Below are 57155 nucleotides of genomic sequence, written 5' to 3'. Positions count from 1 at the left end.
CAGATTTAGGGTCGCCCATGTATTTAGGGTTTTGCGCGCCTTTGTATTTTTCACAGAAGAATGGACCTTCTAGGAAAATCCCTCTGATTTTAGCGCCGCCAAGTGTTGTGGCGTTATCGCCAATTGTTTGGCAGACATCCGCTAATAATTCGCGAGATGCGGTTAAAGTTGTTGGTAAGTATGAAGTAACCCCGCATGAAGGAAGTCCTTCTGAAATGGTGCGAAGTGCTTCTACGTCGTTATCCATTACGTCAGCGCCTTTGAATCCGTGGATATGTGTATCTACAAGACCTGGGGCAATTTGATAGTTGCCGTAGTCAATGACGCTAGCGCCGCTTTCTGGTTTTTCGGTTTGGAAGGCTCCGAAAGTTCCATTATCTAAGATTGGTAGGTACCCTGGGCCTTTCACTTCGTCTTCAAAATAAAATGCTTTGGCATAAATATAAGTTGTCATAGGATCATCTCTTTTCAATAAAGTTATTTATGCTTCTAATGGGTGAATCGTTACTCCTTTAACGACACGGTTTACAGTGCCTGTTGGTGAAGGAGTGTCTGGTTTATTTCCAACTTTGATAGAAGAAAGAAGAGAAACTGTTTGTCCAAATACTGCATATGGAAGTGCAAGGTAAGCATCTGGAACGAAACGATATTCTTTATCGAAGTTGAATGATAGACCTTCAAAGTCACTTTCTGCGTCCACTCCAACCGCAAGAACGAGGCGTGCGATTTGGTCACCATGTAATTCGTTTAAGATGTCGATGTCGTATTGACGAGTATAGTCGTCGTTTGATACGAATACGAAGGCTAGAGAAGAGGCGTTTACAAATGATTTAGGACCGTGACGGAATCCCATTGAAGAATCGAAGGCTGTTGCGATTTGTCCAGCAGTCAATTCAAGAATCTTCAATTGAACTTCGCGAGCAAGGCCGCTGAGAGAACCAGAACCTAAGTAAATCACGCGGTTGTAGTCTAAGTTCACGTAATGTTGAATCACGTCTTCACGTTCTAGAACGCTTGTACCCATTTGACGGATGGCTTTCACGAAACCTTCTTTTTCTTCAAGTGAGTGTGCTTCGTCGAAAACAAGAAGGGCTGTAAGAGTCATACATGTGAAGCTTCCTGTCATCGCAAAACCAGCGTCGTTAGAGCGGTCTGGCATCATTAAGAGTAAGTTGTTTGTGTCGTCTTTGGCAGCAACGGCTAATTTTCCTTCTGGCGCACAAGTAATCGTGATTTGATAGAAGTCGCGCACGATTTGTTGGCCAAGTTGCACACTGGCAAGACTTTCTGGTGAGTTACCGCTACGTGCAAATGAAACAAGCACTGTAGGAATTTCTGCTTTGAAGTAGTCATGTGGATTGCTTACAAGGTTTGTTGTTCCGACAGATTGGAAATCAAAACGGTCTTCATTTCCTGTACGTTTTAAGTAAGGAAGAATTGTATCTCCCACATATTGTGATGTACCCGCACCTGCGAAAATCACGCGAAGGCGACCTTCAGGTAAGTTGTTTAAGAAAGCAGTAATGCGTTCTAAGTTTGCTTTGTAGTAATCAAAAGCTTCTTTCCACAATTCTGGTTGTTGGCGAATTTCGCGCGTTGTAATTTCTGCAGATAACGCTTCTAATTGACTTGTTGAAAATTGAAACATAATACCCTCCAAATATTTTTTTAGTTGTTTGTGCGATAGTGTCTTACTTTGTAGAAGAATTGGTCGCTTCTGGCAACACTGATCGTATATTCGATGATGCGATTTTCAGGATTTAATGTGGTTCGCATAAACCGTAAACAAGCGCTGTGCGGATCCACATCCAAGACTTCCGCTTCTTCCGGCGTGAGAATGCTCGCTGAGAATTCTTCGTCGGCGTAGTGGATTTGCTGATTAAAATCATTCGCAAACACTTCATATAAAGATTGGCCTTCTAACTGGGTCTTCGTTAAGGTTTTGAAGACGTCGTATGGTAAGAAAGTTGTTTCTTTCATGAGTGGAATGCTATCTGCATACCGAATGCGTTTCAGACGAAAGAGCTTGTCGCCAGCTTCGATTCCAACGAGTGGAGCGATAAATTCATCGGCTTCGTAACAATCCAGCGAAGTAATTTTCGTGGAAGGGACTTTGCCGAGTTCCTTCATCTGTTCCGTGAAACTGTAGCCTTCCAGCAAGTTTTGGCGTTCTTTCCATTGCGTTGAAATGAACGTGCCTTTTCCATGACGCTTATAAATATATCCAAGCGTCTCCAATTCCTTCAACGCTGTTCGAACGGTGGTGCGACTGACATTATAGACCTTTGTAATTTCGCGCTCCGAAAGCATTTTTTCGTGTGCTTTTCCCTTGGTCTTAATGAAGTCGATCAACGCTAAACTCAGTGTTGAGTAGAGTGGAGAAGGTTTGGCTACCATATCGGTTCCTCCTTTCGTAAAAAACTCTTCTACAACTGGTCACTACCAGTTAATACCATTGTAAGATTTTTTAGTGCATTCGTCAATAGCGTTTGGCGAAAAATAGAGGGATTATGCGGAGTTTCAACTGAATTTCGGGGAATGAAATAAAAATACCAGGAGAGAGCTGTTTTGTGCTTTCTCTCCTGGAGAGTGGGTTAGCCTGCTAAATGACTATTTAATACTTCTTCAAGCTGTTCAGCAGTTGTAGCACCTAATAAAGCTTCTTTGACATCAGCTTTCATGAGCATTCGAGCTACGGTTGCTAATAATTTAAGGTGAGTCGTTCCTGCTTCGCCATCTGGAATTAATAAGCTGAAGATGAATGAAGTTGGTTTTCCATCCATGCTGTTCCAGTCAATTCCATCATTAAGGCGAACAATGACGATTTTTGGACTCGTGATGGCGCTTGATTTCGCATGTGGAATTGCAAATCCGTCCATCATTCCTGTTGTTCCTTGTTGTTCACGCTCTACAAGTCCGTTGTACACGGCGTTTTCGTCTGCTGAAACACCTAGTGCTACGGCTTTTTGAGCGATGAAGTGAAATACTTCTTCTTGAGAAGTAAGATTTTCATTTAAGAAAATAGATTCTTTACTAATTAACATTTTCAACCTCCTAAGTTCTTTCTAAAATTCGATTATTCAGAAAGTGGTTTACGAGTTGCTCCAAGAACAAGACCGCCGACAACAGAACCAATTGCAATGGCTAATACCCATAAGAATGGATGTGTTACAACTGGTAATACTAAGAATCCACCGTGAGGAGCAGGTACTTGTACGCCGAATAAGTAAGTTAAGATTGCAGCGATTGAAGAACCTAACATCATTGAAGGCATTGCGCGAAGTGGATCTTTGGCAACGAAAGGAATAGCCCCTTCAGTAATGTGAGTTGAGCCTAAGATGAAGTTAACTAAACCAGCATTACGTTCGTTTGTATCGAAACGGTTTTTGAATAATAATACGGCAACAGTTGTGATAAGTGGAGGAGCGATACATGCTGCAGAAACCCCAGCCATGAATGCTGTATTTCCTTCACCAAGAAGAACTGTACCTGTAACGTATGCGGCTTTGTTTACTGGGCCACCCATATCAAAGGCACACATACATCCGATTACAAGACCTAAAAGAACTGGGTTTGAATCTTGGAATCCTTTTAAGAAGTCCATTAATGATTGGTTGATACCAGCCATTGGACTAACAATGACACTCATAAATAAACCAGTAATGAATACGCCTAATAAAGGATATAAGAAAATAGCTTTAAGACCATCTAATGTTTTTGGTAGTCCTTTGAATAATTTTTCTAAAAGAACCACTAAGTAACCTGCGAAGAAACCACCGACGATACCGCCAAGGAATCCGGCGCCCCCGTTACTTGCCATTAAACCTGCGACAAAACCGCTCACTAAAGCAGGACGGTTCCCAATGCTTTGTGCAATGTAGGCTGCAAGAACCGGAGTCATCAAGCCCATTGCTAATCCACCAATTTCTTTTAATTGAGCAGAAAAGGCATTGTATGTTTCGTGATTTGGATCGAATGAGTAAATTCCGAATACGGCAAATGAAATCGCGATTAGAACCCCACCACCAACAACGAATGGAAGCATGTGAGATACACCGTTCATCAAGTGCTTGTAAATTTCACGACCAATAGAGCTCTTACCAACGTTAGAAGATTGTGGAGCTTCTGAAGCTTCAACAGCTGCATCGTCAGAGTGGTATTTCACAACACCTTCTCCGCGAAGAGCTTGTGCGACTAATTCGTCGGCATTTTTAATTCCTTGTCCAACTGAAACGTCGATAATCTTTTTGTTTACGAAACGTTGTGGTTGAACGTCCTTGTCAGCAGCGATGATGACTGCTTTTGCATTTGCGATTTCTTCTGGAGTCAATTCGTTTTCGACACCGATTTGTCCGTGTGTTTCGACTTTAATTGTTACTCCTGCTTTTTTAGCGGCTTGCTCGAGCGCTTCTTGTGCCATATAAGTGTGCGCAATTCCTGTCGGACACCCAGTGGCAGCGATAATATCATATTTTGTCATTGTATTTCCTCCTTTATTTTCCCGAGTTAGGATACTCGTTTGATTTGTTGCATTAATGTAGGAACGTCCTTGAAGTCTGTCAAACCAGGTCTAAACGCGGTTGAGCTTCCCGCTGCGACGGCTTTGATCAGTGCTTCTTCATCGGATAAACCTTGCAACTGGCTTCCTACGAAGGTTGCAAGAAGTGTATCTCCTGCACAGGCAGTATTGACAACTTCGCCGTTTGGTGCTGTGACATGAATCGTTTCAGTTGGTGTGAAGAGAATGGCTCCCTTGTCTCCTAAAGAAACGATAACGTTTTGAGCACCTTGCTCGAGGAGTTTACGACCACAGTCTTTAATTTCCTCCAGACTAATGTCTTTCAAGCCAAACCATTCAGCTAATTCTTCATCATTTGGTTTGATGAGATATGGTTTATAGCCTAATAATTCAGGTACAAAACTAGCGGAAGTGTCGAGAATAAACTTAAAGCCACGTTGCTGCGACGCTTTTGCGATGTTCTCGTAAGTGGCACGTGTGATACCTTCAGGATGACTTCCAGAAACAAACAAAATATCGTCTGCGTTCATGTTTTCCACAATAGCAAGAAGGGACGCTTCTTGTTTGGGTGTTACACTTGGGCCTTGGTTGACGAGTTTGAATTCTTCGTTTGTGGCCACAACTTGCGTGAACACATTGATGCGAGTAATTCCGTCCACCGTGACGAATTGTGTTTGGATACCTGCCTTTTGCAGTTCTTCCTCGATAAATTGGCCAGTAAAACCTGCTTTAAAACCAGTGGCGGTGCTATCAATTCCGAGTTCCTTTAAGATGAAGCTGACGTTTACGCCTTTTCCATTTGGCATGTAAACAGCCTCGTCGGTTCGGTTCACTTCAGACGGTAGCATTTGCGCAGTTTTAATGAACAAATCGATGGCTAAATTCATCGTGCACGTATAAATCATCATTTCACCTCCAAGCTTTTTTTGCTATACTTATTATTACATACGTCAGGTTGTAAATGTTTTCTAAAATGAGGTTAACATTTGTAAATCTTTACAAAATGGAGGAGTTCGCATGTTCAACACGCAAGGTTTAACGAATACGGAAAAATATCTACTCGCTTATATCGAGGAACATCTAGAAGAGATCCCTTCTATTTCCATCGTGAAGTTGAGTCAGGATGCAAATGTTTCTACTGCGTCTATTGTGCGAACCATGAAGAAACTAGGATATGACGGTTTTACGAGTTTTAAACATGATTTAAAAAAACAATACCGTTTTACAAATGAAGAGTTATCCACCTTCAACAGTTTGGAAGCTGTTGACAAAAAAATTCAAGCAGTTGTTGTGAAAAACGAGCAGGAAGTGCGTCGGACGATTGAACAGCTGGACAGTAAAACGATTGAGGATGCTGTTCAAGCGATTTTTGGGGCACAACGAGTATTTCTATTTTCTCGAGGACTCAGCGAAATGATTGCCAGCGAAATGGAAATTAAATTGCACCTTTTGGAACGTACTTGCGAACAGTATGTGGATCCAAATATTATCCGAACCATCAGCCACCGTTTAAATGCCCAAGATGTGGCGATTATTATCTCGTTAAATGGGCATACCGAAGAATTGGTGGAAGCAGCGCGTGTTTGCCAACAAAATGAAGTGCCGGTTATTTTACTGACCGCAAATGGAGCGAGTCCTCTAGCAAGACTCAGTGATATCACGTTTGTTGGCTATAAATCTGAGAGTTCGTATTTCCCAGACTATGAAGTACGCTCGCGTTTGCCACTACAAGTCATCAGCAGAATCTTACTCGATGCATACGCTATACGAGTTGCCGGCCAAAAATAATTTACATTAAAGGCGGATACTGATACGATAGTAAAGCAAAGAAAGGATAGCCGACATGGAAGGAAATAAAGTACAAAATTATAAGAGTTGTTTTGATATTATTGGTCCGATTATGGTGGGCCCTTCTTCTTCACATACAGCTGGAGCGATTGCAATCGGTGCTCTTGCGAGACAATTGTTCGGAGGCACACCAAAGAATGTGCGATGCGACTATTACGAATCATTCTCCGAAACGCATAAGGGACACGGAACGGATTTTGCGATTATTAGCGGAATTTTAGGCTTTACGACAGATGACGAGCGCGTGCCGCGTGCCGTTGAGATTGCTGTATCCCAAGGGATGCATATTGAATTTGTCGAGCGAAAAGAACCAAGCCCTGTGAATCACGCCAATACTGCGGATTTGACCTTGAGCGACGAGAAACGTACGATTCGCCTCATTGGGACCTCTGTTGGTGGCGGAGCAGTGGAAGTGAAGTACATCGAGGTGGATGGCTTTAAGATGGATCTTTCAGGTCCGCTTCCGGTTTTACTTGAAGTGGTTTCTCTCGGGGAAATGCCTGTTCTCTACAATTTACTACATGAGCATGGCATTACCATTTCAAAACAACGAGTGGAAATGACAGAAGATAGCCAAATGATGGGATATGAGCTTGCTGATTTATTATCCCCAGAATTAAAAGAACAAATACAAACATTAAGAAAAACGCATGACATCTATATGTTTGCGTGATGATAAGGAAGGAAGTTTGCAATGTTTTCGACCATTAAAGAATTGGTAGCATTAGCAACAGAACAAAAGAAGCCCATTTCGGAAATCATGATTGAACAAGAAATGGAAATGACCCAGCAAAGTCGTGAGTACATCTGGGAGAAAATGGAAAAAAACTTACAAACGATGAAGAACGCCGTTGAACGAAGCGTGGAAGGAGAGGGTGTGTTCTCTCCAACAGGCTTAACGGGTGGCGATGCGTTGAAGATGAAGAAATATCGTGAACGTGGGAAAACATTGTCGGGCGATAGTATTCTAGCGGGGGTACAATACGCGCTTGGAACAAATGAAGTGAACGCAGCAATGGGTCTTGTGTGTGCGACTCCAACAGCAGGAGCGAGTGGAACCTTACCGGGCGTTGTGTTCTCGATTGCCGATACAATGAACTTGAACCATGAACAACAAGTTCGATTCCTCTTTACTTCGGCAGCCTTTGGGATGGTCGTAGCCAATAACGCGATGATTGCCGGGGCGACAGGTGGATGCCAAGCCGAAGTCGGAAGTGCCAGCGCGATGGCCGCAGCTGCAGCCGTTGAAGCAGCTGGTGGAACGCCGCAAGAGAGTTCCGAAGCCTTTGCGACAGCGCTCGGAAACTTACTAGGACTCGTTTGTGACCCTGTAGCCGGTCTTGTAGAGGTACCGTGCGTGAAGCGGAACGCGATTGGTGCAGGAAATGCCTTGATTGCCGCAGACATGGCGCTTGCGGGAATTACAAACGTGATTCCAGCCGATGAAACCATCGAAGCGATGCGCAGTATCGGGGTGAGAATGCCACGAGAACTCCGTGAAACGGGACTCGGTGGATTGGCAGGCACAAGAACAGGTGTCGCGATTAAGATGCGCATTTTCGGGGAAGATGTTTCGTTGAACCCGGAACAAGAGTAGGAGGAATACACATGGCAAAAGAAATTGCTACATTTGCAGGAGGTTGTTTCTGGTGCATGGTGAAGCCATTTGACAGCCAACCAGGAATCGAGTCTGTTGTCTCAGGATACACAGGCGGCCACAAAGAAAATCCGACATACAAGGAAGTGTGTAGCGGAACAACAGGACATACAGAGGCCGTGCAAATCACGTTCGACCCAGAAGTATTCCCTTATGAAAAACTCGTAGAAGTCTACTGGCAACAAACGGACCCAACGGATGCAATGGGACAATTCGTGGACCGTGGAGATTCATACCGCCCAGTTATCTTCTATCATTCCGAGGAACAAAGAAAGATTGCGGAAGCTTCAAAAGCAGCCTTGCAAGCGAGCGGACGATTCAAAAAAGATATCGTAACAAAAATCGAGCCTGCAAGCACTTTCTATCCTGCAGAAGAATATCATCAAGATTTCTACAAGAAGGATCCAGAACATTATAAACGTTACCGCGGACTTTCAGGTCGCGACACTTTTATCGACAGTATTTGGAAATAAGGAAAAGAGCTAAAATTATCATATATGATAATTTTTAGCTCTTTTATTTGATTCACCATCGAATGCTAAGTACAGTTTTTATCAAGTCGAATAGTTTATTACAATAGGAAATGAAAAAAGTTTCAGAAAGAAAGAACACGCAATTACCATATATGGTAATTGCGTGTTCTTCCTCTGCATTTTTTAAAATAAAAACGATATAGTATATAAGCTATAAAGGCGAAAAAGACCATATATGGTCTTTTTCGCCTTTCATAGTTTTAGATATTTGCTAAGTAAGTTGTTAAACGAGCAACAACTTCTTTTAAGTTTTCCATTGAAGCAGCGTAACTGAAACGAACATAGCTTTCGCCACCAGGTCCGAAAGATACTCCTGGAATGAGCGCTACTTTTGCCTTTGGAGCAAGGTCACGAACGAATGCCCATGAGTCAGTGCCGCATTTTGCAGGAATTTTAGCGAATAAGTAGAATGCTCCGTCAGGACTTGCTACTTCGAAGCCAAGTTTCTTCAACTCAGCCGCAAGATAGTCACGACGTTCGCTATATTCCACCATCATTTTCGCGCAGTCATCTTGGCCGTGTAACATCGCCGCAAGCGCTCCGTATTGCGCAAAGCTTGTTGGAGCTGTCACCATGTATTGGTGAGTTTTTACGACTTCGTTCATGAAGTGTGTTGGCCCTAAGATGAATCCGATACGCCATCCTGTCATTGCGTGTGATTTTGATAAACCAGTGATGACAATCGTTTGGTCCGGTAAAATGTTCGCAAGAGAGTAGTGAGTCTTGTCGTATGTTAATTCAGCGTATACTTCATCGCAAAGCGCCCATAGTTGGTGCTCTTTAATGACTTCGGCTAAGTCTTCTAATTGTTCTTTAGAGTAAGTTACGCCTGTTGGGTTACTTGGGTATACAAGAACCACCGCTTTGAAGTTTTTATCTGGGTTTGCTTCGATGGTTTCGCGTAATTTGTCCGCTGTTAAAACGAATCCGTCGTTACTTGTATCCACCGTAATGAAGTTCCCTTGGTTCACCAATGTGATTGGCAAGTATAGCGGGAAGACTGGTGTTGGCACGATCACTGTGTCGCCAGGGTTTAAGATGGCTTGTAAGCTAGCGTTAATCCCTTCCGTTGCCCCGATTGTTGTGATGACTTGGTCTGCCGTGTAATTGAAATTAAATTTCTTGTTGTAATACTCAGCCGCAGCTTGTCGTAATTCAGGAATCCCTGAGTTTGGTGTGTAGTGTGAGTGATTGTCTTTAATCGCTTGGATAGCCGCCTCTTTAATATGCTCAGGTGTGTCAAAATTTGGTTCTCCAAGAGTTAATTTGATAATGCCAGGAATTGTAGAAACTTCTGCGTCGAATTGACGAATATCAGAAACTGCAATGCCTTCTACGATTTTGTTAAATGGATGTTCTACTGTCATAGGAATCCTCCTTTATATTCATAGGAAAATTGTATCTTGTTTTGAGAAAGAGTGCAACGAGAAGTGTAGATTTTTAAAAAGAAAATAAAAAACGCTAGGAATTTATCCAATCTGCCTTTCTGCCTATGAATTCTAAGGAAAATAGTGTATAATCTCTTTGAGAATATCGGTTAGCAGTCAAAGTGCGAGCCACCCTAGAAAAGGAAGGGGTGGAGTGTGCACTTTTTTTGTGCAATGAAACGGAAGTGAGGGATAGTATGCAGACAGAATTTGATACAATTGCGGCGATTTCAACGGCGCCTGGCGAAGGGGCTATCGGGATTGTCCGTATTAGTGGGGATGATGCGATTCGCATTGCCGACGAAGTGTATCGATTGAAAGACAAACGATTAAAAGAACAGCCAAGTCATACGATTCACTATGGGCATATCGTGGATCCAAAGAACGATGAAGTCATTGATGAAGTGATGGTGACGGTGCTTCGCGCGCCAAAGACTTTTACGCGTGAGGACGTTGTGGAAATCAACTGTCACGGTGGGATTGTGGCGATTAACCGCATCTTGCAACTCGTTCTTCGTATGGGAGCACGCCTGGCCGAGCCTGGTGAATTTACCAAACGAGCCTTCTTGAATGGCCGTATCGACTTATCGCAAGCGGAAGCCGTGATGGATTTGATTCGTGCCAAAACAGATAAATCGATGCAAATGGCGATGCGCCAACTCGACGGAGAACTCTCGAAGTTGATTCAGAATTTACGACAAGAAATCTTAAACACCTTAGCGCAAGTGGAAGTGAATATCGACTATCCGGAATACGACGACGTGGAAGAAATGACCTTGCAACTGTTGCGCGAGAAGACGGAGCAAGTCTCACAAGGCATTCGCGCATTGCTAAATACCGCAAGCCAAGGAAAAATCTTGCGTGACGGCTTGAAGACAGCCATCGTTGGACGCCCAAACGTAGGGAAATCGAGTCTGTTGAACGTGTTATTACGCGAGGAAAAGGCCATCGTAACGGATATCGCGGGAACGACTCGTGACACCATCGAAGAGTACGTGAATGTTCGTGGCGTGCCGCTCCAACTGATTGATACGGCCGGCATTCGTGAAACAGATGACGTCGTTGAACGTATCGGGGTGGAACGAAGCCGTAAAGCCTTAAATGAAGCGGATTTCGTACTCTTGATTTTAAACCAAAGCGAAGAGTTGATGGACGAAGACCTCCGCTTATTAGAACAAACAAAAGACTTCAAACGCATTATTTTATTAAATAAGACAGACCTGCCAACGAAAATCGACATGGACAAGGTCAAAGAATTCGCGACAGACAGTGAGATTGTCACAACGTCAATGCTGAAGAAAGAAGGCATCGACCAATTGGAAGAAAAGATTGCCGATTACTTCTTCCAAGGGCAAATGAACGAGCGCGACGCAACGTACTTATCGAACACGCGTCATATTGCGCTTCTGGAAAAGGCAGAACAAGCGCTGCAAGAGGTGGCGAATGGGGTCGACATGGGCATGCCTGTTGATTTAATCCAGATCGATTTTACCCGCGCTTGGGATCTCTTAGGAGAAATCACAGGTGACACTGTTCAAGACGAGCTGTTAACACAATTGTTCAGCCAGTTCTGCTTGGGTAAATAGAGCTAAAACTTCAATTCTTTACGGATATCTTCATAGTAGCGGTAATGGGGCATCGGATTGAGCCTTACGTCTCAATTCCTACCAAGCTTCAAACTGACTCTACGGGGTACACCCTAGAGTCAGTAATTCACATTGGTTGCTATTCCCCATTACTGCTACTATAGAATCCAAAAGAATTTCCGTTTTATCTCTTTGCTAAGACAGAACAATAGAACGAGTGAACGCTCGTTATTCGAGCGCTGTGATGTTCCCTAAGGTTCGGGCGCATCTGTAAAGAATTGAAGTTATCACTCTTTCAACGAAAGGCACAAGGAGGAAAGCTGATGACGAAGCTAGCGACAATCTGCTATATCGATAATGGAAAAGATTTCTTACTGTTATTACGCAACAAAAAGCCAAACGATGTCCATGAGGGCAAATACATTGGCGTTGGTGGCAAACTCGAAGCAGCAGAGACTCCGGAAGAATGTGCCGTGCGTGAAATTTTTGAAGAAACAGGACTACAGGCAACAAAGATGGAGATGAAAGGAATCATCACCTTCCCAGAATTCACCCCAGGACACGATTGGTATACGTATGTTTTTCGGGTGACGGAGTTTTCAGGAGAGCTGATTGATTCGCCAGAAGGGACGCTGGAATGGGTGCCTTACGATGAAATCCTTCAGAAACCGTCTTGGGAAGGGGACCGCATTTTCCTAGAGTGGATTTTAGGGAATGAACCGTTCTTTTCTGCGAAGTTTAATTATGAAGCAGGCGAATATGTTAGTCACAAAGTAGAATTTTATGGAGAAAGAAAGTAAAGGAGAGACTATGGTAACAACTTACGAAGCTGGAAATTATGATGTAGTTGTCGTCGGTGCAGGACATGCCGGCAGTGAAGCGGCGCTAGCGAGTGCACGTATGGGCGTAAAAACATTATTACTGACAATGAACTTAGAAATGGTGGCCTTCATGCCATGTAACCCATCTGTAGGAGGACCTGCCAAAGGGGTAGTGGTGCGTGAAATCGACGCTCTTGGGGGCGAAATGGGTCGCAACATCGACAAAACGTATATTCAAATGCGTATGCTCAACACTGGGAAAGGACCTGCCGTACGTGCCTTACGTGCGCAAGCGGATAAGCATTTATACGCGCAAGAAATGAAGAAGACAATCGAGAAGCAAGAAAACTTGGATTTACGCCAAGGAATTGCGGAAGAATTGATTGTGGAAGATGGCGTATGTAAAGGGGTTATCACGAATACAGGTGCCATTTACCGTTCAAAAGCGGTTGTTTTAACGGCTGGAACGTCTTCTCGTGGTCAAATTATTATCGGTGAATTGAAATATTCATCAGGAGCCAATAACTCTCAACCATCGATTAAATTATCAGAGAACTTACTCGAATTAGGCTTCGAATTGGCGCGTTTCAAAACAGGAACTCCGCCACGTATCAAAGGCTCATCGATTGATTATAGTAAAACAGAAATTCAACCAGGGGACGATACGCCGAACTTATTTAGTTTTACATCCAAAGACGAAGACTACCGCTACGACCAAATTCCTTGCTGGTTAACGTATACGAACGAAGGGACTCATGAAACGATTCGTGAGAACTTACACCGTGCACCGATGTTTACAGGGATTGTAGAAGGGGTCGGCGCGCGTTACTGCCCATCGATTGAAGATAAGATTGTTCGTTTCAGCGACAAGCCGCGTCACCAAATTTTCCTAGAGCCAGAAGGGGAAAATACGGAAGAAGTGTATATTCAAGGGCTGTCGACTTCTCTTCCAGAAGACGTGCAAATCAAGATGATTCGTAGCGTGGAAGGGTTGGAAAATGCGGAGATGATGCGTACGGGTTACGCCATCGAGTACGATGTGGTCGTGCCGCACCAATTGAAAAATACTTTTGAAACAAAACTAGTCCAAAACTTATTTACTGCCGGACAAATGAACGGAACGAGTGGATACGAAGAAGCGGCAGGGCAAGGGCTCTACGCTGGGATTAATGCCGTGCGTAAGATTCGCGGAGAAGAGCCATTTATTCTTGGCCGAAGCGACGCGTATATCGGCGTATTGGTGGACGACTTGGTTACAAAAGGAACGACAGAACCTTACCGTCTATTGACTTCTCGTGCGGAATATCGTCTCTTACTTCGTCATGACAATGCCGATTTACGTTTAACAGAAAAAGGACGCGAACTTGGATTGATTGACGACGAACGTTATGCCGCCTTCCAAGCAAAACAAGAAGCGATTGAAGCCGAAATCAAACGTATGCAATCGATTCGCTTGAAGCCAACCGCTGAATTACAAGCGTTCTTGGCAGAAAAAGGATCTGCGGAATTGAAAGACGGCATCCTTCTAAGCGACTTGTTGAAACGTCCAGAGTTAAGCTATGACGAATTAGTAGGCTTTGCCGGAGAAACGGTGGAAGTCTCTCGTGAAGTGAAAGAACAAGTAGAAATCTCGATTAAATACGAAGGCTATATTGCCAAAGCGATTGAAAAAGTGGAGAAATTAAAACGCATGGAAGCCAAACGTATTCCAGCTAATATCGACTATGATGCGATTAATGGACTTGCGACAGAAGCGCGTCAACGTTTGAAGTTAATTCAACCAGAAACAATTGCGCAAGCGAGCCGTATTAGTGGGGTGAACCCAGCCGACGTATCGATCTTGATGGTCTATATCGAACAAGGAAAGATCGCGAAAGTGCAAGAATAAGGAGGCGCGTATGAAACCAGAAGAATTTTATCAAAGACTCCAAGAAGTGCATGGGATTACATTATCAGATGTACAAAAGAAGCAGTTCGACCAATATTTCCATCTATTAGTGGAATGGAATGAGAAGATGAACTTGACGGCGATTACGGATGAAGAAGGCGTGTATTTGAAGCATTTCTATGATTCATTGGCGCTTGGATTCCACCACGAATTGACGGGCCAAACACTTTGCGATGTGGGTGCGGGTGCAGGATTTCCAAGTATTCCGTTAAAAATCGTCTTCCCAGACTTGAAGGTGACGATTGTGGATTCGTTGAATAAACGTATTACCTTCTTGAATACATTAGTGGAGACACTTGGGTTAAAGGATGTGCAGTGTTTCCATGACCGCGCTGAAACCTTTGGGCAAAATAAAGATTTCCGTGCATCGTTTGATGTGGTGACTGCTCGTGCCGTTGCCAAACTCAGTGTATTGAGCGAATTTTGCATGCCGCTCGTGAAAAAGCAGGGGTATTTCCTTGCGTTAAAAGCCGCGCATACAGAAGTGGAGTTGGAAGAAGCGAAAAAAGCGATCGCGATTCTTGGTGGGAAAGTAGAAGGGGACGTCTCTTTCGACTTACCATATGAAGGCGGAAACCGTCATGTTGTTACGATTTTAAAGACGAAGGAAACACCGAATAAATATCCAAGAAAACCGGGTCTTCCATTGAAGAAGCCATTATAACCAAAGGAGGAAGAACGATGAAAAGAGTTCACTTAGGAATGATGACGCTACTAGCGCTTGTATTAGGTGCTTGTGGAAATGGACAGACGAAGGACGCAGGAGCCGAGAAGTCTCAAGTGACGAAAGCTGCTACAACGGCAGCTCCAACGACTGAGACTACGACAACGGTTGCGCCTAAACCAGATAACAAAGAATTGTACGCGAAAGTCTTCGAAGATATCCGAACTGTAAAAGAACTGGGCGCTGATGTGGCTGGAAAACTCAATGTACCGCTAGATTATTGGGCGGCAAACAGCTTGAATAAGCAAAAAGAGTCGCTGCAATATTTATTCTATGACATCAACGACGATGGAGTGGATGAATTGTTTATCGGACATACTGCAAACGGCAAACCATTCACGGTCGTGGCGTACTACTTAGATGGCAAGACTCCAAAAATCTTGCATCAAAGTTACGTTGCCGAAGCGGGTGGAGCTAGAAGTGCCTTTAGTTTCTTCAAAGGCGGATTGCTCTACACAGTTGAATTCTTGTCTGGAACAGGAAATGGAGATGCTAAAGTGTTCAAACTGGAGCCAAAAGGAGCAGATTTAACGCTTGTAAATGCTTTGAAATTCGAAAAAATGGAGTTCAAACTCGAAGACCTAGGGTTGAAAAAAGAAGATACCATCGATTTAACAAAGATGGATTGGAAAGAATTTAAATAATCAAAAGAAAGCTGCCTGCTCATGAAAAGTGAGAAGGCAGCTTTTTGATGTTACGCATTAAATTTATTTAAGATACTTTCGATATTTTTGATGAGTACCGAAACAGAGCCGTCTGGATTGTTGATGAATTCGACCATTTCCTTGTTTTCATAGATTTCACTTGGGATGGTAATTTCGATTCCGTTGTCGAGTTTAAATTTTTGCTTGCTATATTTGCGTTCGTATTTTGGCACGTTCGTTACGGCGATTTTTTCTGGAACGCGTTCTTCGGTGATGGCCAACTGTGCGGCTTCACGTGCGAGCGGTTTTTCCTCGAACACCTTGTCGAAGATGGCTGCGGCATCGATTTCGTCCTGTTCTTCGAGCTGGTGGAAGATAGCTTGTTGCGTCGTTGCCAGCGCTTTGTACGGTTCCTCGTCGTGTTTTTTCGCGATATGAGTGACCGTTTTTTTGATTTCCTTGATTTGTTCTTTCGTTGTGACTGGCACCGTGATTTCTAAGAATTTTTCAGAGAAATAAGCAGTCTTTTGACCTTCGATTACCACTTTTTTCTCGATTAAGTGGTAGTTTCCGTTCGATAAATCTACGATAAACGCTTCCGAAGGTTTTTGCGTCGCGTTTGGTAAAATTGCGTGATTTTGCAAGATGGTATTGCTAACGGCTTCGCCTTCGTAGTCGACAAAGTGAGTGACTTTTGAACTGTAATCGAGGCGAATCATTCCAAAAAGTGTGCCACCTGTATCGCTTGTTCCTGTAAAGAATAAGTAGTCTGCAGCTCCGATTTCTTCTGCTGGAGCAATAAGAGCAAAGAGTTTATCGGATAACTGCTGTGTCTTTTCTAAGAAGGAAATCCCTTCGTCTGCAAGATACCCAAGAAGCGGTTCGTCCGCAGCCAATTGACCGATATGTGGGTCACCTTTTTTGATTTTATCCACGAGTTTTGTAATGTATTCAATGAGAAATGGGTCGCCCAGTTGCAGTGGGGCCTGTGATAAGAGTAAGTTTCCTGAATTTTTATCTAAAATATGTAAAACGGCTTCGTTAATGAGCATGAAAGTGCTCCTTTCCTATTTCATTCGATAGAAAATATTATATAATAGAAAAATAGATTTGTAATGAAAAACGAGGGGAGTGCGCCATGGCGGTTTTAACGAGAATAGAAACACCAGTAGGAACCATCATTGCATCCAGTGACGGGCAGTCGTTGACGGGATTATGGTTTGAAGGGCAAAAATACGAGTGCGCCTTTGTGGAAAATCCTGTATGGGACGATTCGTTGCCGTTGTGGAAGAATGTGAAAACGGCGCTTGAGGACTATTTCCAAGGAGAAGACGATGTGGTTTCAACCGTACCGATTGCATTCGTGGGAGGGACATCCTTCCAGAAAGCCGTGTGGGACGTGTTAACAGAAATCCCCTATCAAACCGTGTGGACGTATAAAGAGTTGGCCGAACGTGTCGGCGAAAAGCTAGGGCGAAAGACTTCTTCGCGTGCGGTGGGAACAGCCATCGGAAGAAATCCAATCAGTCTTTTTGTACCATGCCACCGTGTAGTAGCAACAACAGGAGCATTAACAGGCTACGCTGGAGGCGTGGAGCGAAAACGCGCGCTGCTTGCTCTTGAGGGGCATCGCATCACAAAAGACAAAGTGTCGAAAGGAGAAAGGCATGAAGCTTAAAATTGCAAAGGTCATTGTATCGGCGTTTGTGGCGCTACTCGTGGCACAGGCACTGAACTTAACGACGCCATCCGCGGCAGCCATTATTGCGATTCTCAGTGTTATGGATACGAAGAAAGTTTCGCTTGCGGCTACAGGACAAAGGCTAGCGGCAGCCGTTTTGGCGCTTGTAATCGGAATGGGGATATTCGCTGTTTTTGGATTTGACGTGACGAGTTTCGGGTTGTATCTACTTTGCTACATTCCTTTAGCATATCTCTTAAAAGTGGATATCGGCGTAGCTCCGAGTACCGTCCTTGTGATTCACCTTTGGACGCAGCAACAACTCACTTTCAACCTCTTCGTCAATGAACTCTTGCTTGTCACCATTGGGGCTGGCGTTGCGATTTTACTGAACTGGTATATGCCGTCGTATCACCAAGAAATCGAACGTGTCCGAGAAGAAATTGAAGATAAAATGCGTGAAGTTCTCTTGAAGATGTCAGGATTTCTGACGATTGGAAATGGAAAAAATGATGGCGAAGTGCTTCAGTTGTTGAAGGAAAAACTGATTGAGGCACGTTCGTATGTACGACTCGAAGAGGAAAATCATTTAACCAAAGAAGTGACTTACGATTATCAATATTTCGAAATGCGCCGCGATCAAAGCAAGCTCTTGGAAATCATGGCTGCTAACTTAAACGAGTTCTGCTGGGACGGAGAAGAGATGGCGATTCTGTCGGGGATGTTTAAACAGACCGCACAGCAGTTGGCGGAACAAAATACGGCGAGTCAATTAATCGATGACATTGAAGACTTGTTGGAACATTTTCGCGAACGACCACTGCCACAAACGCGTTGTGAGTTCGAAAAACGTGCGCAGTTATATCAGTTATTACGCGATTTGAAACGATTTGTACAATTGAAAGTCGATTTCTTCCAAACGTATGGCGTTCATTATTTCAAGAAGGTCGGAGAAAAGGAATAGGCCTTATTGTTTTTTGAATACGGGACAGGAATTTATCCGATGTTGGCTTTTCAAAACAAACTATTCGAACAATTCATCTTTAACCTTGTTTTTCTATGATAAAGACAAGGTTTTTTGTGTATTTACGCGGATATACTAGAGCTGACACTAAAATAGGAGGATAATTTATGGAAGAAAAAGGGTTAGCAGAGGTTGTACATTTAGCAAAGGAGGATGAAGAGGAAGCAATCACCGAATTATTGCGGCGTTTTGACCCATTGATTATGAGCATTCATCACCATTATTTTTTTCATGAAATGGATCAAGACGATTTTGCGCAAGAAGCCCGTATCATGATGCTTCGGGCGGTGCATAAATACGATGAGAATCATGCCGTCTCGTTTGCCGGCTATTACCAGCGCTGCTTAAAAAATCTAGCGGTGGAGTGCCTGCGTAGGGAACACCGGCAGCGGCTCATCCCCCATGAGTTAGTCGTTCGCGGAGAAAAGGCGGAACTCGCATTACTCTCGGCATCGGTGGATTCGTGCGAGCGGCAAGTGCTTTTGCATGAAGAGGCGGAGGAATATTTCCACCACCTTTCCCGCTTTGAAAGAGATGTATTTTTAGGAGTATTGGACGGTGCGACCTTTGAGGAGATGGCGGACCATTTCGATAAATCGGTCACGTCCATCAAGGGAGCTCACAAGCGGTGCAAGAAGAAATTCAAAGACTATATTGGAGAAGGGTGACAGCTTTTATGGTAAGATAAAGGCGAAAAAGGAGGTTTGAGTAATGGATGATTTAAAAAAGAACGAAATGAATGACTTTAAGGATGAAGAAGTAACCATTCAAGACTTGTTTGCAGAGTATGAGGGAGAACCTACAGCCGAAAAGGTAACATTATTTGAACCTGTAGGAAGAGAAAAATGGTAAGAAAGCATGGAGCAACTGGAAAATCATTCAGTTGCTCTATTTTTTAATGCTATGACTACCAATCTGAAACGGTTTGTAGTACAATAACTCGTGGCGATTTTTTTGCCGATGAGGTTCGAAACCATCCCTCAATAAAAAAACTAGGAGGCAGTAACATGCAAAATAAAAAAACAAAATTGATTGTCATTAACGCAATCGTCGCAGCGCTATATGTGGTCGTTACATCATTAACAGCATTTATGTCATTTGGAAATATTCAATTCCGTATCGCAGAAATGCTAAACCACTTATTCGCTTTTGACAGAAAATACGGAATCGGTGTGGTTGCCGGTGTATTACTTGTCAACTCAGTATTTATGTCAGCGTCTGGTCTAGGTTGGTATGACTTAGTATTCGGATTAGGACATTCTATTGTTTCATTCGCTATCAGCGCATTGATCTTCAAATCAGTGAAAGATGTTAAAACACGTATGTTTGTTTTAGCAGGTGTCTTCAGTGTGATGATTTTCTTAGTAGCGATTGAATTGAACTTAGCGCTAGAATTACCATTCTGGTTAAGCTATGGTGAAACATTCTTTGGTGAAATCGTCGTATTATTAGCGGGTATTCCGTTGATGACGGCATTAAACAAAGCCATCGATTTGAAAAAATTAATCAATGATTAATCAACAGACGTCCGGGCGTGATGCTTGGGCGTTTTTTGATTGCAAGAACTCACTATTTTATGTAGAGTTAAGAGGAGACTTAAAGGAGGAATACAAATGGAGTTATTAAGCATTCCAGTAGGACGTTTGGAAGAAAATGTCTACTTTTTAATTGATGAGAATAAAGAAACAGTGATTTTTGACCCAGGTGCACAAGCCGAGGATATTAAAGAGCTGATTAAAGAAGAAGGATTAAAGCCAGTAGCGATTGTGTTAACACATGCGCACGGAGACCACATCGGAGCCGTTGATGCGCTTCGTGAAGAGTACCATATTCCAATGTATATGAACGAGTTGGAAAAAGTATTCTTACACGATCCTGAATTGAACCGCTCATACTACTCTGGCGAAAATATTACAGTGAAGCCAGCGGATGGTTATTTCCCTAAAGAAATGGGCAAATGGAAAATCGGAAGCTTTGAACCAGAATTAGCCCATATTCCAGGGCACTCTCCTGGTGGAACAATCTTCATTTTCCGAGAAAATGGATTCGTTATCGGTGGGGACGTGATGTTTAAAGGCAGCGTTGGACGTAGTGATTTCCCATACGGAAGCCATAAAGAGTTAATGGAAGGCATCCATAAGTATTTATTGCCATTACCTGCTGAAACAGTGATTTTCCCAGGACACGGGGAACCAACAACGCTAAAAGATGAAATTGCTACAAACCCATTCTTAAATGGCGCAACAAGATAAGAGGCGAAATTATGATTTTTGATACGCATACGCATTTAAATGTATCTGTGTTTGAAGGAGAAGAAAAAGAGGTCATCGCGCGTGCAAAGGAGCTAGCAGTGACGCGCTTTGCGGTGGTGGGATTCGATACGGACACGATTACACGTAGCCTGGAACTTAGCGAAGAGTTTAAAGAAGTGGTTTCGATTATCGGATGGCATCCAACTGAAGCTTATCGATACAATATTGAAATCGAAGAATGGCTACAGGAACGTTTGACGCATCCGCAAGTAGTTGCGATGGGGGAAATGGGTCTGGATTATTATTGGAAAGATTCAACGCCCGAGGAACAGGACAAGGTGTTCCGTCGCCAAATTGCGATTGCCAAAGAAATGAAATTGCCGATTGTGATTCATAACCGCGATGCGACCGAGGATTGCTACAAGATTCTAAAAGAAGAAGGCATTCAAGATATCGGGGGGATTATGCATAGTTATAATGGCGATGTGGAATTTATGAAACGTTTCTTAGACTTAGGCATGCATATTTCCTTTAGCGGGGTGACGACGTTTAAAAACGCGCCGCAAGTTCGTGAATGTGCAAAATTAGTCCCATTCGACCGTATGTTAGTGGAAACCGATGCGCCGTATTTAGCTCCGGTGCCTTACCGTGGAAAGAGAAACGAACCCGGCTATACGCGCTATGTGGTTGAAACGATTGCCAAAGAACGCGGCCTTGCTTGGGAAGAAGTGGCATCTCAAACAACACAAAATGCCATCAAGCTATTCCGCATGGAAGAAAGAGGCTTGTTATGAATCCAGTCATTGTCGTAGAAGGGCGAGACGATACAAGACGCTTGAGAGAAATCTATCCGGATATCGAGACGATTGAAACAAACGGTTCTGCGATTGACGAAGAAACGATTGCGCTCATTCAAAAGGCGCTGCAAACGCGTGAAGTAATTGTATTTACGGACCCTGATTATCCTGGAACTCGTATTCGAAATATTATCCAAGAGCGCGTACCTGGCGTGAAGCATGCCTTTATCGAACGCGAGGAAGCCGTCAGAAAAGACAATCATAAGAGCCTTGGAGTGGAACACGCGAGTACCGCATCTATTCAGCGAGCGCTCGAATCGGTGCATGAGATTTCAACAGAACCTGGGAAGCCCGTGATTTCGCAATCAACACTGATGGCGCTTGGGTTTATCGGACGACCGGATTCAGCAACAAGGCGTCAAAAGGTGGCGGATTTTCTAAAAATTGGCCATACGAATGGAAAACAGTTTGCGAAAAGATTACAATTATTTGGTATTACAGAAGAACAATTAAGGGCGGCACTCGAGGCTGTCTTAGAAAATGGGGACAAACATGAATGAAATAAAGGATATCGCGACGCCGAAAAGAACGCGCGAGATTATGGAACGTCATGGGCTAACGGTAAAGAAGAGTCTAGGGCAAAACTTCCTGATTGAACCGAATATTTTAACGCGTATGCTAGAAGTGGCGGGAGTCGACAAAACGACAAACGTCATTGAAATCGGACCAGGGATTGGTGCGTTGACCGAACGTCTAGCAAGAGAAGCCAAACAAGTGCTGGCGTTTGAAATCGATGGCCGTTTATTGCCAGTGCTCGATGAAACATTGGCCCCATACGATAATGTAATGGTCGTTCATAGCGACATTTTGGACGTCGACTTAGAGCAAGTGATTGGAGAGCATTTCGACATCAACGAGCCGTTATTAGTCGTTGCCAATTTGCCGTACTATATTACAACGCCAATCATTATGAACTTATTGGAATCGAAATTGCCAATCGATGGGTTTGCGATGATGATGCAAAAAGAAGTGGCTCAACGAATGACCGCCGAGCCAAATTCGAAGGCGTACGGTTCGCTCACGATTGCGATTCAATATTTCTGCGAAGCGAGTATCGGATTTATCGTGCCGAAGACGGTCTTCAATCCAGCTCCGAATGTGGATTCTGCGATTTTGGTGTTAAAACGTCGCGAGAAACCACTCGTGGAAGTAAAAGACGAAGCTCAATTCTTCGCACTCGTGAAAAACAGTTTCGTACAACGTCGTAAAACGCTATGGAATAATTTAGCCAAAGCCTACGTTGGAAATAGCCATACAAAAGAAAGCTTAGCCGCTGTGCTAGAAGCTGCAGGGATTGACCCATCTAGACGTGCAGAAACACTGACGATTGAAGAGTTTGCAAAATTAAGTAATATTTTTTAGTGAATGTATATTTAACATAAAATAGCCCTGAAGCATATATTATGCTTCAGGGTTATTTGTTATTTGAAATTGGATAAAATAAAGTGATTATATTGAGTTATTCTAGATGTTCAATAGCATATTCTGCTTCTTCAACAGTAAACTTTTCTCCATGTTCAGAAATTAGTTGATCTTTAATAGCATCAGTAGACATATTCATCATATCTTGATATTGTTTTGCTTTTTTTAGTGCATTTTCTTTATAATCCCATTGAAGATTATCGATAGCGTATTGAGCAGCTTCTGCTGGAAACTTTTCTCCGTGTTCAGAAGTTAGTTGATCATAAATTCCTTGTTTTGACATTGACATAAGTTGTGCATATGATTTCGCCTTGGCTAGAGCGTTTTTAAATTCTTTAGGCACCTTTGCTTGGGTAGTAGGTTGCTCAGTTGTAGATGTTACAGTGGTTGGTTGCTGCTGAGTTGTAGGTTTCTCCGAAGAGGCTGCAACTTGCTTTTTAGTGTCTGTTGTAGAGCTAGTGCTAGTTTGTTGTGTAGACTCTACAGTGTTTTGTTTAGTAGCGCTTGGTTTATTAATCTGTCCATAGATTATAAAAAAGAGTACTAAACCTATCCAAAAGTATTTATTTTTAAAAATTTTCATTTATATCTCCCCCTTGTTTTTGATTATACGTACTAAACTAAACGATGTAAAGGCTTTCTTAAAGAAAAATGCTAAAAAGATTCATCTATAAAATATATTATTTTTATTTTTTGAAAAATATATAAAAAAAGTGTTATTTTAGTAAGGGGGCAATCCGTAAGGAAGCGAAGGTATCATCTTTTACACGCAAAGTTATTAAAAAATATTTTTAAATAACTATTGCTTTTTATGAATCGCAGGAGTATACTCTAATTAAAGATAAATTTAAATAGAAAGAAGATGAGATCATGGCAGTGAACGAAGTAATGGCCGCTCTTTCTGATGAAACGCGTCGCCAGATTTTGGAAATCCTGCGAAAAGGGAAGACAAATACCGGTGACCTTGCCACGATGATTGGGATGACGCCGCAAGCCTTATCCTATCACCTTAGAAAGCTAAAAAGCGCTGATTTAATCTATGAAACACGCTATAAAAACTTTATTTATTATGAATTGAATTTGACCGTACTAGACGAAGCGATTGTATGGATCAATCAAATTATTGGGGGAAAATAACATGGAACAAGTAAAACAATTTAAAAAATATGCCTATCTCGCATTGATGTTTGCACCACTCGTTGTATCACTCTTTGTGGTATGGTTCTTACCTGAAACGATTGTATCGCGTATGGACTTGGCGGGAAATGTGACGGCAACGGCAAGTAGATTCTCAATCTTCCTCTTCCCAATTCTTGTAGCGATTCTTGGGTTTGCGATTCGTGTTGCAAGCTCATCTCCAAAACTAACAGGGGGCAATGTAAGAACGGCTCGCTCAATTAGCTGGATTCTCTTATTGTTATTGAACGTCATTGCGTACTTCCAATTCTGGTTATACCTAGGTGGAATGACAGCAGGTGCGCAAATGAGTCGCTTCCTAACATTTATTCTAGGGGTATTCTTTATCCTTATCGGAAATCTAGCGCCAAAAATTAAAGAGAATTCAAAACACTTTGGATTCCGTGCTTCATGGCTTAAAAACAATGACGCAGCCTTCCGCAAAACACAAAGATTCTTCGGAATTGCTTCTGTAGTGGCAGGTGTCCTCATGATGCTTACAGGAATCTTCATGGGAAATAATGTTGCAATTCTTGTCGCAACGATGATTATGATTATTTTAATCGCAGTGACGGGTGGTTATTCTTACTACATTGCAAATATTGAAGCAGCATAAAAGAAAATAAGCTTTCATCTAAAAAAGATGAAAGCTTATTTATTTTAGTCTAGTCTAGTCCTTCTGGCAGCACGACTGTAATGTCTTTTTCATGCATTTCAAAGTCGATAGCCCATCGACAGTTAAATTTTATAGTGTCAGTTTGCTCGTTATAAGTGAGCAATCCAATCGTATTTAACGCACTCTTATGACAAAGCAATAGTTTTTTATTACTTATATCCATTACTGTGTCGATGTTAGGTGAGATATGAATAGAATAAGTTCCTAATTTTATTGTCTCCATTTTTACTCCTCCATTAAATCAATAGCATCACGATTCAGATTCAGAAAAGAATACTCTTCTTTTTTTAACGGAATTATTTGAATGTTTTCTTCCGCAATTCTTACTTTCATCAATCCGAGATTCGTGAAGTGTAATTGTTTAGTTTCTGGGCAGATATATATACGTGCAGTGCTGTGATAAGTAGGTGGAATTAATACTATTAGCTCTTCGTTTTCTTGATGAATCACTTCAAAAGAAAGAGGAATTTGAACTGTATAATCTCCAATGAAAAAATTTTGGAATGTCATTCTATCCCCCCTAAATGATGACTGTGTCCTTCAAAATCAGGGTGAAGGATGTATTGAAATTCATCAGGAAACGCTATTTCAACGAAAATTTGATGGTGTTGAATAATGTAAGATGCGTTACCGCCATTGATAATATCACAGCTGTCTGTGTCAGAGTTATATAGGATAAATAAGTAAGTTTGAAGTGTACGAGAAGATATAATCTTTAACCCTTCAGGTAACTGAAACCCAAGTAAATCTGTGCCTAGATGCACTGTATAATTTCCTAGAGTAAAAACTGACATAGTTGACCTCCTGTTACGGCCTTAGGTAGTTTCCATACATATCATGGGTACCAATGCGAGTTCCATTTCGATTAAAAAGTTTCTAGAACCTCGCGCTTGTTGTAAATATCTGTTGTACAAAATTATTAATGAGTTAATAAATAGTAAATGGTGCTTCCTACAAAATAAGTGAGCAAACCTAAAACTCCAGCAATAAAATATCCCTTACGATCGTCTTTCATGATAGTTCCTCCTTTTGAATGGATGTTATTTTGTAGTGCTATTTCAAGCTCAGGTTAACATATGTAAGCGTTTTTGTAAATGATTATTTTCCGAATTCTGTGAGAACATTTACGTTTTAACTCACTTGATTTTTATTGTTATATTAATAATCGTGCACTTTTTAGTTTAGGGGCTATCTGTGCTATAATAGAAAGGTACATATTGGTGGAAGAGAGGTTAACTTTATGCAAATAAATTGGGACAGTTTATTTTCATGGGGGAGTTTTCGCAATCTGATTGATATTCTGATTGTGTGGTATATACTCTATAATATTTTAGTCATTATTAAAGGAACTCGTGCGATTAACCTAATGAAGGGAATTGCGGTAATCGCAGCAATTAAGTTCCTCAGTTTCTTCCTTGGGTTGAACACCTTGGACTGGATTATGAACTTCGTGATTCAATGGGGAGTTGTAGCAGCTCTGATTGTTTTCCAACCGGAAATTCGTCGTGGGTTAGAGCACATCGGTCGTTCAAACTTCTTCTCTCGTAAATACGAAAGTGCGAACGAAGCAGAAGTCATGATTTCCGAATTGAATACAGCGATTCAATATATGGCGAAACGTCGTATCGGGGCGTTGATTTCTATCGAACAAGGCAACTCATTGGAAGAGTTTATCAATACAGGGATTCCGATTCATTCAGATATCTCCAATCAGTTGATCACGAATATTTTCATTCCAAACACACCGCTTCACGATGGGGCAGTAATTATTCGTGACTACAAGATTGCCGCAGCAGCGTGCTACTTGCCACTTTCTGAGAATAAGATGATTCCGAAAGAATTAGGAACGCGTCACCGTGCCGCTATCGGACTGAGTGAAGTGAGCGATGCGATTACGATTATCATTTCTGAAGAAACAGGGAAAGTCAGCGTTGCGATTCGCGAAAAATTACACCGTGAGTTAAGTTCAAGCGAATTAGTAGAGGTTCTATCTGAACAACTAGTGGTTGAAGACCAAGGAGATGCAGAACCAACGATTGTTCGTTGGGTACGTGACTTCTTCAAAGGAGGTCGTTCAAATGGCTGAATGGATGAATCGTAAATCATTCTTACTAGTGATGTCGTTTATTTTAACCATCTTCCTATTCGCGTTAGCAACCGATGCAAATGGAGGCTTGCGTTCATCATCATTAAATCCACAATCAAGTTCAAATACGATTACGAATGTACCCATCTATGTGGATATCAATAGTGATGAATATGCCGTAACAGGATTACCTGATTCAGTCGCTTTACGACTTGAAGGGTCTAGCAGCTTACTGTTAAGCACAACAGGCAATGGTACCTATCGTGTGAAAACACCTAATTTAACAGAATTAGGCGAAGGAAAACACACCATCACACTTGAGGTGACAGGATTACCGACAGGAGTTCATGGAATCGTGTCTCCAGAAACGGTAGAAATTAACATCGAAAAGATTACGACGAAGGAAGTTCCGGTTGTCGTGAAGGCCGATGCTTCAAGTGTTGGAAATGGTTATCAAGTCGGCGAAGGAGTCGCTTCACCAGCAACTGTAACAGTGAAAGCAGCAACATCCATCGTAAATCAAGTGGATAAAGTCGTCGCAAATGTGGCGATTCCTGAAGGAACAAAAACAGACTATACGACTACGGCTCAATTACAAGCATTAGATGCAACAGGAAAACCGGTAGCGGTGAAAATTGATCCAGAACGCGTACAAGTTCGCGTGTCAATTTCATCGAGTCAAAAGACCGTTCCATTAGTCTTAACGACAACAGGATCTTCATCGAACTATTCATATTTATTGAATTCTACTACTAAGCAAGTTACAATTTTAGGAGCTCAGTCGAGCTTAGACCAAATCAAGGCAATACCTGTATTGGTGGACGTGAGCAATATTACGCAGTCGACAACTAAAACAATTACGTTGACGCTGCCTTCAGGGGTGCATAGCATTTCACCTGAAACCATCGAGGTTACAATTACGGTGACAAGGAACAGTCTAACGGCGACAGAGGCGTCGACCACACAAACTGTGACAACAGAAGAACCGACAGAAACCACAAAAGAACAAACAACACAAGCCCAATAACGGGTGAAGGAGAACAACACTATGGGGAAATATTTTGGAACAGATGGCGTTCGCGGAGTAGCGAATGCAGAATTAACACCTGAATTGGCATTTAAACTAGGTCGTTACGGCGGTTACGTTTTATTGCAACAAGCGGAAGGAAACGCACATCCACGCGTATTAGTGGGGCGTGACACTCGTATTTCAGGCCAATTATTAGAGCATGCTTTAATCGCAGGATTACTTTCTGTAGGGATTGAAGTAATGCAACTTGGAGTCATTCCAACTCCAGGTGTTGCGTACTTAACACGTATGCAAGGGGCTGTAGCTGGGGTTATGATTTCAGCGTCACACAACCCAGCACAAGATAACGGAATTAAATTCTTCGGTTCAGACGGGTTCAAATTAACGGATGAAACGGAAGCACAAATCGAAGCATTATTAGATGCTAAAGAAGATACATTACCACGCCCTTCCACAGATGCATTAGGAACAGTGGATGAGTATTTAGAAGGAACATTGAAATACAGCCAATTCCTACAAAATACAGTGGATTCATTATCTGGAATTAAAGTAGCACTAGACGGAGCGAATGGAGCAACGGCTTCAATGTTAACACGTCTATTCGCTGACTTAGACACAGACTTCCACACAATGGGAGACAAACCAAATGGTGTTAATATTAACGACGGTGTTGGATCAACACATCCAGAAGCGTTAGTGGCCTTTGTGAAAAAAACAGGCGCAGACCTTGGATTAAGCTTCGATGGAGACGGCGACCGCTGTATCGCAGTGGATGAAAATGGCGAAATCGTTGATGGCGATAAAATCATGTTCATCCTTGGTAAACACTTCAAGAACCAAGGAACGCTAAGCAAAGATACAATCGTATCAACGGTGATGAGTAACTTAGGATTCCATAAAGCGGTGGAAGCAGAAGGCATGGTTGCCCTTCAAACAGCTGTAGGCGACCGTTACGTTGTTGAAGAAATGCGTAAAAACAACTACAACTTCGGTGGAGAACAATCAGGACATATCGTTATCCTTGATTTAAACACAACAGGGGACGGCTTACTTTCAGGAATTCAATTAATGAATGTGATGAAACAAACTGGCAAATCATTAAGCGAATTAGCAAGTGAAGTGCCAACATACCCACAAGAATTAGTGAACATCCGTGTGAGCGATAAAAATGGCGTGATGGAAGTTCCAGCGATTAAAGAAGTCATCGATGCTGTTGAAGCAGAAATGGCAGGAAACGGCCGCGTTCTTGTACGTCCAAGTGGTACAGAGCCGCTTGTTCGTGTCATGGTAGAAGCCCCAACAGATGAACTGGTTCACGACTACGTTACACGTATCGCGGATGTTGTTCGCAAAGAAGTTGGAATTGACTAATTTTAGAATAAACGATAAGGAAAGAGAGCTTTGAAAAAGCTCTCTTTTTTGTTGTTGGAGATTGAAAACGAAATTGGGGAAAATGAGATGTGTCGCTTCAAACCTTGTGGATACAAGAATTCTTAAAATAAATTAACAAATGTTAACTTTATTGTTATAATAGAATCGAGTTAAAATGCGAAATTTAAAGGAGAAAACTATGAAAAAAACATATACAAGAATTGTTCATTTAGTGATGTTAATGAACTTATTCCTTGCAAGTGCTCTACCGGCAAGTGTAGTCGCGGTAGAACAGTTAGAATCGACTACCTCTCAAGAGACAACAACTGCAAGTACGGAAGCTACTACTGAAACGTCGCAATCAACAGAACAGGTATCTGAAACGACGGTTGCGCCAGAAGTTACGGCGAATACAACGGAAGTCGCTCGTGTTCGTAACAAACGGGACACTTCAGCGGTAGGGAAAAACTCCGTAAAAATCTCTACTTCAACGGGAGCAGAAGACTGGCCACTATCAATGCGTGTGGGAGAAGTTGCATTAGATGCGCAAGGGTTAACAGGAACTCTGACAGATTCATACATTGATATTCGTTATGAAGGGAAATATATCGATACTTTTAAAGTTGGGAATGCTAGCTTTATTAAAAATGTCGAATATTTAACAGAAGGCAATGACAGAATTGCTCGTGTGCATTTGAAAGAGCTCGATTCAACTACTTCTGTAACGTTCTCTTATACAATGAACTTCAAAAAAGGATTGACCCCTAAAGGATATGAAGTCAGTGCGAATGTATCGTGGAAAGATCAAGACGGTACAGTGATTAAAGAAGCCACAGGAGATGCAACTTTCCGTGTGAAAACATTGGATATGAATGTGTTGAAGCTTCCAGGAAATGATTACTATTCCTATGATGGCACTAGACAATATGGCGGAACATCGAATGCAAATGGCTATATCGATAATCCGGAATATGTTCTTTTCAAATTCCGTGCAGACTTTAACCATGAAGGAACTTGGCATCAAAGAAACCGACTCATGGAAAAGATTGTCGTGACGGATACACTTCCAACTTATACGGATGAACAAGGAAATACGAGAACGGCACAATTTGATGCATCTAAAAATCCAGGTTGGACAGATAATGGGGATGGTACGGTTTCGTATACCATCACAGCAGACAATATGCAAGAAGCCAATGCGCTGAATCAATTAGCGAAACTGGAATTATATTTAAAATTCCCAGGAGCTAAAACTGGCGATAAGGACTATTACTTGAATCATGTGAAAGTAGATTGGCATCCATTTAATGAAACGCCAGCGGACCAAAAATCAGCAGAAGATGATGTGAAGATTCGCTTGCGTCCTCAACTTCTTCCAGGGAATTTCACGGTGAAACGTGGAGAGAACAAGTTGAAGATTCGCGAAGGTTCAAACCACGACATGACGAAAAATAGTATGGGTACGTATTTGATTGAAATGAACAACCAAACACCATACCCAATTACAGAATTAACGATTGAAGATAAAGACCTTGATCCACAATTGTTCTTCTACAGCATTAAGGCGTTATATGGCCCTTCAGAAAAAGTGCAATTCTTTGCAGTGGATAAAGATGGTAACGAAACAGAAATTGCACCTGAAGAAGTGGTGGATAAGGCAGCTGTTCAACAAAATAAAGATACGGCAGCCAAAGTACAATCTGGAGAAATCACGAAAGAACAAGCCCCACAAACACAACAAACGATTAAGAAAATTATCATCCGTCTAAAAGATGGGAAACAAATTGATCCAAACGAAGGCTTTACTTTCCGTATGCATGTTTCTACAGGAGTCCTTTATGACAATGCTTCTTTATTAAATAAAAACTTCCCAAATACAGCGAAGTTTACAGGAAAGCTTCTAACTACAGATAGTAAAGAAATTCCATTTAATTCAGAACATATCGGGAAGATTCAAGCAGAAGAACTTGCTATTAAGATTGGACTAGCAAAAACAACAACGAGTAACGATACTGGAGCGGTTGATGAAGTAGTTGAATACAATATTTCAGCGGACTTCTTCTCACTTCCTTCAGTTGTTGAGTTTGAGAATCCTCGTTTTATCGACTTATTACCAGAAGGAATTAAGTTTGAAGAGTTGAAAAACTCAAATATTCCAGTAGACGTTGAAGTGATTGACAACTACAATGACTCGAATCGTCAGGCTGTTATTTTCAAATTAAAAGAAAAAGTGGAGCCAACAAAACTCGCTTATCCAAAAATTACGTTCAAGGCGCGTATCACATCAGAAGCAACTCCTTCGTCAGTAGATACATTCAAGAAAAATGAAAACCGCGTCTACTTTGTAACCGATAAGGAAAGCATTGATGATAAAGCCTTTATTCAGTTAAATAGTAAGGGTGAAGTGGATGAGTACGATGTCAATGGAAATGGAGATAAAACAGAGCGTCTAATAGGAGCTCGTTCCAACACCATTGTGACAGTACCAACTCAAATTCGTTCTGAAAAATTAATCAAAAAAGATACAGATACGGTTTGGAACAAGACGCTTCAATTGATGGACTATGAAGAAAACTTCAAGTACCGTCTACGTACGGTGAATAACACGAACGAGACTTTCCGTCACTTTGTGCTTTATGACAAGTTGCCAGTGAAGGGCGATGTTCATGGGTTTGCCAATATTGTGACTGGACCGGTCGTTGCACCAAGCGGATTTAAAGTCTATTACAATACTGGTTCCGATTTACCAGACAATCCAGCAGAAGGCGTGAATGCAGCCGGCTGGGTAGAAAACGTGGACGACTATAGCAAAGTAACCGCGCTGAAAATCGTGATGGTTAATCCAGAAGTTATCGAACCAGGAGAAGATATTAACTTCGATGTTCCGATGAAATCACCAGCTTATGAAGAGAGCGGAGAGTTGAACGGAAAGATTTCTTCTAACACGTATTACGTCAACCGTGACGCGGCAGATTTAACAAACTTTGGGGTATCGAATACGGTTCAAAACCAATTACCTCAGTACTTCCTTGTTAAAAAAGACTGGAAAAATCGCAGTTCAGAAGTCACAAGTATTACGATGGAATTGTATCGTGAGTCTGAACCAGATAAAGTCGTTGCCACTATCGAGTTAAACGAAGAAAACGGCTGGAAAGGTACGTTGAAGAAGACGAGCAAAGATACCATCATCGATCCAAATATTAAGGATTGGAAAGTTCGTGAGAAATTACCAGAAAACTACGGTGATGACTACGAAGGCTCTCAAGAAAAATCGACTCAAGGATTCTATGTCTTGAATAAACGTGCGGAAACGCAGCATACTGTAGAAAAAACGTGGAATGATAACGAAGATAAATTAGGTCTTCGTGCTTCAATTACGGTTCAATTGAAACAAAATGGAGTGGCTTACGGTACTCCAGTGACATTGAATGCAGCCAATGGTTGGAAATATACCTTTACAGGACTACCAAAATCACTTAATGGTAAAGCGTATGAATATACAGTGGATGAAATTTCAGTGCCTGCTGGATATTACAATGAAGTGAAGACGGAAGATGGTAAAACGACAATTACGAACCATCTAGTGGATCCAGTGAAAGTAGACCTTATTTTCACGAAGAAATTAGAAGGACGTTCAATCGTCGATGGAGAATTCACTTTCAACTTGTTGAATGGAGATGGAGAAGTTCTAGCGACAACAACAGCACAAGCAAATGGAACGATTACCTTTAAAGATGTGACATTTGAAAAAGCTGGAACGTACAAGTATAAAGTCGTGGAAGTCGCAGGAACCGATGAAACGATTCAATACGATTCAACCCAAAAAGAAGTGACGATTACAGTCACTCAAGACGGAAATGCTTATGTTGCCTCTGTAGCGTATCCAGAAGAGAAAGCCTTCCAAAATACGTATACACCGCCAACGACAACAACTGAAGAACCACCTGTTACAACAACTGAAGAACCACCTGTTACAACAACTGAAGAACCGCCTGTCACAACAACTGAAGAACCGCCTGTCACAACAACTGAAGAACCGCCTGTCACAACAGAGGTACCTCCAACACCAAAACAACCGGAGTTACCAAATACAGGTACAGAAAGTGGAGTTGTAGCAATTGTCGTAGCGGTCATGAGTACAGTTGCAGGGCTCATCGTTTTGACAAAGAAAAAAGAAATGAATGCTTAATGCAATGAAGAAAAGTCTAGGTGTTTTAGCCTAGGCTTTTTCTTTTGTCAAAAAAGAGCGTTTAAACCACTTGATTTTAAAAGGAACAATTGATACAATGTAAAACGTAATTATTTCGATTTAGAAAGAAGAGAAGAAAATGGCAAAGAAATCTAAAATTGCAAAGTATCAAAAACAGCAAGCGCTCATCGAACGTTACGCTGAAAAACGCTATGCATTAAAGCAAGCTGGAGACATTGAAGGGCTAAGAAAACTTCCTAAAGATTCCAACCCAAACCGCCTCAACCGTCGTGATGAAATCGATGGTCGCCCAAGAGGAGTGATGCGTAAATTTGGAATGTCTCGTATTAAGTTTAGAGAATTAGCGCATCAAGGATTGATTCCAGGCGTTCAAAAAGCAAGTTGGTAGAAGAGGAGGTAAGGTTAATGAAACAAGATTTAGCAACGGCTTATCGTCAAATGAAGAGCCCAAACATCAAAACAAGAAAGAGAGCGTTAAAGCTAATCCACGAAGCAAAACGCGCAAAGAAAAAATAACAGGGGTAACCGGACTCACATTGTGGGTCTTTTTTTCTACTTGAGGCTCTCAGCGGTGCAACGTTACAGCTAATATTAAAAATTCAGAGAATTCGTAGAAATCATAATTTGAGTGTCTTTGAACGCAGTTTAGATTCGTGTTAGAATGAAACAGTAAACTATCCAAGGAGCTAATCAAATGAGTACAAAAACATGTAGTCAAACACGTGCGATTCAAGCGCGTAGAATTTTCCCATTCGATGTGAATATGCATAACACCTTATTCGGAGGGAATTTAACACGAATTATTGATGACTGTGCGTCAATTACCGTATCTCGTCATTGCCGTCGTCTTGCGGTAACGGCATCGGTGGACGCGATGAACTATTTAAAACCACTTCCATTAGGACATTCTGTCTGCGTGGAGACGTATATCTCAGGGACAGGGAAGAAGAGTGTGGAAGTCTTCTGTAAAGTGGTCGGAGAAGATGTCTTGAACGGCGAGCGCTATTTAGCAGCGACAAGCTTCTGGACATTCGTGGCACTTCCTCGCGAAGGCGAAGGTGATTTTACAGTGGATGCCATCGTACCAGAAACAGACGAAGAGAAATTCATCTGCAGCGGCTATGAAGAACGTCGTAAGGCCCGCTTGGAGCAACTTGGACGACAAGAAGCATTGATGGAACATATCACGGTTGTGAAACCTTGGAATTTGGAAGAGAGTGAATCTTAAACAAAAACTAAGAAAGTTGCTAAGGAACTTTTAGCAATCTCTGTTATAATGCATGTAACAATAAAAAAAGGAGTACATCGTGGACACTCAAAAAGCAATAGAACTCAATCGTAAAATCATTCGTATCGTAACGATTATCGGGATTATTTTAACGATTATTTTAGGATGGCTCGTGGCCAAGAATGATTATTTCGCTATAGACGGACCATTCCGTGAAAGCATTGCCCACTCTGGATGGGTAGGAATTTTGATTTTTATCCTGATTCAAATTACGCAAGTAGTCTACCCGATTATTCCGGGAGGCTTAACCTGTGTCATCGGACATATCGTATTTGGGCCTCTTCACGGCTGGATTTATAATTTTGTGGGAATCATGATTGGTTCTTGTATCAACTTCTGGTTAGCTCGTCGCTACGGGGAGACGTTGGCGAAGGCGTTCGTAGATGATGATACGTACAATAAATACATCGGTTATTTGGACAAAGGAAAACACTTCGAGCGCATTTTCTTTTGGGCGCTGGTTCTTCCTGGATTCCCAGACGACTTCTTATGTATGGTGGCAGGGCTCAGCCATATGACCTTTAAGAAATTCGTGACCATTTGTTTAATCGCTAAACCAGTCACATTATACGTTTATACACTGATTGCAGCAGAAGGAGTAGAAGCCTTCTTCAGATTCATTAATTAAGAAAGCAGTATCGATATGAAAAAAATCATGATTGCACTCGTGCGAGGATATCAAAAGTGGATTTCTCCATTATTCCCGCCTTCGTGTATCTATAGACCAACCTGCTCGAGCTATATGATTCAGGCAGTTGAAAAGCATGGTGCGCTAAAAGGCGTGTTGATGGGGTGCGGACGCATTTGTAGATGCCATCCATTTATAAGAGGCGGCCAAGATCCCGTTCCAGACTATTTCACATTGAGACGGAACAAGGATTACCGTAAGAAAATTATAGATGCAAGTAAACAAGACACAGCTGACTAGAAATAGTCGGCTGTGTCTTGTTTCAAAGGATTAAAAGAAAAAGGTACAAGAGATTTTCTCTTGTACCTTTTCTGTTTTATTGAAAGTAATTTTAGATAAAGTAACCTAAGTAGTAACGAACGAAGAATGCAGCACATACAGCGCCGATGAATGGAGCAGTACCAGGTACTAATAATCCATATTGCCAGTCGTTATTCACTTTGTTTTTGATTGGTAATAATTGGTAAGCAAGACGAGGTCCTAAGTCACGAGCTTGGTTCATTGCGAATCCAGTTGTACCTCCAAGACCCATACCGACAGCCCATACGATTAATCCAACCACGATTGGTAATAATTCTTTGTTAACATTTTCAGTTGCTAAGATAGCTGTTAAGAAAATGAAAGTTGCGAATGCTTCGACGAAGTAGTTACGTGGTAAGTTACGTAAGTTAGGGTTTGTTGAGAAGATGTTACGGATGGCGATTCCGTCTACTTGACCTTCAGAAGCTGTGAAGTGGTCTGCGTACATGAACCATACGATCACCGCACCAGCGAATGCGCCTAAGAATTCAGCGATAGCAACAGGGATAAATTGTTCTGCAGGAAGTACTCCTAAAACTACTTTAGCAAGCGCCATAGCAGGGTTGATACTTACACCACTAAAGATGAATAAAGTAACAGTGATACCGAATGCCCATGTTGTGATGGCGAATAAGTGACCTGTTCCAGCGTATTTAGTTTTCTTCAAGACGTCATCACAGTGTACGCCGACCCCGAAGATAATCATGAGGGCTGTTCCCATAAATTCTGATAATAATAAATGCATAAATGTTTGATCCATTGGTTGATTCTCCTTAATGTAATTCTTTTATTAATTGTTGATAGACGGCTTGAATCGATAATCCAGTTTCGTGGGCGATTCTAGCGCAGTCTTCATATTCTAATGTTGATTTTGTAACAGTTCCATATTGGTTTTTCTTTACTTTCACATCTCCAAGGCTCGTTTGTTGCGTCTCGAAAGTGCGAGTCATGACCTTACGTTGGACGTTTTGATAACGAAAGCCAATGGTTGACGTTTGTTCGAATAAAATGGCTGTAAACCGTTCGAGGTCTCCTTCTTGAATGAGAAGTGTGAGATGGGTTGCTGGACGGTTTTTCTTTGTGTAAACGGGAGTGTAGTGCACATCAAGCGCGCCTTCCTCTAATAAAAGGCTCATGATGTAGCCAAGCTCTTCACCGCTTTGATCATCGATGGTTGTATCGATTTGAATGATTGCATCGTTATGGGAAGTCACGACTTGATGAGAATGAGTCGTTTTCTCTAAGAGTGTTCCGCGTAACGCATTGAATTTACCAGTGTCACGTTTTCCAAAACCGTAACCCACTTTAGTAGCGGTTAGGTTTGAAGGTTGTGCAAATACTGGGTGAATGGCCTTAAAGAGAGCAAGACCGGTTGGTGTCACAAGCTCTGTATGAATGTCAAAGTCTTGTGAGAATGGAATGCTTGTTCCGAGTCTTAATTGCATTACGGCAGGAACCGGTACAGGCATGACTCCATGTGCAACGGTAATCGTACCGCTACCTTCAGTGACAGCAGTGCTGTATACCGCATCGATGTCGATTGTTTCCCACAAAATGAAGAAGCTCATGATGTCGATGATAGAGTCTGTTGCGCCAACCTCGTGGAAATGAATTTCTTCCACAGGCATTTGGTGTACGTTCGCTTCCGCTTGTGCGATGTCACAGAATACTTCCAAACTTTTATCTTTTACAAAGTCGCTTGTGCCACTTGAAAGAATAATCGTTTCAATTTCTTTCAACCCACGAACTTCTCCGTGATGGTGATGATGACTATGTGTATGTTCATGAGAATGACCGTCGTGAGTATTTTCGTGCTCATGATGATGATCGTGTGAGTGAGCATGTTCATGCGTGTGCTCATGAGAATGAGTGTGTGCATGTGTGTGTTCTTCGTGCGCATGTGAATGAGCATGTTCATGATGATGTTCGTTCTCGTGCTCGTGGTGGTGGTCATGTTCGTGATGGTGATGATGATCAAAGTCACCAGCGATGCCATGATCTTTTTCACCGTGTTCCATATGCACATCGAAGTCCGTTCCCCAAATACTACTTTTCGCGATACGGTCTACATGAAGATGATAACCGTCGAGGGAAATGGTCTTAAGGGCTTCTTCAAGATGCTTGCGGTCGGCTCCTAAATCGAGTAGAAGAGCATTTAACATATCACCGCTCAGCCCAGAAAATGGTTCTAAAAATAATGTGCTCATGCGAGTCCTCCTCGAATGTTGTTAATCATGCTTGCTGAATACGCTGCGCCAAAGCCGTTATCGATGTTTACGACAGTAACGCCACTTGCGCAAGAAGTCAGCATGCTGAGTAAAGTCGTCACTCCTTGAAGATTCGTTCCATATCCGATGCTGGTTGGAACGGCAATCACAGGAACGTCTACTAACCCGCCAACGACACTGACAAGCGCACCTTCCATACCGGCGATGACAATCACGACGCTAGCGCCTTGGATGTCTTCGAGACGATTGAAGAGGCGGTGAATACCCGCAACTCCAACATCGTAAATGCGTTTCACGCGATTTCCGAAAGTCTCAGCAGTGACAGCCGCTTCTTCGGCAACAGGAATGTCGCTTGTGCCAGCTGTAACGACTGCGATGTAGTGTTCATGTTTTGGGGCAATCGGGTTCAAGACGAAGGTACGTCCGAGCGGTTCGTAGACCCCTTCAGGGAAAGCAAGGGAGAGAGCTTCACCTTTTTCAGCGTTGACGCGTGTTGCAAGAATAGCTGTTTTATGCTCATTCATTGCCGTGATGATGCCAATTAATTGCTCAATATTTTTTCCTTCACCATAGATGATTTCTGGAAATCCATTGCGCTTTTGGCGAGAAAGATCGATGGCCGCGTAACCAATGTCTTCAATCCCTTTCAGAAGGGTGGACGCTTCTTCAATCGAGAGGCGTCCATCTTTCACTTGTTGTAGAATTTCTTCTTGCTTCATATTATTTATCTTCAACGATAACAGATAATCCATCGCGGATAACTGTTACTTTTGCGTCTGCTCCTTGAAGTTCGAAGGCACGTGCAAGAGCTTCGTCAAATGTTTTCGCTAATTCCATATGCATGTTTGTGATAAGACTTGGTTCAACTAAGTCAGATACAAAGATTACATGGTGGTGCACTAGGATACGCGCTAAGATTTGAGAAGTCCATTGATCTGGAACTGTTTCAAGTCTTGGAGTGTTAATGGCTTGGTCTAAGAAATCTTTAGGGTCTTTAACATCTGCTAAGTTACGGTAGAAACCTTCACCACCGTGGCCATCTTGACATCCAGCAACCATGATGATTACGCCGCCTTCTTTGTTTGTTGCTTCAGCAGCAGTCATTCCTTTCACCGCTTGGTAGATGTTTTGGTCTAATGGGAAACCACCATTTGTTGAAACGGCGATGTCGCAAGGAATTTTAGTTACATGAGCTAATTCACGAACGAATTCGCAACCTACTTTATGCGCTTCAACCATGTCTCCGGCAAATGAACCGATGATATGTTTTTCACCATCTAATACAACGTTAACGATGAAGGCTAAGTTTGCAGTACGTGCTGCGTATAACATATCTTCGTGGATTGGGTTGTGGTCTAAGTTACCAGTACGTGATTTTTCTGAGTCGATAAAGTCACCACTGTGGTTTGCCATAATTGTTTTATATGAAGCAACCCCAGGAAGAACTGATTTACGTCCGCCAGAGAATCCAGCGAAGAAGTGGCTTTCGATAAATCCTTCAGCGATTAATAAGTCGGCTTCAGCAGCGATACGGTTGATGATGCAGTCACCACCTGAAGGCAATTGACCGATTTTAACCATGTCTTCGTCGTTTGTAGAAATGTGCATTACGATTTCTTCGTTGTCCACGATTTCTTGACCGTATTTGTTAATTAACTCTTCGCGAGTTGAAGGACGGTGGAAACCAGTCGCAACTAAAATACGGATACGAGCGTCTGGGTTTACGCTACGGATACGACGTAAAATGATTGGTGTAATGATATGTGAAGGAACTGGACGTGTATGGTCAGAACTGATTAACACGATATCTTTTTTACCTTTTGCTAATTCTTCTAATGTTTGGCTACCAATTGGGTTATCCATTGATTTTTCCACTGTTTCTTGTTCAGAAAGTGGGTTGTGGTAGTTTTCAGCTTTTGATTCAAGTAATCCAGCAAAGTTTTTGTCAGGAATTACAGCAGTAATAGATTTTTTGTCATAAGGTAGTTTAATTTCGACCATGATAACATCTCCTTAAATTTTTAATACGATTATAAGTATACGTAAAATAAGTCACTTGGAAGTCTCAAAGGTTAGTAACATTTGTTAACGTTGTTTTCTGTGATAAGATGATAATAGTGTGTATAGGAATTTGCATTAGAGGAGTGTTCAATTTGAACAACGAAGAATATTTAATCAACTTTTTAGAAAAAGAAAATACCCCTATTATAAAGAAGAAAAAACATATGTACTTGGCTTACCGTGGTTTGGAACAAGCATATACGTATGTGTTAATCGATGGAGTTGTAAAGACAAGTATCATTATGAATGATGGCCGTGAGTTTAATTTAGATTATGTGACTCCCGTTGATATTGTTTCATTGGTACGTGATGAAGTGTCCAACTACACATCTGCACCGTTTAACGTCCGTATCGAAAGCGACGAAGCAACGTTCTACCGTATCCCTCGTATTAAGTTTTGGGAATACGTGAAAAACGACCAAAAGTTACAAGATTATGTCCGTGAATATTACCGTAATAAATTATCTGAAACCATCGAGTCGTTGCAATATATGACGATGAATGGGAAAAAAGGAGCAGTGTGTTCCTTCCTATATAAATTAATGAATCAATTTGGGGTAGAAGCAGAAGACGGCATCTTGATTGATTTCAACGTTACGAATGAGGATATCGCAGGATTTTGCGGAATCTCTACTCGTAATAGTGTTAACCGCATTATTCATGACCTTAAAGAAGAAGGCGTTGTTAAAATCCACAACCAAAAACTAGTGGTATTAGATAAAGCTTATTTAGAAGAATTTACAGGACGCGAAAGCTTTTAATAAAGAAAGAAGGAATCGAGAATGGATGAAAAAGAAGCACGATTACGCGAATTGCTGAAGGAAGTGGGAAGAATTGTTGTCCCTTATTCTGGCGGGATTGATAGTAGTTACCTATTAAAAATCGCCGTGGATACGCTTGGCCGTGATAATGTCATCGCAGCAGTAGTGAACTCTGAGTTGTTCTCAGACCGTGAATTTAGTGAAGCGATTGACCTTGGAACGGAAATGGGCGCGCGTGTGATAGGGCTTGAAATGGAAGAACTCTCTGATCCACATATCGCCTCAAATACCCCAAACAGCTGGTACTATAGTAAGAAAATGCTCTACCAAACGATTAAAAAGAATGTGGAGGGCGAAGGGTTTACCGTACTTTCAGATGGGTTGATTATGGATGACATCAATGATTATCGCCCAGGTGTGAAGGCGCGTAATGAAGAAGGTGTGCGTAGTCTCTTGCAAGAAGCGGGATTATATAAATCAGAAATTCGTGAATTAGCCAAACGTGCAGGTGTTACCAATTGGAACAAAACTCCTTCATGCAGCTTAGCATCTCGTTTCCCATACGGAACACGCATCACTCCTGAAAAAGTAGAAGCAGTATTCAAGGCAGAAGAATACTTTACGAAGCGTGGTTTCGAACCAGTACGTGTTCGCGTGCATCAAGACTTAGCGCGTATCGAAGTCGGCGCAGACCAAATCGAAAAACTCGTGAAAAATCATGAAGAAATTAACGCGATGATGCAAGACTTAGGGTTCTTATTTGTAACAGTCGACCTTCAAGGGTATAAATACGGCCGTATGAATGACCAACTCGACGAAAAGACAAAGAAAGCAGCGGTAGAATAATGATAGTAACTCCGCAAGAGGTTCTCGATTTCTGGTTTGTGGAATGTGAGCCTGCTGATTGGTTTAAGAAATCAGAGGAATTCGATAATGAAATTCGCACGCGTTTTCTAGAGACTTACGAAGCGATTGTTGCAGGGGAAACTACCGAGTGGCGTCGTAGTGCAAAAGGGCGCCTGGCAGAAATTATTGTGCTGGATCAATTTTCTAGAAATATGTTTAGAGATGATGCTAGAGCGTTTGCTTCAGATGCATTCGCAGTGGAGCTTGCCAAAGAGGCAATGTCTCTTTGGGATGAGTTTTCAATTCAAGAACGTAGCTTTGTCGTGATGCCGTTTATGCATTCGGAGGCATTAGCCGTGCATGATTGGGCGGCAAAATGGTTTGACGAACCAGGGCTTGAGCGTCGTAAGAAGTACGAACTCATGCACCGTGAAATCATTGAACGATTCGGACGCTATCCGCATCGCAATCATGTACTTGGAAGAACTTCCACTCCTGAAGAAGAAGCATTCCTACAAGAACATCCAGGATTTTAACAAAATGATTTCTACGAACCCTCACGGATTTCTTCATAGTAGCTGTAACGTTGTACCGGTTCGAGCCGAAGTCTCTCACCTTTAAAGCCTCAAAGAGGGCGTACGGATTATAAATCCTACGCCCTCTTATTCGTTTTAATACGTATTCACGTTACTGCTACTATAGAATCCGTGAATTCTACGAAATCATATAAACTGAGTCTACTCTTTTTTTAGAAGCCGATTAAGTAAAGGATCGTTGCGACAATTGTACTTGATAAACCAACGATGGCTTCATAAGGGATTAATTTCATACGATCTTCAATCGCCATGAAGACAGAACCGCCTGTCGCATGGAAGAATGAACCGTGTGGAAGTGAGTCGAGCACTGTTGCCCCTGCGTGAATCATCGCTGCTGCAGAAACGGCTGGAACACCTGCTGCTGTTAATGGACCAGAGAAGGTTTGAGACGCAATGGTTGAACCGGCAGTCGTTGAAGCTGTCGCAGCTCCCATTAAAATACCAGAAAGAGGAGCTAAGACGAAGGCTGGCATGTTCATCGCTTCAAGAAGAGCTATCATATCGACTTGCAATGCAGAAGCTTTGATAATTCCAGCGATAGTACCCGTACCGATTAATAGAATCGATACACCGATTACTTTGCTAAGACCGAATTCAGTGAATTCGACCGTGCTTTTCGCATGACCAGTTACAACAATCGTCACTAAACCACCAAGAGGGAGTGCGATTAATGGGTCCACGCTGATTCCAGCGATTGAGCGAAGGGCAAGAAGGGCAATTACAACGATTGGTCCAAGCATGGCTTTGAAGAAGGATAGTGACACGCCGCTTGTTCCAGATTCGTCAATACCGTCAAATTCATGTGCGCCGCCTTTTTTAGCAAGTAATCCAGAAAGGATAATCGCTACGAATAATGCGACAAAGGCAGGAATTAAGTTTTTCACCATCAACGCTGTAAGGTCGATTCCGAACGCTTCGGATGCGGCAATCGTATTAGGGTTTGGTGAAATGATATTCCCCGCTTTACCGCCACCAATCATCGCTAATAAAATCCCTGCTTTAGAAAGATTTGCTTTTTTCGCAATGGCAATAGCAATTGGAGCTACTGTGATAACGGCGATATCGATGAAGACCCCAACGGCACAAATAATCATTGTAGCAATCGCAATCGCGGCAATCGCACGTTTTTGGCCGAGTTTCTTTACAATCGTATCGGCAATCGTTTCAGCCGAGCCTGTCTTAATTAATGCTCCGGCTAAAATCCCACTCGTCATGATACGAAGGACAGGAGACATCATGCTTTGTGCGCCAGTAACCATGGCTTTTACAGTGTCCGCAAGTCCGCCACCACCAATTAATCCTCCGATGAGAGCGCCGAAGATTAAACTGTAGGCCGGATGAACTTTCTTAACAATCAAAATAATGGCAAGTACGAGCCCGATTAAGGCTCCTAATGTTGAAAAGGTTGGTGCTGTCATTTTGGTTTCCTCCTATTGAATTGATTGAATTAAACGAAATACTTGTTCCACGCTACGAATCATATTTTCGCGCGCAGTTTCTGTTTCCATCGCTTCTTGAACGGTAATGACTCTTCGTAGAATTGGGAAGAAGGCATCGATGCCGTTCTCGTTACATACCCCTGCGTCTGGTGTGAGGCATCCTGCAAAGGCGAGTACTTTCTTGTCGTGTTTTTTCGCAAGATGAGCCACGCCGATTGGAGCTTTACCAAGAGCAGTTTGACTATCTAAGCGACCTTCGCCAGTGATGACAAAGTCGGCATCCTTCATTTCGTCTTCGAGCCCTGTTTCTTCAAGGACGATCTTAATGCCGCTCTCTAGGACCGCATTTGTATAAGTGAGAAACGCAAATCCCATTCCTCCGGCTGCACCCGTACCTGGGTAGAGGCGGTCGGCATGGTCAAAGGTTTCTTTCGATAGTTCTGCATAGTGGAGAAGAGCCTCGTCGAGTTCTTTCACCATTTCTGGTGTCGCTCCTTTTTGTGGACCGTAAATGGCACTGGAACCCATTGGACCACAAAGCGGATTCGTTATGTCACACGCCACGCGGAAGGTGCAATCTTTCAACTCTGCTAGAACATTGTCAGCCTTAATGCGAGCAATGGATTGAAGACCCGCTCCTCCGTAACCAACAGGAGCACCGTCTTTATCTAGGAAATCATATCCGAGCGCTTGTAACATCCCGATACCACCGTCGTTTGTGGCACTACCTCCGATACCGACGATAAAATGACGACAACCATTATCGATGGCATCTTTAATTAGTTCGCCGACACCGAATGTTGTCGTGTGCATTGGATTGCGCTTTTCATCGGGAACCAGCGTAATCCCTGCTGCGGCAGACATTTCGATAATTGCTGTTTTAGGACGCGTTTCGTCCGCTTTTAAGATTCCGTATTCGGCAGTTACCGCATCTCCAAGCGGCCCAGTGACGTTCACATGAACAAGTTCACCTCCCATCCCGATGGCTAATGCTTCGACCGTTCCTTCACCACCATCTGCGAGTGGGCGAACCACCACATCGGCTTCAGGGTATACGACCTGAACTCCTTCTTTGATGGCCTGACCCGCTTCTAGTGAAGACAAGCTACCTTTTAGTGAATCGATCGCAACGACTACTTTCATTTTCATCCCTCCTTATTGTTGTAAAATCATTATATCAAGCGCTTACAATTAAAATTATTGCGAAATATGGGAATTTTTATGAATTTGAAAAAATAAAAAACGAAGGGTGCTGGTTTCATTCTGTCAGGGTAATTTTTTCGAATATTACAACGCTGTAATACATCAAAAAAGGACGAATCGCATAGGGGTGGGAATATGGAAATTTACTCGAACAAAAACCGAATATGAGATTAAAAAATACTTCCTATTTTGTAATAAAAGATTAATCAGTTTACCATTGTTTTTCCCTTCGATTTTCGGTAACATTAATAAGCAGATTTGAGAGAAATTAGGAGATATACATAATGAAAAGTCCTCGTACATGGGTGAAGAAAATCGTCTGTGCACTCAGCATTTTCGCTGTAGGAGCAACGACGGTGACACCAGCAATTTATGCGCAAGATGACGCAAAAGCAAAAGAGGAAGCAACTGCGATTCAAGATGTACAAAGCTACATCGCAATCGAGCAAACGAGCGGAAAAATTTTGATGCAAAACAATCAAGATGAAGTTCGCGGGATTGCTTCCATGAGTAAAATGATTACACAATATTTAATTTTAGAAGCGATAAAAAATGGAGAGGTAACGTGGGAAACAGAAATCCCAGTGAGTGACCGCGTTCATCAATTGAGTGCGAACTATAGCTTATCCAACGTGCCACTCCTACCGAGTGAGAAATATACGATTAAAGAATTATTTGACGCAATTTCTATCTATTCAGCGAATGCCGCGACATTAGCGGTCGCTGAGTATATCGGTGGTTCTGAAGCCAAATGGATTGAACGCATGAAAGCCAAACTCGATGAGTGGGGCATTAAAGATGCGACCATCATCAACGTGACAGGTCTACCGAATAAATACGGTGGAGCGGATAAGAATCCGTCTTACGGTGATGAAGATGAAAATAGCATGTCAGCCCGTTCGGTAGCAATTATCGCAAAGAACTTGGTGAATGATTTCCCTGAAATTTTAAAAGTATCATCGATTCCAACACAAACATTCCGACCAAATAGTTCAGGAACAACGAAGATGGATAACTTTAACTACCTTCTTCCAGGGCTACTCTTCGAATACGAAGGGGTAACAGGGTTGAAGACAGGAACGAGTGATGCCAGCGGTGCGTCGATTACAACGACTGCCACACGTAACGGCTTCTCGGTGATTGTCGTATCCATGGGGTCTAAAGAACCGCTTAATCGTTTCAAAGTAACAAGACATCTATTAGATGAAGTGTTTAAAAAATATGAAGGCTTGCTTGTCGGCGCGCCAGGAAAATCGGTTCAAAACTTGGCACCTATCCAGTTAGAAGGTGGAACGGAAGAAACGCTTGGTGTGGATTACGGAAAAACCTTTATTGCGGCCGTGCCAAAAGGAACAGCGCTGAGTCAAATCAAGATTTCATTTACACCTTCTGACGATGTGAAGACGGAAGACGGCAAAGTGAAAGCCCCTGTGACAGCAGGGCAAACGGTAGGGACGTTGAATTTTGAGATGCCAGGTGAAAACCTTGGCTATGTCGATGGCAAAGACCACGGGACGGTGGAAGCCTTAGCCGCATTCGATGTAGAAAATTCTAACGTCGTGACAGAAAGCATGCGTGGTGCGAAAGGGTTTATCGGCCAAATGGTTCAAAAAGTTCAAGACTTCTTTGGTGGTATTTGGAACAAAATCCAAAGTGTCTTCTCACCTGAAGTTTCTGAGTAGGAATTTTTGCTAAAAGGCTTGCACTTTTCACTAGAGACGTGTACAATTTTAGACAAATGATACAGTATGAATAGTACCTGCGATCCTTTTGTAGAGAGCTAGTGGTTGGTGAAAACTAGTAAAGAGAGACCAGCGAATCCACATACGGTGCGAGAGCGAAAACATTGATTAAGCTATCCGGAGAAAACCGTTATCCCACAAATGAGCGCAATGGAAACATTGAAACCGGGTGGTACCGCGAAGAAAATTACTCTACTTCGTCCCTTAGACAATTGTCTGGGACGGAGTATTTTTTTATACAGAAAACAGAAAATGGAGGGGAAACGATGTTAGATATCAAACGCATTCGTGAAAATTTTGAAGAAGTGGCTACAGCGCTAGGAAACCGTGGAGTTGACCGCGCAACAGTAGAAGAGTTACGTGACTTAGATGAAGAACGTCGCGCTTTAATCACAAAAACAGAACAATTAAAACAATACCGTAATACGGTGACAGAGGAAATTTCTCTTCTAAAACGTAACAAGGAAGACGCAACAGAGAAAATCGCTGAAATGAAACAAGTCGGCGAAGACATCAAAGCAACAGACGCTCATTTAGCAGAAGTGGAAGAAAAAGTAGACTATATCGCATCTCGCTTACCAAACACAGCTGCAGAAGGCGTTCCAGTTGGGGCAGATGAAACAGAAAACGTAGAAATTCGCCGTGAAGGAACTCCTCGCGTATTCGATTTTGAACCAAAACCTCACTGGGAAATCGCTGAAGCATTGGGCATCTTAGACTTCGAACGCGGAGCTAAAGTATCAGGAAGCCGCTTTGTATACTACAAAGGCTTAGGTGCCCGCCTAGAACGTGCAATCTACAACTACATGCTTGATTTACACGTTGAAAAACATGGCTACACTGAAATGATCACGCCATACATGGTAAACGAACAATCAATGTACGGTACTGGTCAATTCCCTAAATTCAAAGAAGATGTGTTCCAATTAACAGACGAACGCAATTTAACATTAATCCCAACAGCGGAAGTGCCACTTACAAACTATTACGCAAACGAAATCTTAGACGAAGCGCAGCTACCAATCTACTTCACAGCTCTTAGCCCATCATTCCGTTCTGAAGCTGGTAGTGCGGGCCGCGACACTCGTGGATTAATCCGTCTTCACCAATTTAACAAAGTAGAGATGGTGAAATTCGCAAAACCAGAAGATTCATTCGATGAATTAGAAAAAATGACAGACAACGCAGAAGATGTCCTACGCGGATTAGGCTTACCATTCCGTACAATCGTGTTATGTACTGGCGATATGGGATTCTCAGCTTCTAAGACTTATGACGTTGAAGTGTGGATTCCAGCGCAAGATACTTACCGCGAAATCAGTTCTTGCTCAAACTGCGTGGACTTCCAAGCGCGTCGTGCGAAAATTCGTTTCCGTCGTGAAGACAGCGGCAAGATTGAATTGGTGCACACATTGAATGGTTCAGGGTTGGCAGTAGGACGTACTGTGGCAGCTATTCTAGAGAACTATCAAAACGAAGACGGTAGCGTGACAATCCCTGAAGTACTTGTACCATACATGGGCGGCGTTACAAAAATCGGATAGTAGGAACTTTGTTCCAATAAAAAGATGAAATAGGGTGGTGCAGTCATAAGCTTCGGACTTCCCTAGACATCTTCATAGTAAAGGCTATAAGGGCACCGGGTTGAGCCGAAGTCTCAACTCCTGCCGAACTTCAAAGAGGGGCATTGCGGATAAACCGCAGTGCCCCTCTAATTCATTTCGGCTGCAAATCCTTATAGCTTTTACTATAGAGTCTGGGAAGTCCTCCGCTTATTTAATTCGAAGAGCCTTCATCTTTTTATTGGAAAAAATCCTTTTTTATAAATACCTCATGTTGAACAAGCACTTCAAAGTTTGTCTGCTGGGAAAGGCTAGGACGGAGAAGAAAGTGCCAAGCACTCTCTGCCTCCTTTCCCTTTCCCCGCCCTCCAGAAATACGCTTCACACAGACCGCGCTCACCAATCCATTTTGGGAGTCTCAACATTGTTTAATACACAGGTTCTACGCAGTCTGAATGTGCTCTAATAAAAACACGAAAGCTCCTCTTAGTGGGGAATGTGGAGAAGTAGCGTAGAGGATAGCTCGTAGCTTCTCAGGTTCTATAGTAGCAGTAATGGGGAATAACATTAAATGCGAAAAAGAGGGAGTTAGGAATTGATTCCTTACTCCCTCTTTGAGGCTTTAAAGGTGAGAGACTTCGGCTCGAGCCGGTGTCCCATTACCGCTACTATGAAGATACCTGAGAAAAGCTCAACGAGCTATCCGATTTATTTAGCGATACTCACATTCAACGTACGTAAGAAGCGGTCCATTAAACTGTTGTTGGTTTTGTGCTCCTCCTGAATGGCTTTGGCGAGCGCGACTTGGTCTGTGATGATTCCGTTTACCGGGCTGTCTACGTATTTCTGGAGGGCCTCATCCGTATTAATGGTCCAGACAAACACCTCATGTCCTGTCTCCTGCGCATGAATAACAGCCAGTTCTTGGTAAGAAAAATCTTCTACCACATAGAAATCTACCTTCGCGTCTCCGAATCCGCCAAATTGGATTGGAATCACAAACCCAGTCGTGATTTCCGGGGCTTTTGCCTCGAGTTCTTCCATGGCTTTCAAATCAAGGGACATGACTTTGTTTGAATTATCGATGGCGAGCTCTTTGTATTTTGCGATGAAAAGATCCACGTAGTTTGCAGGTTCGCCGCCATGTGGCTTAAGCTCGATGACAAGTGGCATGCCGATTTCTTTGGCCGCTGTGAAAAACTCCTCAAAGGTAGGAATATGGCTCTTGAAGTCGTCTTGTTCGATTGGAAGTCCACGAACTTCGTCTAGGGTCATGTCTTGCACGCGCTTATCCAGGCCTGCTAATCGCTTCAAGTTGTAGTCGTGCATGACGACGAATTGATTGTCTTTTGTCAGAAGAATATCCATCTCCACCATATTGGCGCCAGCTTCTTTAGCCGCCTTGATGCCTTCAATCGAATTCTCAACGGCTTCCTCAACATAGCCACGGTGACCGATGATGATAGGGTCGTTTGCCGATTCCGTTCTGTAAGTGGTGAGCGTTGTGAGAACCCCGCTTCCTGTTACGAAGAGAAGAGCAAAGGCTGTTACGATTTTACGTTTATGCTTAATTTCCTCGTGGTGATGATACACTTCAAGCGACGCCAATTTATGCTCGTGGATGATTTTTGTCATCACAATAAAAGTAGCAATCTTCGTATAGAGGATGATGAATCCTTGAAGCAGTTTTGCGATGGCGAGGACACTACTTAACAGAAGCGTATTTGAGCCGTTCGGGTCTAGAAATTCAACGAGGGCGACGCTACCAATCGAGATGAAAATAACAAGAATGGCTAGCACCCCTTCGACGACTGCCGAAATAAGGAGCAGGCGCCAAACGTTTTTCTTCGTCAGCTTCCAGCTCGTGATGATATTTGTGGTAAATGGCTGGTCGGTAAGAATCTGAAGCGGAATCGCAAGCGAGCTTCGTGCGTGAAAGTAGAGTAGCACAACGACCAGTCCTAAGTAGAAGAGAGTACCGGCACTCGTCTTAGTGATTTCACCCGTGATAAATTCCGGAATGGAAATCTTTTTCGAAATAAACGTCAGCTCACCGATATTGACGATGGGCAAGAGCGTTAAAAAGTACAGCCAGAACGTAATGAAGTGGCCATTTAGCAGCTGCTTCAGTTCTGAGAACGCATTTTGAATGCTACTGCGCCATGAAAAATGAATGCCGCGAATCGTTCCGTAAATCATGAAGATGAGAATTGAGAACTCCATGAAGATAAGAAACGCGAACGCCAATAAATAGAGAATCAGGAGCGGGATGGATCCCGGACTCAGCAGGACTGTCTTGAAATTGGCGAAGTTCAAATTGGATTGTCCAGTAATAAAGAGCATTCCTCGAAAAATAAGCGTTAAAAAGCCGAATCCAAACACGGATATAAAAAATTGTAAGAAAATGGAATTGCGTAAATACATCCAGCTGTTTTGCGTTAAATTGCCTAATGTAAAGCGGATGGTTTTCCATACGGGGATTTTTTGATTCATAAAGCCTCCGATGTGTAAAAAGTTCGTTAGATTTACCTTAGCACGAACGAAAAAGAAGAGCAAGTTACTCCAAAACAGTATTGAAAAATACTGTAATAGAACTTATAATGGTGAAAGTAATCAAATAATAGAAAAGCTTTTCAGGAGGGAATCATGAAAAAAGGACTGTTAACATTATTCTGTTTAGTAGCAACTGTAGTACTTGCTGCTTGTGGCGTAAAAAAAGTAGACGCTGGTGAATCTATCAAAACAACTTTTTCTGGGTTAGATACAAAAGGGGAACTTGTATATCAAGTAGACACTCAAGAATTAGTAAAAGAATTCTTAGTAGCAAACCCTAAAGCAGATGCGAAAACAGAAGCAGAAGTTCGTAATGCTGCAACAAAAGTGAAAGCAACTCCAAGTAAAACAGAGGGCTTGTCAAATAACGACGAAATTACTTTCACATTCTCTTCAGATAAAGATGCTGAAAAATACTTTAACCTTCCAAAAGAAACAAAAGTGAAAGTTAGCGGGTTAAAAGAAGCGAAAAAATTAACGGCTGAAGAATTAGCGAAAATTACTTCATTAGAAGTGGAAGGCTTTAACAAAGGTGGCCGTGCAGAAGTTCATGTAACAGATTCTAAATTGTCATTCTTACGTTTCAAAGTTGAAAACAATGGCAAATTAGAAAATGGAAAAGATGCCAAAATCGTATTAGACGGTAATTTCGCTAACTTATTAGAAGACAGAGGTTATGTATTAGAAGGTGACGGAAGCTTCACACTTCCTGTTAAAGGATTGAAGACAGTTGCTGAAAAACTTGATGACGCTAAGAACAAAGACGAAATTATTGCAAAACTAAAAGAAGAAGTGAATAAGAAATTTAGCGGAAATGATAAGGTGACATTTGATAAAACTTATTATCGTGGTCTAGCGAATAATGTGGATAATTCATATTCGTATGGGGATGAGATTGTTCGCGGTAATGGGAACTTAGTAATGACGCTTCAAGTGGAAACTAGCTTTGGATTCAAAAACGTGTATGCGGTTGGATTTACAAATCTTATAACGAATGAAGAGGGCAAGATGGAGCTTAAAGACGCACGTGTCATTTCAACAACGTATGCGGACTTTTCTACAGCAACTCAAAAATTAGAATCAATCGGTTATACAGAAGTTAAATAATTGAATTAGAAATTGCTTGGAGAGTATTCTCCAAGCAATTTTTTTGTGCTCGGAACCTCGTTGCCCAAAATTCACTTATAAGTGAATTTCGGGCAAGTTACGTCAGGAGCGTTTGCCTCTTCAAAAAGACCGATATTATCACATTTCTAAGCAATATACCTCCAACACCTGCACAAACCCAATTTCTCCGTTTTTCACCAAAACCTCATCACAGCGCGCTTTCTCGCACTTCACTTTTTTGCAAAAAAATCTCATTTTCTTACAATCCCAAAGAACGTTGCGGTTTTATAACAACAGCAATGGGGGATAGCAACCAATGTGAATTACTGACTCTAGGGTGAAACCCGTAGAGTCAGTTTGAAGCTTGGTAGGAATTGAGACGATAGGCTCAATCCGTTGCCCCATTGCAGTAGTTATAAAATGAACTGCAACAGTTCAAAAGGGATTGTAAGAAAAAACGCAAGTTTTGTTTTTTTTAAAGAAGCGCTATGCAACAGAAAGATGCCCCTGCATTGCAGGGGCATCTTTCTATTGTTTATTCAACTCGTTGACAAGATCAATCATACTCAAATCATGCGAGCAGATTACCGTTTTACCTTTGATTTCTGGAAGAGCAAAGTTGCTCAAAATAATCTTATAATCAGATTTTTCTAGAATATCTAAGGAGATTTCAAGCTGATCATACGTATGATACTCGAAGCGGTTCGCTGCGTTATGTTCCAAATACGATGCTAAGAATTTTGGATAGTACTCGTCAAAGTCATTCAAAATCAACACCTTGATTTTCTCTTGCTTGGCTTGCAGTTGAGAAATTAGACCTTCCCAGTGCGTGTAGAATGTGTAAATCAAGTGCGAGATATTTCTTTGACGCTTCACGTTCTTGATTTCTTGTTGGTACTCTTTAAGAAGTGCTGCAACATCATTGTAGAACTCAGGCGAAAGCGACTTGAAGAAGTTCATCAACGGTTTCTTCTTATCGAATAAGATGAAGTCTGAGTGCACTTCGATCCGTTCTAATTGAGACGTGTTGTGTAAGTGCCATAATAGTAAATCATAGTTTTCGCATTTCAAGTCGTAACGTTTTTCAAGACTTTGAATATTCGTGACTAATGTATCGAACGATAGGCGGTCACGAACTTTTTCCTGACGAGCGGCTGAGAATTCTTCAACGGTTAGGAAGAAGTGCGGTTGTAAGAAAATGGAGAAGGATTGTTCCAGAATTTCTGGAGTGACCATGATTCCTGTTTCTTTGGCGAATTGCTCTACGATTTCGTCTAGGCCGTCTAATTGATTGTAGTAATCATAGAATTTATCTTTGCTTTCGAAGTTTTGTACGAAATGCCCTTGATAAGATCGGAAGAAGTTAACCGTAAAAATCATCTTGAAGACACGGTACCCTTCAAAGCTTTGTGGGAAGTTCGAAGACTTGAAGAGGTCTACTAGAATTTTTTCTAGAGAAGCTTCGTCTACAAAGTCGAAAGGCCATTCGAAGAAGCCAGTCTTTTCAGCAAAGTATTGAACGAAGAAGAAGCGAATGTCTTGTTCATTTCCAATAAATTGCAAGTTTTTCTTCGAGATTTGAAAATCGAATTTTTTCTTCAAGCTATTATTGATTTTCTGAATGTAACGATTCAATGTTGAAGTCGTAATGAATAGTTTTTGTGTCATTTCTGAGACAGTGGTTTCTTCGTGTAAGAATAATTGTTCCAGAATTTCGTAGCAAATAGAATGTGAATAATAATAAGGATAAACCACTTCGGTACTTAAGTTTTGTGGTAATTCAATTCGCACCCCGTTCGTCGAGAAGAGGATGTCTAAACCATCAATCTTATCGCGTAAAAATGCGAGGTCGATTTTGATGGCGCGGGTAGAAACTTTAAAAGTCTTAGCTAGTTCGTCGATATGAACCCAGCCGTTTGCTTGAACTAAATAGTCGACAATATCAATTTGTCGGTTTTGATTTTTTGAAAGTAATGCTCTCATTTCTTTCTCCCTTTTCTTGTTAGTTGTGTCACACACTAAATTGCTAAAATACAATATATCACACTTTAGGTGTAAATAATACCTATTTATAACTTGAAAAGAATGAAAATAATTCTAAGAAAAATGAAAATGAAAACGATAAAAATGTAAATAAAATAATTTTTCAAAAAAATAGGAGTTATCTATTGCATGAATTGTCAGAATATTATATACTACTCTCAAGTTGAAAAATTCATTCATGAAAAGAGGGATCTTATGAAATTAAAGAAATTCACATTAGGCGCTGTGGTTGCAGCAATTTTAGCAGGTTGTGGAAACGCAGCAGATAGTAATACAGTCAAAATCGGAGGGAACTTCGAGTTAACAGGGAACGTAGCGACTTACGGTTCCTCTATGAACAACGGTGCTCAATTAGCCGTTGAACAAAAAGGGAAGTTATTAGATAAGGAATTAAAATACGTTTCATACGATAACAAATCAGACAAAACAGAAGTAGCTTCAGTAGCGAAGAAATTAGCTTCTGAGAAAGTGGTCGGCGTTGTCGGGCCAGCAACAACAGGGGATGCTTCAGTATCAATCCCAGTTAACGAACAAGCAAAAATCCCAACAGTCTTCCCAGCAACAACAGGGGACGGCGTAACATTGAAAAACGCAGAAGATGCATCTTCAGTATATGAATACATCTACCGTGTATGTTTCTCTGACAGCTACCAAGGGGTTGTAGGAGCGAACTTCGTAAACAAAAAATTCGGAAAAGCTAAAGTAGCGATCTTACAAGATACAGGTAATGACTACTCTAAAGGGTTAGCAGATGCCTTTGAAAAAACTTACACTGACAGCAAAATCGGTGGAACAGTTGTCGCTCGTGAATACTACCAATCAAAAGACACAGACTTCCAAGCAGTCTTAACAACATTGAAATCTAAAGACTTCGATGTATTATATGTTCCTGGTTACTACGAAGAAGTTGGTCTAATCATCAAACAAGCACGTGAAATGGGTATCACTCAACCAATCGTTGGTGGTGACGGACTTTCAAGTGACAAGTTAGCAGCATTAGCAGGTAACAGCTCAAACCTTTCTAACGTTTACTACACTTCACACTTCTCAACATTAAGTGATGATGCAGACGTTCAAGCGTTCGTTAAAGCGTACAAAGAAAAATATGGTTCAAACCCAGATACTTTCGCCGCTTTAAGTTATGATGCAACTCAATTGTTAATGAAAGCTATCGAAACTGCTGGCTCAACTGATCCTCAAGCAATCACAAAAGCTTTAGCAGCAACAAAAGACTTCGATGGTGTAACTGGTACATTCTCAATGGGTCCTGACCACACACCAGTGAAATCAGCAGTAGTCATCGAGTTCCAAAACGGACAAGAAGTAAGTGCTCAAGAGTACTCAGCTGACTAATTAAGTTTTAACAGTATTTTTTAAGAGAGGCACGAAGGGGACTTCCGCCTCTCTTTTCCGCTAGATAAGGATAGATTTGAAAGGAGAAAATATATGGAGTTGTTAATGCAACAATTGGTAAACGGGCTTGCAGTCGGAAGTATTTACGCGTTGATTGCGCTTGGATATACCATGGTTTATGGGACAATTAAGCTCATTAACTTCGCACATGGTGATGTGTATATGATGGGGGCGTTCATTGGATATTTTGCCGTAATGGTATTGAAGATGAATGTATTCGTAGCACTCTTAGTAGCAATGGTTGCCTGTGCGGTTTTAGGGGTTGTGATTGAACGTGTGGCGTACAAGCCGCTTCGTAATTCGACTCGTGTAGCCGCGTTGATTACGGCGATTGGGGTGTCATACCTATTAGAAAATGCAATGAGTTATTTCTTTGGAGCGGAATCTCGTCCGTTTCCTTCAGACTTCGGAACTGAAACCATCACATTATTCGGAGACGTTTCAGTCAACGGAAAACAAATTTTGATTTTCGGAGTGACCGTTGTCTTAATGGCGTTATTACAATTTATCGTTCGTTATACAAAAATGGGGAAAGCCATGCGTGCGGTTGCCGTTGATGAGCAAGCCGCTCAACTCATGGGGATTGACGTAGACGGAGTGATTTCCTTTACATTTGCGCTCGGTTCAGCGCTTGCCGGGATTGCCGGTGTTCTTGTTGGGGTGTACTACAATACGATTTCAACAACAATGGGGATTACCGTCGGACTAAAAGCCTTCGTTGCGGCCGTACTTGGTGGTATCGGTAGCATTCCTGGGGCCATGGTCGGTGGGTACCTCATCGGTCTATTAGAAACAATGGTAAGCTTCTTCGGTTACTCACCATACCGTGACGGAGTGGTTTATTTCCTATTATTCATTATTTTAATCGTGTTACCAGCTGGATTGTTTGGTAAAAATGTCAGAGAGAAAGTGTAGGTGAAGAAGATGCAAAGATTTCATAAAAAGAATATTCGTTGGACGCTGTTCGCATTAGGAATGTACGCTCTTCTTTTCGTACTTGTACAAACAGGAGTCATTAACTTCTACTACGAAAGTACCTTCATTAATATCATGATCAATATTATCTACGCCGTTGGATTGAACCTTATTCTTGGGGTTGCCGGTCAATTCTCACTAGGGCATGCCGGATTTATCGCGATTGGTTCTTATAGCGGTGCGATTCTTGGGAAAATGATGAACGGTCTTCCTGGATTATTTGCTGGGATGGCAGTCGGAGTAGTCATCTCTGTTATCGTAGCATTCCTTGTTGGATTACCAACGCTTCGTTTAAAAGGGGACTACCTAGCGATTGCGACTCTAGGGGTTGCGGAAATCATCCGTGTAGCTGTGACAAACATGAAAATTACAAATGGTGCTGCTGGTATCAGTGGGGTGCCTTTAACAAACACATGGACGATTACGTATATCGCTCTTGTATTAACAACTATCTTAATCTTGAACTACACATTCAGTAGTGCGGGTCGTGCCACTTACGCGGTGTTACAAGACGAAATCGCTGCGGAATCGATGGGGGTTCAAGTCACAAAATATAAAATCTTGGCCTTCGTATTAGGAGCAGCCACTGCAAGTATCGGCGGAACACTTTCTGCTACAACGCTTGGAGCGGTAACGCCAAGTGACTTCACGTTCATGAAATCAATCGATGTATTAATCATCGTGGTATTCGGTGGTATCGGAAGCTTCACGGGTTCATTCGTGGCAGCCGTATTACTTGGAATCATCAACCTTGTCCTACAACCATTTGGACAATTACGTATGATTATCTATGCGGTAGCGTTAATCTTAATCATGATTTTCCGTCCAGGTGGATTGCTTGGTACTTGGGAATTCAAA

Annotated in this window: 58 protein-coding genes, 1 riboswitch and 1 other annotated feature (2 of these 60 running past the window's edge); of the genes, 38 read left to right on the top strand and 20 right to left on the bottom strand. The window is 42.1% G+C overall.

Going from position 1 to position 57155, the window contains the following annotated elements; translation table 11 throughout:
* The 6 genes from nagA to pfkB all read right to left on the bottom strand — a co-directional run.
* On the bottom strand, positions 1 to 454 hold the 5' end (the start) of the coding sequence (gene nagA / locus O3798_RS00630; protein ID WP_285252134.1) for an N-acetylglucosamine-6-phosphate deacetylase. 701 nt of this gene lie to the left of the window's left edge; the window shows 454 of its 1155 coding nt (coding positions 1-454); the start codon lies at positions 452 to 454; its stop codon lies off the left edge, out of view.
* A 27-nt stretch (positions 455 to 481) separates the two neighbouring features.
* Complete coding sequence (gene agaS / locus O3798_RS00625) at positions 482 to 1648, bottom strand: tagatose-6-phosphate ketose isomerase (RefSeq protein ID WP_371446082.1); 1167 nt, start codon at positions 1646 to 1648, stop codon at positions 482 to 484.
* 20 nt (positions 1649 to 1668) lie between these two features.
* Positions 1669 to 2397: a GntR family transcriptional regulator gene (locus tag O3798_RS00620; RefSeq protein WP_371446084.1), complete on the bottom strand. Its 729-nt coding sequence runs from the start codon at positions 2395 to 2397 to the stop codon at positions 1669 to 1671.
* A gap of 197 nt (positions 2398 to 2594) precedes the next feature.
* Positions 2595 to 3044, bottom strand: a complete 450-nt coding sequence (locus tag O3798_RS00615; RefSeq protein WP_371446085.1) for a PTS sugar transporter subunit IIA — start codon at positions 3042 to 3044, stop codon at positions 2595 to 2597.
* Between the two features lie 32 nt (positions 3045 to 3076).
* Positions 3077 to 4480 carry a PTS fructose transporter subunit IIC gene (locus O3798_RS00610; RefSeq protein ID WP_371446086.1) on the bottom strand — a complete coding sequence of 468 codons (1404 nt, stop codon included), beginning with the start codon at positions 4478 to 4480 and terminating at the stop codon, positions 3077 to 3079.
* Between the two features lie 26 nt (positions 4481 to 4506).
* Positions 4507 to 5427, bottom strand: a complete 921-nt coding sequence (gene pfkB / locus O3798_RS00605; RefSeq protein WP_371446087.1) for a 1-phosphofructokinase — start codon at positions 5425 to 5427, stop codon at positions 4507 to 4509.
* A gap of 109 nt (positions 5428 to 5536) precedes the next feature.
* Here pfkB and O3798_RS00600 point away from each other — a divergent pair, with 109 nt between their 5' ends.
* The 4 genes from O3798_RS00600 to msrA are packed head-to-tail and all read left to right on the top strand — an operon-like array spanning position 5537 to position 8497.
* Entirely contained in the window at positions 5537 to 6307 is a 771-nt protein-coding gene (locus tag O3798_RS00600) for a MurR/RpiR family transcriptional regulator (RefSeq protein WP_371446088.1), read from the top strand.
* Between the two features lie 55 nt (positions 6308 to 6362).
* Complete coding sequence (sdaAB, locus tag O3798_RS00595; protein ID WP_371446089.1) at positions 6363 to 7040, top strand: L-serine ammonia-lyase, iron-sulfur-dependent subunit beta; 678 nt, start codon at positions 6363 to 6365, stop codon at positions 7038 to 7040.
* 21 nt (positions 7041 to 7061) lie between these two features.
* Positions 7062 to 7964 (top strand): L-serine ammonia-lyase, iron-sulfur-dependent, subunit alpha, encoded by a 903-nt coding sequence (gene sdaAA, locus O3798_RS00590; protein ID WP_371446090.1) that lies wholly within the window; start codon positions 7062 to 7064, stop codon positions 7962 to 7964.
* Between the two features lie 11 nt (positions 7965 to 7975).
* Positions 7976 to 8497 (top strand): peptide-methionine (S)-S-oxide reductase MsrA, encoded by a 522-nt coding sequence (msrA, locus tag O3798_RS00585; protein WP_285252143.1) that lies wholly within the window; start codon positions 7976 to 7978, stop codon positions 8495 to 8497.
* Between the two features lie 260 nt (positions 8498 to 8757).
* On the opposite strand, the gene O3798_RS00580 is transcribed toward msrA, so the two are convergent.
* Positions 8758 to 9924, bottom strand: coding sequence for an aminotransferase class I/II-fold pyridoxal phosphate-dependent enzyme (locus O3798_RS00580; RefSeq protein WP_048782509.1), 1167 nt, complete (start codon positions 9922 to 9924; stop codon positions 8758 to 8760).
* Between the two features lie 257 nt (positions 9925 to 10181).
* On the opposite strand from O3798_RS00580, the gene mnmE reads away from it, so the two are divergent.
* The 5 genes from mnmE to O3798_RS00555 all read left to right on the top strand — a co-directional run bounded on the left by mnmE (position 10182) and on the right by O3798_RS00555 (position 15707).
* Positions 10182 to 11570 carry a tRNA uridine-5-carboxymethylaminomethyl(34) synthesis GTPase MnmE gene (gene mnmE / locus O3798_RS00575; RefSeq protein WP_371462507.1) on the top strand — a complete coding sequence of 463 codons (1389 nt, stop codon included), beginning with the start codon at positions 10182 to 10184 and terminating at the stop codon, positions 11568 to 11570.
* A gap of 323 nt (positions 11571 to 11893) precedes the next feature.
* Positions 11894 to 12370, top strand: coding sequence for an NUDIX domain-containing protein (locus tag O3798_RS00570; protein ID WP_371462505.1), 477 nt, complete (start codon positions 11894 to 11896; stop codon positions 12368 to 12370).
* A gap of 10 nt (positions 12371 to 12380) precedes the next feature.
* Entirely contained in the window at positions 12381 to 14279 is a 1899-nt protein-coding gene (gene mnmG / locus O3798_RS00565) for a tRNA uridine-5-carboxymethylaminomethyl(34) synthesis enzyme MnmG (RefSeq protein ID WP_371462503.1), read from the top strand.
* 10 nt (positions 14280 to 14289) lie between these two features.
* Positions 14290 to 15003, top strand: coding sequence for a 16S rRNA (guanine(527)-N(7))-methyltransferase RsmG (rsmG, locus tag O3798_RS00560; protein WP_371462501.1), 714 nt, complete (start codon positions 14290 to 14292; stop codon positions 15001 to 15003).
* Between the two features lie 17 nt (positions 15004 to 15020).
* Positions 15021 to 15707 carry a hypothetical protein gene (locus O3798_RS00555; protein ID WP_371462499.1) on the top strand — a complete coding sequence of 229 codons (687 nt, stop codon included), beginning with the start codon at positions 15021 to 15023 and terminating at the stop codon, positions 15705 to 15707.
* Between the two features lie 50 nt (positions 15708 to 15757).
* On the opposite strand, the gene O3798_RS00550 is transcribed toward O3798_RS00555, so the two are convergent.
* Complete coding sequence (locus O3798_RS00550; protein ID WP_371462497.1) at positions 15758 to 16759, bottom strand: nucleoid-associated protein; 1002 nt, start codon at positions 16757 to 16759, stop codon at positions 15758 to 15760.
* Positions 16760 to 16845: 86 nt separating this feature from the next.
* Between O3798_RS00550 and O3798_RS00545 the strand changes: the two genes are divergently transcribed.
* From O3798_RS00545 to rsmA, 9 genes are all read left to right on the top strand, one after another.
* Positions 16846 to 17385 carry a methylated-DNA--[protein]-cysteine S-methyltransferase gene (locus tag O3798_RS00545; protein WP_371462495.1) on the top strand — a complete coding sequence of 180 codons (540 nt, stop codon included), beginning with the start codon at positions 16846 to 16848 and terminating at the stop codon, positions 17383 to 17385.
* On the top strand, positions 17375 to 18352 hold the full coding sequence (locus tag O3798_RS00540; RefSeq protein ID WP_371462493.1) for an aromatic acid exporter family protein: 978 nt from the start codon (positions 17375 to 17377) through the stop codon (positions 18350 to 18352). Before O3798_RS00545 ends, O3798_RS00540 begins: the two co-directional genes overlap by 11 nt.
* A 167-nt stretch (positions 18353 to 18519) precedes the next feature.
* Positions 18520 to 19080, top strand: coding sequence for a sigma-70 family RNA polymerase sigma factor (locus tag O3798_RS00535; protein ID WP_371462491.1), 561 nt, complete (start codon positions 18520 to 18522; stop codon positions 19078 to 19080).
* A 43-nt stretch (positions 19081 to 19123) separates the two neighbouring features.
* On the top strand, positions 19124 to 19264 hold the full coding sequence (locus tag O3798_RS00530) for a hypothetical protein (protein WP_160312858.1): 141 nt from the start codon (positions 19124 to 19126) through the stop codon (positions 19262 to 19264).
* Between the two features lie 104 nt (positions 19265 to 19368).
* A riboswitch (PreQ1 riboswitch) is annotated at positions 19369 to 19414 on the top strand.
* Between the two features lie 5 nt (positions 19415 to 19419).
* Positions 19420 to 19929 carry a QueT transporter family protein gene (locus O3798_RS00525; protein ID WP_371462489.1) on the top strand — a complete coding sequence of 170 codons (510 nt, stop codon included), beginning with the start codon at positions 19420 to 19422 and terminating at the stop codon, positions 19927 to 19929.
* Positions 19930 to 20025: 96 nt separating this feature from the next.
* Positions 20026 to 20664, top strand: coding sequence for an MBL fold metallo-hydrolase (locus O3798_RS00520; protein ID WP_371462487.1), 639 nt, complete (start codon positions 20026 to 20028; stop codon positions 20662 to 20664).
* Between the two features lie 11 nt (positions 20665 to 20675).
* Positions 20676 to 21458 (top strand): TatD family hydrolase, encoded by a 783-nt coding sequence (locus tag O3798_RS00515; protein ID WP_371462485.1) that lies wholly within the window; start codon positions 20676 to 20678, stop codon positions 21456 to 21458.
* A complete protein-coding gene (rnmV, locus tag O3798_RS00510; protein ID WP_371462483.1) occupies positions 21455 to 22021 on the top strand; it encodes a ribonuclease M5 in 567 nt (188 codons plus the stop codon). Before O3798_RS00515 ends, rnmV begins: the two co-directional genes overlap by 4 nt.
* Positions 22014 to 22883 carry a 16S rRNA (adenine(1518)-N(6)/adenine(1519)-N(6))-dimethyltransferase RsmA gene (rsmA, locus tag O3798_RS00505; RefSeq protein WP_371462481.1) on the top strand — a complete coding sequence of 290 codons (870 nt, stop codon included), beginning with the start codon at positions 22014 to 22016 and terminating at the stop codon, positions 22881 to 22883. The genes rnmV and rsmA overlap by 8 nt, the downstream gene beginning before the upstream one ends.
* Before the next feature lie 97 nt (positions 22884 to 22980).
* Here rsmA and O3798_RS00500 read toward each other — a convergent pair whose 3' ends face one another.
* Positions 22981 to 23526, bottom strand: a complete 546-nt coding sequence (locus tag O3798_RS00500) for an Ltp family lipoprotein (protein ID WP_371462479.1) — start codon at positions 23524 to 23526, stop codon at positions 22981 to 22983.
* A gap of 287 nt (positions 23527 to 23813) precedes the next feature.
* Between O3798_RS00500 and O3798_RS00495 the strand changes: the two genes are divergently transcribed.
* Both O3798_RS00495 and O3798_RS00490 read left to right on the top strand, forming a co-directional pair.
* Positions 23814 to 24080, top strand: a complete 267-nt coding sequence (locus O3798_RS00495; protein WP_371462476.1) for a metalloregulator ArsR/SmtB family transcription factor — start codon at positions 23814 to 23816, stop codon at positions 24078 to 24080.
* Position 24081: 1 nt separating this feature from the next.
* Complete coding sequence (locus tag O3798_RS00490; protein ID WP_371462475.1) at positions 24082 to 24735, top strand: SdpI family protein; 654 nt, start codon at positions 24082 to 24084, stop codon at positions 24733 to 24735.
* A 49-nt stretch (positions 24736 to 24784) separates the two neighbouring features.
* Here the strand turns inward: O3798_RS00490 and O3798_RS00485 are convergent, their stop codons facing one another.
* Genes O3798_RS00485 through O3798_RS00475 form a run of 3 tightly spaced genes read right to left on the bottom strand, consistent with a single transcriptional unit; the run spans position 24785 to position 25589 of the window.
* Positions 24785 to 25018, bottom strand: coding sequence for a hypothetical protein (locus O3798_RS00485; RefSeq protein WP_371446106.1), 234 nt, complete (start codon positions 25016 to 25018; stop codon positions 24785 to 24787).
* Between the two features lie 2 nt (positions 25019 to 25020).
* Positions 25021 to 25305 (bottom strand): hypothetical protein, encoded by a 285-nt coding sequence (locus tag O3798_RS00480; RefSeq protein WP_371462473.1) that lies wholly within the window; start codon positions 25303 to 25305, stop codon positions 25021 to 25023.
* Positions 25302 to 25589 (bottom strand): hypothetical protein, encoded by a 288-nt coding sequence (locus tag O3798_RS00475; RefSeq protein WP_371462470.1) that lies wholly within the window; start codon positions 25587 to 25589, stop codon positions 25302 to 25304. The genes O3798_RS00480 and O3798_RS00475 overlap by 4 nt, the downstream gene beginning before the upstream one ends.
* A gap of 446 nt (positions 25590 to 26035) precedes the next feature.
* Here O3798_RS00475 and cdaA point away from each other — a divergent pair, with 446 nt between their 5' ends.
* The 9 genes from cdaA (at position 26036) to yidD (ending at position 35708) form a co-directional block, all read left to right on the top strand.
* Positions 26036 to 26881 carry a diadenylate cyclase CdaA gene (cdaA, locus tag O3798_RS00470; protein WP_371462468.1) on the top strand — a complete coding sequence of 282 codons (846 nt, stop codon included), beginning with the start codon at positions 26036 to 26038 and terminating at the stop codon, positions 26879 to 26881.
* Positions 26874 to 27908: a YbbR-like domain-containing protein gene (locus O3798_RS00465; RefSeq protein WP_371462466.1), complete on the top strand. Its 1035-nt coding sequence runs from the start codon at positions 26874 to 26876 to the stop codon at positions 27906 to 27908. The genes cdaA and O3798_RS00465 overlap by 8 nt, the downstream gene beginning before the upstream one ends.
* A gap of 21 nt (positions 27909 to 27929) precedes the next feature.
* The gene (gene glmM / locus O3798_RS00460) at positions 27930 to 29282 is read left to right on the top strand and encodes a phosphoglucosamine mutase (protein ID WP_371462464.1); all 1353 of its coding nucleotides are present in this window, start codon (positions 27930 to 27932) and stop codon (positions 29280 to 29282) included.
* Positions 29283 to 29481: 199 nt separating this feature from the next.
* A complete protein-coding gene (locus O3798_RS00455; protein WP_371462463.1) occupies positions 29482 to 33471 on the top strand; it encodes a Cna B-type domain-containing protein in 3990 nt (1329 codons plus the stop codon).
* 139 nt (positions 33472 to 33610) lie between these two features.
* Entirely contained in the window at positions 33611 to 33880 is a 270-nt protein-coding gene (gene rpsN, locus O3798_RS00450; RefSeq protein ID WP_285251596.1) for a 30S ribosomal protein S14, read from the top strand.
* Between the two features lie 17 nt (positions 33881 to 33897).
* Positions 33898 to 34008, top strand: a complete 111-nt coding sequence (locus O3798_RS00445) for a putative metal homeostasis protein (RefSeq protein WP_168160678.1) — start codon at positions 33898 to 33900, stop codon at positions 34006 to 34008.
* A 178-nt stretch (positions 34009 to 34186) separates the two neighbouring features.
* Positions 34187 to 34720 (top strand): acyl-CoA thioesterase, encoded by a 534-nt coding sequence (locus O3798_RS00440; protein WP_371462460.1) that lies wholly within the window; start codon positions 34187 to 34189, stop codon positions 34718 to 34720.
* 79 nt (positions 34721 to 34799) lie between these two features.
* Complete coding sequence (locus tag O3798_RS00435) at positions 34800 to 35408, top strand: TVP38/TMEM64 family protein (protein ID WP_371462459.1); 609 nt, start codon at positions 34800 to 34802, stop codon at positions 35406 to 35408.
* 15 nt (positions 35409 to 35423) lie between these two features.
* Positions 35424 to 35708 carry a membrane protein insertion efficiency factor YidD gene (yidD, locus tag O3798_RS00430; RefSeq protein ID WP_371462457.1) on the top strand — a complete coding sequence of 95 codons (285 nt, stop codon included), beginning with the start codon at positions 35424 to 35426 and terminating at the stop codon, positions 35706 to 35708.
* Between the two features lie 91 nt (positions 35709 to 35799).
* Here yidD and larD read toward each other — a convergent pair whose 3' ends face one another.
* From larD to larA, 4 genes are read right to left on the bottom strand one after another with little or no spacing between them, the layout of a single operon-like run.
* Positions 35800 to 36528, bottom strand: a complete 729-nt coding sequence (gene larD, locus O3798_RS00425) for a D/L-lactic acid transporter LarD (RefSeq protein ID WP_371462455.1) — start codon at positions 36526 to 36528, stop codon at positions 35800 to 35802.
* Between the two features lie 13 nt (positions 36529 to 36541).
* Positions 36542 to 37975 carry a nickel pincer cofactor biosynthesis protein LarC gene (gene larC, locus O3798_RS00420; RefSeq protein ID WP_371462453.1) on the bottom strand — a complete coding sequence of 478 codons (1434 nt, stop codon included), beginning with the start codon at positions 37973 to 37975 and terminating at the stop codon, positions 36542 to 36544.
* A complete protein-coding gene (larB, locus tag O3798_RS00415; protein ID WP_371462564.1) occupies positions 37972 to 38715 on the bottom strand; it encodes a nickel pincer cofactor biosynthesis protein LarB in 744 nt (247 codons plus the stop codon). The genes larC and larB overlap by 4 nt, the downstream gene beginning before the upstream one ends.
* Before the next feature lies 1 nt (position 38716).
* On the bottom strand, positions 38717 to 39997 hold the full coding sequence (gene larA / locus O3798_RS00410; protein ID WP_371446121.1) for a nickel-dependent lactate racemase: 1281 nt from the start codon (positions 39995 to 39997) through the stop codon (positions 38717 to 38719).
* A gap of 107 nt (positions 39998 to 40104) precedes the next feature.
* On the opposite strand from larA, the gene O3798_RS00405 reads away from it, so the two are divergent.
* From O3798_RS00405 to O3798_RS00395, 3 genes are read left to right on the top strand one after another with little or no spacing between them, the layout of a single operon-like run.
* Positions 40105 to 40818 (top strand): Crp/Fnr family transcriptional regulator, encoded by a 714-nt coding sequence (locus tag O3798_RS00405; RefSeq protein WP_371462451.1) that lies wholly within the window; start codon positions 40105 to 40107, stop codon positions 40816 to 40818.
* Between the two features lie 21 nt (positions 40819 to 40839).
* Complete coding sequence (larE, locus tag O3798_RS00400; RefSeq protein WP_371462448.1) at positions 40840 to 41664, top strand: ATP-dependent sacrificial sulfur transferase LarE; 825 nt, start codon at positions 40840 to 40842, stop codon at positions 41662 to 41664.
* Positions 41664 to 42200: a DUF924 family protein gene (locus tag O3798_RS00395; RefSeq protein WP_371462446.1), complete on the top strand. Its 537-nt coding sequence runs from the start codon at positions 41664 to 41666 to the stop codon at positions 42198 to 42200. The genes larE and O3798_RS00395 overlap by 1 nt, the downstream gene beginning before the upstream one ends.
* Positions 42201 to 42412: 212 nt before the next feature.
* On the opposite strand, the gene O3798_RS00390 is transcribed toward O3798_RS00395, so the two are convergent.
* Positions 42413 to 43678: a GntP family permease gene (locus O3798_RS00390; protein WP_371462444.1), complete on the bottom strand. Its 1266-nt coding sequence runs from the start codon at positions 43676 to 43678 to the stop codon at positions 42413 to 42415.
* 12 nt (positions 43679 to 43690) lie between these two features.
* The gene (locus O3798_RS00385) at positions 43691 to 44842 is read right to left on the bottom strand and encodes a glycerate kinase (protein WP_371462441.1); all 1152 of its coding nucleotides are present in this window, start codon (positions 44840 to 44842) and stop codon (positions 43691 to 43693) included.
* A gap of 344 nt (positions 44843 to 45186) precedes the next feature.
* On the opposite strand from O3798_RS00385, the gene O3798_RS00380 reads away from it, so the two are divergent.
* Both O3798_RS00380 and serS read left to right on the top strand, forming a co-directional pair.
* Positions 45187 to 46584 (top strand): serine hydrolase, encoded by a 1398-nt coding sequence (locus tag O3798_RS00380; RefSeq protein WP_371462438.1) that lies wholly within the window; start codon positions 45187 to 45189, stop codon positions 46582 to 46584.
* Positions 46585 to 46639: 55 nt separating this feature from the next.
* Positions 46640 to 46852, top strand: a binding site (T-box leader).
* 58 nt (positions 46853 to 46910) lie between these two features.
* Positions 46911 to 48188 carry a serine--tRNA ligase gene (gene serS, locus O3798_RS00375; RefSeq protein WP_371462437.1) on the top strand — a complete coding sequence of 426 codons (1278 nt, stop codon included), beginning with the start codon at positions 46911 to 46913 and terminating at the stop codon, positions 48186 to 48188.
* Positions 48189 to 48914: 726 nt separating this feature from the next.
* Here the strand turns inward: serS and O3798_RS00370 are convergent.
* Positions 48915 to 50699, bottom strand: coding sequence for a glycerophosphoryl diester phosphodiesterase membrane domain-containing protein (locus O3798_RS00370; protein WP_371462435.1), 1785 nt, complete (start codon positions 50697 to 50699; stop codon positions 48915 to 48917).
* Between the two features lie 153 nt (positions 50700 to 50852).
* Between O3798_RS00370 and O3798_RS00365 the strand changes: the two genes are divergently transcribed.
* Complete coding sequence (locus O3798_RS00365; protein WP_371462433.1) at positions 50853 to 51866, top strand: hypothetical protein; 1014 nt, start codon at positions 50853 to 50855, stop codon at positions 51864 to 51866.
* Positions 51867 to 52394: 528 nt separating this feature from the next.
* Here the strand turns inward: O3798_RS00365 and O3798_RS00360 are convergent.
* Positions 52395 to 53849, bottom strand: coding sequence for a M protein trans-acting positive regulator PRD domain-containing protein (locus O3798_RS00360; protein WP_371462432.1), 1455 nt, complete (start codon positions 53847 to 53849; stop codon positions 52395 to 52397).
* A 255-nt stretch (positions 53850 to 54104) separates the two neighbouring features.
* Between O3798_RS00360 and O3798_RS00355 the strand changes: the two genes are divergently transcribed.
* The 3 genes from O3798_RS00355 to O3798_RS00345 form a co-directional block, all read left to right on the top strand.
* Positions 54105 to 55262: an ABC transporter substrate-binding protein gene (locus O3798_RS00355; RefSeq protein WP_371462430.1), complete on the top strand. Its 1158-nt coding sequence runs from the start codon at positions 54105 to 54107 to the stop codon at positions 55260 to 55262.
* Between the two features lie 93 nt (positions 55263 to 55355).
* Positions 55356 to 56237 (top strand): branched-chain amino acid ABC transporter permease, encoded by an 882-nt coding sequence (locus O3798_RS00350; protein WP_048710978.1) that lies wholly within the window; start codon positions 55356 to 55358, stop codon positions 56235 to 56237.
* A gap of 9 nt (positions 56238 to 56246) precedes the next feature.
* A protein-coding gene (locus tag O3798_RS00345; protein WP_285252194.1) for a branched-chain amino acid ABC transporter permease crosses the window boundary here: on the top strand, positions 56247 to 57155 show its 5' portion. It continues 54 nt past the right edge of the window; only the first 909 of its 963 coding nucleotides appear in the window; it begins with the start codon at positions 56247 to 56249; its stop codon lies beyond the right edge, outside the window.

Source organism: Granulicatella sp. 20925_1_45 (genome assembly GCF_041433555.1).
GTDB lineage: Bacteria > Bacillota > Bacilli > Lactobacillales > Aerococcaceae > Granulicatella.
Note: the sequence above shows the minus strand (reverse complement) of the source record. Positions and strands in the feature narration are given on the sequence as shown.

Excerpts from the sequence above, each read along its gene's own strand:
- larD (WP_371462455.1), bottom strand. The coding sequence starts at position 36,528 with ATGGATCAAACATTTATGCATTTATTATTATCAGAATTTATGGGAACA.
- larE (WP_371462448.1), top strand. The coding sequence starts at position 40,840 with ATGGATGAAAAAGAAGCACGATTACGCGAATTGCTGAAGGAAGTGGGA.
- O3798_RS00550 (WP_371462497.1), bottom strand. The coding sequence starts at position 16,759 with ATGCTCATTAACGAAGCCGTTTTACATATTTTAGATAAAAATTCAGGA.
- O3798_RS00480 (WP_371462473.1), bottom strand. The coding sequence starts at position 25,305 with ATGACATTCCAAAATTTTTTCATTGGAGATTATACAGTTCAAATTCCT.
- O3798_RS00350 (WP_048710978.1), top strand. The coding sequence starts at position 55,356 with ATGGAGTTGTTAATGCAACAATTGGTAAACGGGCTTGCAGTCGGAAGT.
- rsmA (WP_371462481.1), top strand. The coding sequence starts at position 22,014 with ATGAATGAAATAAAGGATATCGCGACGCCGAAAAGAACGCGCGAGATT.
- O3798_RS00525 (WP_371462489.1), top strand. The coding sequence starts at position 19,420 with ATGCAAAATAAAAAAACAAAATTGATTGTCATTAACGCAATCGTCGCA.
- O3798_RS00615 (WP_371446085.1), bottom strand. The coding sequence starts at position 3,044 with ATGTTAATTAGTAAAGAATCTATTTTCTTAAATGAAAATCTTACTTCT.
- rpsN (WP_285251596.1), top strand. The coding sequence starts at position 33,611 with ATGGCAAAGAAATCTAAAATTGCAAAGTATCAAAAACAGCAAGCGCTC.
- msrA (WP_285252143.1), top strand. The coding sequence starts at position 7,976 with ATGGCAAAAGAAATTGCTACATTTGCAGGAGGTTGTTTCTGGTGCATG.
- O3798_RS00555 (WP_371462499.1), top strand. The coding sequence starts at position 15,021 with ATGAAAAGAGTTCACTTAGGAATGATGACGCTACTAGCGCTTGTATTA.
- O3798_RS00395 (WP_371462446.1), top strand. The coding sequence starts at position 41,664 with ATGATAGTAACTCCGCAAGAGGTTCTCGATTTCTGGTTTGTGGAATGT.
- O3798_RS00570 (WP_371462505.1), top strand. The coding sequence starts at position 11,894 with ATGACGAAGCTAGCGACAATCTGCTATATCGATAATGGAAAAGATTTC.
- larC (WP_371462453.1), bottom strand. The coding sequence starts at position 37,975 with ATGAGCACATTATTTTTAGAACCATTTTCTGGGCTGAGCGGTGATATG.
- O3798_RS00620 (WP_371446084.1), bottom strand. The coding sequence starts at position 2,397 with ATGGTAGCCAAACCTTCTCCACTCTACTCAACACTGAGTTTAGCGTTG.
- O3798_RS00355 (WP_371462430.1), top strand. The coding sequence starts at position 54,105 with ATGAAATTAAAGAAATTCACATTAGGCGCTGTGGTTGCAGCAATTTTA.
- O3798_RS00360 (WP_371462432.1), bottom strand. The coding sequence starts at position 53,849 with ATGAGAGCATTACTTTCAAAAAATCAAAACCGACAAATTGATATTGTC.
- agaS (WP_371446082.1), bottom strand. The coding sequence starts at position 1,648 with ATGTTTCAATTTTCAACAAGTCAATTAGAAGCGTTATCTGCAGAAATT.
- O3798_RS00610 (WP_371446086.1), bottom strand. The coding sequence starts at position 4,480 with ATGACAAAATATGATATTATCGCTGCCACTGGGTGTCCGACAGGAATT.
- O3798_RS00500 (WP_371462479.1), bottom strand. The coding sequence starts at position 23,526 with ATGAAAATTTTTAAAAATAAATACTTTTGGATAGGTTTAGTACTCTTT.
- O3798_RS00380 (WP_371462438.1), top strand. The coding sequence starts at position 45,187 with ATGAAAAGTCCTCGTACATGGGTGAAGAAAATCGTCTGTGCACTCAGC.
- O3798_RS00385 (WP_371462441.1), bottom strand. The coding sequence starts at position 44,842 with ATGAAAGTAGTCGTTGCGATCGATTCACTAAAAGGTAGCTTGTCTTCA.
- mnmE (WP_371462507.1), top strand. The coding sequence starts at position 10,182 with ATGCAGACAGAATTTGATACAATTGCGGCGATTTCAACGGCGCCTGGC.
- pfkB (WP_371446087.1), bottom strand. The coding sequence starts at position 5,427 with ATGATGATTTATACGTGCACGATGAATTTAGCCATCGATTTGTTCATT.
- O3798_RS00535 (WP_371462491.1), top strand. The coding sequence starts at position 18,520 with ATGGAAGAAAAAGGGTTAGCAGAGGTTGTACATTTAGCAAAGGAGGAT.
- O3798_RS00370 (WP_371462435.1), bottom strand. The coding sequence starts at position 50,699 with ATGAATCAAAAAATCCCCGTATGGAAAACCATCCGCTTTACATTAGGC.
- O3798_RS00540 (WP_371462493.1), top strand. The coding sequence starts at position 17,375 with ATGAAGCTTAAAATTGCAAAGGTCATTGTATCGGCGTTTGTGGCGCTA.
- serS (WP_371462437.1), top strand. The coding sequence starts at position 46,911 with ATGTTAGATATCAAACGCATTCGTGAAAATTTTGAAGAAGTGGCTACA.
- O3798_RS00515 (WP_371462485.1), top strand. The coding sequence starts at position 20,676 with ATGATTTTTGATACGCATACGCATTTAAATGTATCTGTGTTTGAAGGA.
- O3798_RS00600 (WP_371446088.1), top strand. The coding sequence starts at position 5,537 with ATGTTCAACACGCAAGGTTTAACGAATACGGAAAAATATCTACTCGCT.
- larB (WP_371462564.1), bottom strand. The coding sequence starts at position 38,715 with ATGAAGCAAGAAGAAATTCTACAACAAGTGAAAGATGGACGCCTCTCG.
- O3798_RS00545 (WP_371462495.1), top strand. The coding sequence starts at position 16,846 with ATGGCGGTTTTAACGAGAATAGAAACACCAGTAGGAACCATCATTGCA.
- O3798_RS00455 (WP_371462463.1), top strand. The coding sequence starts at position 29,482 with ATGAAAAAAACATATACAAGAATTGTTCATTTAGTGATGTTAATGAAC.
- O3798_RS00530 (WP_160312858.1), top strand. The coding sequence starts at position 19,124 with ATGGATGATTTAAAAAAGAACGAAATGAATGACTTTAAGGATGAAGAA.
- cdaA (WP_371462468.1), top strand. The coding sequence starts at position 26,036 with ATGCAAATAAATTGGGACAGTTTATTTTCATGGGGGAGTTTTCGCAAT.
- glmM (WP_371462464.1), top strand. The coding sequence starts at position 27,930 with ATGGGGAAATATTTTGGAACAGATGGCGTTCGCGGAGTAGCGAATGCA.
- O3798_RS00440 (WP_371462460.1), top strand. The coding sequence starts at position 34,187 with ATGAGTACAAAAACATGTAGTCAAACACGTGCGATTCAAGCGCGTAGA.
- O3798_RS00485 (WP_371446106.1), bottom strand. The coding sequence starts at position 25,018 with ATGGAGACAATAAAATTAGGAACTTATTCTATTCATATCTCACCTAAC.
- rnmV (WP_371462483.1), top strand. The coding sequence starts at position 21,455 with ATGAATCCAGTCATTGTCGTAGAAGGGCGAGACGATACAAGACGCTTG.
- O3798_RS00465 (WP_371462466.1), top strand. The coding sequence starts at position 26,874 with ATGGCTGAATGGATGAATCGTAAATCATTCTTACTAGTGATGTCGTTT.
- O3798_RS00495 (WP_371462476.1), top strand. The coding sequence starts at position 23,814 with ATGGCAGTGAACGAAGTAATGGCCGCTCTTTCTGATGAAACGCGTCGC.
- O3798_RS00445 (WP_168160678.1), top strand. The coding sequence starts at position 33,898 with ATGAAACAAGATTTAGCAACGGCTTATCGTCAAATGAAGAGCCCAAAC.
- O3798_RS00390 (WP_371462444.1), bottom strand. The coding sequence starts at position 43,678 with ATGACAGCACCAACCTTTTCAACATTAGGAGCCTTAATCGGGCTCGTA.
- yidD (WP_371462457.1), top strand. The coding sequence starts at position 35,424 with ATGAAAAAAATCATGATTGCACTCGTGCGAGGATATCAAAAGTGGATT.
- O3798_RS00475 (WP_371462470.1), bottom strand. The coding sequence starts at position 25,589 with ATGTCAGTTTTTACTCTAGGAAATTATACAGTGCATCTAGGCACAGAT.
- sdaAA (WP_371446090.1), top strand. The coding sequence starts at position 7,062 with ATGTTTTCGACCATTAAAGAATTGGTAGCATTAGCAACAGAACAAAAG.
- O3798_RS00490 (WP_371462475.1), top strand. The coding sequence starts at position 24,082 with ATGGAACAAGTAAAACAATTTAAAAAATATGCCTATCTCGCATTGATG.
- O3798_RS00405 (WP_371462451.1), top strand. The coding sequence starts at position 40,105 with ATGATAATAGTGTGTATAGGAATTTGCATTAGAGGAGTGTTCAATTTG.
- O3798_RS00520 (WP_371462487.1), top strand. The coding sequence starts at position 20,026 with ATGGAGTTATTAAGCATTCCAGTAGGACGTTTGGAAGAAAATGTCTAC.
- O3798_RS00365 (WP_371462433.1), top strand. The coding sequence starts at position 50,853 with ATGAAAAAAGGACTGTTAACATTATTCTGTTTAGTAGCAACTGTAGTA.
- sdaAB (WP_371446089.1), top strand. The coding sequence starts at position 6,363 with ATGGAAGGAAATAAAGTACAAAATTATAAGAGTTGTTTTGATATTATT.
- rsmG (WP_371462501.1), top strand. The coding sequence starts at position 14,290 with ATGAAACCAGAAGAATTTTATCAAAGACTCCAAGAAGTGCATGGGATT.
- mnmG (WP_371462503.1), top strand. The coding sequence starts at position 12,381 with ATGGTAACAACTTACGAAGCTGGAAATTATGATGTAGTTGTCGTCGGT.
- O3798_RS00580 (WP_048782509.1), bottom strand. The coding sequence starts at position 9,924 with ATGACAGTAGAACATCCATTTAACAAAATCGTAGAAGGCATTGCAGTT.
- larA (WP_371446121.1), bottom strand. The coding sequence starts at position 39,997 with ATGGTCGAAATTAAACTACCTTATGACAAAAAATCTATTACTGCTGTA.